This is a genomic window from Paeniglutamicibacter sp. NPDC091659 (assembly GCF_044756805.1).
GTDB lineage: Bacteria > Actinomycetota > Actinomycetes > Actinomycetales > Micrococcaceae > Paeniglutamicibacter.
Window position 1 is genome coordinate 1 of sequence record NZ_JBIVTO010000009.1, and the last position, 57,671, is coordinate 57,671.

The window sequence follows — 57,671 nt, forward strand, 5'->3', positions numbered from 1 at the left end:
GGCCGCCGCGCCTTCCCGACCATGTGGTGCGGGCTGTCATGAAGCATTCGGTGCGGTGCGCACGACGGATTGGAAGAATCCAAAAAGTTTTTTCGAGGCGTCCGATCTTGCCGAAAATCCCTACGATGCCGGATAGATGTCTCTCGACACAAGGAAACGTCAGGTCGGTTTCCTCTCGAAAACCGGGCGCGAGACCCGTGCACTTCCTATCAAGAGGAGCAAGAATTCAGCCGCTTTCCACACTTCGTCAAAGACTTATCCCCCCCCCCCCCCCCCCCCCGAAAAACGAGTAGTCGAGGATTTGGTTCAGAGGCAAGTGGTTCCCCGTGGGGAACCCGCGTGGCTACGAGCAATTCTCCAACACAACTTCGAATTTGATGCCATTCTTGTGCTCTTGTCCGCTTGAAAATGTCCAAAAACAGGTGGCCCTGCCACTGTGGCACCACATAGAAACCCGGAGACTTGGTATTCCGTCGTCGCCTTGGCCCATACTGCTTACGGAGGCCTTGGAAGGTGCGAAATTCATTGAAACCCTCGGCAATAGGACGATCCCGCCGGGCTGGCACCGGCGCCTTCGGCCCAAGGGCTCGCGACGCAACTGTTTCCGTTGTGGGGACCGGGATCCATTGTGGGAGACGCCGGTTGCGATTTTGCCACAGTATCCCCTCTTCAGGAATCAGGCTTGGCCACGACGACCTGGTCCGGGTTTCCCGGTAAGGCCACCGACGCCTTAGGTGTCCTGCGGGGTCTCCGCGGAATCGGTGGCATTCTTCAGGGGCCGGGAAATCATCCAGGCTACCCAGAGCCCCGCGGCGTACAGCGGCACGCCCATGGCCAGGCGCGCGGCCCCGAGCGCGGCGATGTTGTCGGCGAAGTACAGCGGGACCTGCACCGCCAGGCGTGCGGCGAACACGCCGACCACGATCCAGGTTGCCCAGGCATACTGCCGGGCCCGCACCTTGTCGGCACGCCAGGCGGTGTTTTCGGAGCGGATGAACCCGAAGATCACGCCCATCAACGGCCAGCGCACCAGGATGGAGACGACCAGTGCGGCGCCATAGGCGATGTTCGTGTAGAAACCCGGGACGTAATAGTCCTTGGCCTCGCCGGTCGCCCGGGAAACCACGGCGCAAATGACCACGCCACCCAGGCCCGTCAGCGCCTGGACCAGGGTGCCGCGGCGCACCAGGCGGGCCACGGTGAAACCAATCGCGACCGCCACGGAGGCGATCAAAGCGATGTTCAGCTGCTGGCTCAGGATGAAGATCGAGAGGAACACCAGGCCCGGGAGCAGCGACTCGACCAGCCCGCGCACCCCGCCAATGGTCTTGAGCACGTCGATCTGGCCGTCTTCGCGGCGCTCGATGCCCGCGTTTGCACCGATGCGCGCGGCAATGTCCTCGGCCGAGGGGGCGTGTTCCTCGGGTTCGGGGGTGTTCGGGGTGGGATCGCTCATGGGTGGAATGTTCCTCGGGTGCGGTGCGGCCGGCGGCCGAACGGGGGCTGGGGCTGGGTCGGTCGCCCGGGCTGGTCAGGCTCCGGGCCGGGGCTTGGGCACGGGGCCGCGGACCGGCAGGATCTCGTAGCGCGGGTTGTAGATGGTCGGCACGCCGTCGATCGGTGCGACCATTCCCTCGTAGCGCAACCGGGTTCCGGCCCAGATCCCCGGCACCCTGCGCTGGCCAACAAAAATCAGCCGCAGGTGCGGCACCGCGGCGCGGCGTCCGCCGGGCGGTGCCGGGCGGTCGACCACCGAGACGGCAAACATCGGCGCCTGCTGGGCCGGCAGGATCGTGATGGATTCCACGAAGCCCCGGTGGACGACGTGCCCGCGCTCGGGCAATTGCGCCAGGGATTCCACCGTTTGGGTACGCTCGAGGACACCGGGCAGGTCCTCCGCCGCCGCGGCGGGCGGGGAACCTGCATTCTTCCGGAGCCTGGCCGCGCGTTCCTTCGGCACGGGAGTCTCCTAGCCGATCTGCGTGGTTTCCGGGCCGCGCTCGGGGCGCTCGGTGCCCGGGGTTTCCGCTGCGGCATCGGGGTGCGTCAGGGCACCCTGCGGCACGGTCAACGGCAGCAATTCGGTCGGGGGCATCGGGACGTCGCCGCGGACCACCACGACCTGGGCCAAAGCGTCCTCCATGGCCTTCGCCTCCTCCTGATCGGTAAGCGCGGCACCTCCGATGACGGCGCGCAGGAACCAGCGCGGGCCGTCGATGCCGAGAAAGCGCAACACCACGTAGCCCTGGCGGCCATCGGGCGCCGTCTGCGGCACGCGGGCCAGCAGTTCGCTGCCGAAGCGGCCGGAAACCATTTCGGTTTCCCCGCCCTGGTCGGCGATGCCGGTGGCGATCTGGGTGGAAATGCCCGGCCACAGTTCGTCGGTCTTCGGGGCCGCGAAAACCTGCAGCTGCATCCGCGAGGAACCCATTTCCAGGGCCACGGCGATCACGCGCTGGGTCGATTCCTCAACCTCGAGGCGCAGCTGGAGGCCGGGAACCGGCTTGATCAGCAGGGCGCCCATGTCCAGGTATTCGCTGTGGTCCTCGATGGAGTCACCGTCGAAGGGACCCTCGTCCGGGTTTTGCTTGGCCTGTGCAGGCGCAATTCCCTGCGCCTTGGCGGAGTGCGCGGCCTCGGCCTCGGCCGGCGAATGGGCCTGAACCTCGTCGGCGGAATCGACTTCAAGGTCTTTCGACGCTGCGGCGTTCAACTCGGCGATGGTCTGCTCTGGCTGCGCCTCGGCGACTGCCGCCTTGTTCTTGCGCTTGAAAATCATGGAAGTGGCTCTCTGCTTTGTCGACCGTCAGATTGCGGTGCGGGCTTTAGCTTTGGGTGGAAGCGGTCTCGAAGCCACCGGTGGAACCGAAGCCGCCTGCGCCGCGCACCGTTTCATCGAGTTCTTCGACCTGGATGAAGGTGGCCCGCTCAACCTTCTGGATAACCAGCTGGGCGATCCGGTCCCCGCGCTTGAGCGCAATGGGTGTCCGCACATCGGTGTTCAACAATGTGACCTTCAACTCACCACGATAACCCGCATCGACGGTTCCTGGCGCATTGACCACGGTCAGGCCGTGTTTTGTGGCAAGTCCGGAGCGCGGGTGGATCAGTCCGACATAGCCCAGCGGCAGTGCGATCGAGACGCCGGTGGGAACCAGGACGCGCTCCCCCGGGGCCAGCGTCACGTCTTCGCGTGCGCACAGATCCGCACCGGCATCGCCCTCGTGAGCGTAGCTTGGCACCGGAAGTTCCGGATCCAGCATTCGCAGGGCAATATCGACTCTCGATTCGGACATGTTTTTCACTCCAGGGGGTGCTAGTTCTCGGGCCGCAAAGCGGCTCCACTCGTGCACTCCAACTCTAGTGCCTTGGCGGGCCGACCGTGGCAATCGCCCCCGTTGCCACGGCCTATGCTTGTAGGTATGGCCGAGAATTCTTCAACACCGCCCCATGCCCCCGCAATCTTCCAGGAAAAACTCTGGCCGGCCTGGTGGATTTGGCTGATCTCGCTGGGCTTGGGCGCCACCGCCGCCGTGGCATTCATGCCCATCGGCATCACCTGGGGCCTGACCGCCGGACTGGTCGCCTTTGCGCTCATCACCTTCGGGTTGCTCACGAGCACGCCGACCATCGAGGTCACCGCCGACACCGTGCGCGTGGGCCGGGCGAGCATCGAACGCGAGTTCGTCGGCGAGGTCACCGGATACCGCGGCTCGGCCGCCTACCACCAGCGAGGCCCGGGCCTGAACGGCATCGCCTTCATGTGCATCCGCGGCTGGATCGACCCGGTGGTCCGCATCGAGATCACCGACGAACGCGACTCCACCCCCTACTGGCTGACCTCGACCCGTCGCCCGGAGGAACTCACCGCGGCCCTGGGCGGCGCCATGTTCCAGTTCCGCGAGGCCGAGGCCGCGCGCAGCGAGGACAAGTCTGCGGATGAGCCCGCCGACGACTCCCCCGCCCAGGCCGCAGACAACGAATAGCCTGCACCCCGGTTCCGATTGGACATTGGACAAGGAAATGGCGCGGTTCCCCGGAGGGAACCACGCCATTTTTCTTGCCGTCGGGCCTTAGCCTTCGCAGTCGGTGCAGTAGAGCAAGCCGCCCTTTTCCAGGGCGATCTGCGAGCGGTGCCGCACGAGGAAGCACGAGGCGCAGGTGAACTCGTCGGCCTGGGCCGGAAGCACCATGACTTGCAGCTCCTCGCCCGAAAGATCGGCGCCGGGCAGTTCGTAGCTGTCGGCCAGGTCGACCTCGTCCTCGTCGATCAGGTTCGAGGTGTTGGCGCTGCGCTGGGCCTTCAGCTCCGGCAGGGCCTCGGGCTTCTCGTCCTCTTCGGCATGCTTCCGAGGTGCATCGTAGTCGGTTGCCATAATTGCTGCTTCACACTCCGCTTGGTTCAAGCTGTAGTTCTGGTTGGGCGCCGCGGTCCGGGTTGTTTCCCGCCCCGTGGCATCCACGCGTATGGTTGCGCCTATGGTTCAACACCGGCGCACCCGTTTTTGTGCCCGAAAGGGAACAAGGCTGTTCATCATCCCACTTTTCTGTCCGTGATCAGGGATTCCGTGACCGAAAACAAGGACTTCCGGCCGTTTTTGACGACGTTCGTGAGCGGTTACACGCCGCTCCATGGGAAGAATCATAAAGCCGATCCGCGCCACACCAAGGCAGATCTTAGGTAATTGCGCCCACAAGTGGCAGAGTTTTACCCAATACACGACGGTTTGTGGAGGATAGTCATGCGTCAACTCCGACTGGTGGGCATCCACGAGAACGGTGAAAGCCTGCACCTGAGCAGCGAGGATGGCAACAGCTTTGCGCTGCCCATCGATGAAGCGTTGCGCAGTGCGTTGACTCGTGCTGCCCGAGCCGACCGCACCGAGGTCCCCGCCGCGCCGCTCTCGCCCCGCGAAATTCAGACAAGGATCCGCGCCGGGGCGACGGCCGAGGAGGTCGCTACGGCCTCAGGCATGTCGATCGAGCACATCATGCGCTACGAGGGCCCGGTGCTCGCCGAACGCGAGTACATCGCCACCCAGGCCCGCAACGTCGAGGTCTCCGCACCGCAAACCCACGAGGGTTACCGCAGCATCTTCGGCGAGGAGCCCGCGAACCTCGGCGAGATGGTGGCCTACCGGGCACACTCGCTGGGCATCGACGGTGCCTCCCTGGAATGGGATGCATGGCGCTCCACCGACGGCTCGTGGGACATTGTCGCCACGTTCGATGTTCCCAGCTCGTCCGACGCGTTGAACGTCGAATCCATCAGCGAGGATTCGCTGGCGCGCTGGATCTTCAACCCGGGACGCAAGTCCCTGCAGAACGCCAACCGCTGGGCCCAGGTGCTCAGCGAGCTTGAGCCGATCGAGACGCAGCAGGTCGGCCCGCGCCGGCTGTCCGCCGTCGTGGACCACCCGTTCGACGTGGAGGCCAACGCCGACGGAACCGAGGCCGTGGACTTCGAAGCCGCGGTCGCCGATTCCGAGGAACTCCTGGACGTCCTGAGCGCCCGCCGCGGACAGCGCCTGGGCCTCGACGAAGCCGGCGACGACAACCTTGCGGCGATGCTCACCCGCATCCCGTCCACGCAGCGCCCCGGAACACCGCACCCGGACGACGATCCGCGCCTCGCGGGTCCGGCGCACCCGGAGACCGGCGGACTGCCCAGGCTTTACGACGGGGTGAGCACCCGCACCACGCAGATCTCGGTGGTTCCGGCGCTGCGTCCGGCGGCCGACCCGGTCGAGGAATCCGACGCCGAGGGCTCGGGCGACGAGGATGCATCCGGCAAGAAGAAGGCCAAGCGTTCCTCGGTTCCCAGCTGGGACGAGATCGTCTTCGGCCGGCGCAACAACAACGACTAAGCAGCACCCGCACAAAAGCGGAAGCTCCCCACGCGAAACCGCGTGGGGAGCTTCCGCTTTTGCTTCCGGGCTTGGTCCGTGCAGCTACTTCTTGGCCTTGGGGCTGGCCAGGGTCAGCAGCGGGACCTCGCGTTCGGCACGGGTCATCGAACCGTGCTGCCCGATCATGGTGAAGGCCGCGGGGTTGACCCGGCGCCCGTCGAGGAAGGCCACGTCCTCCGCCGCGAGGACCAGCAGGTCCCCGATGCGATGGCGCACCGAGTCGTCGACCTGGCCGAAGAGCCCGTGCTCGATCGCCTGGTCGCGGGTGAGCACCCAGGCCTTGGACCCGAAGTTTTCACGCCAGGCATCCGACACGGCCGCGCGCTGCGCGTCGCCGGTGTTGGCGGCGAAGTGCAGCTGCACGGCGCGCGGCTCCCCCGCCGTCAGCTCGACACCCGCAACAAGTTCCGGGTACTCGGAATAGTCGATCCGCCACTTTTCCGGCACGTCGACCATGCCGTGGTCGCCGGTGAGCAGCAACAGCGTTCCCGCCGGGACGCGGGCGGCCAGGGTGCGCATCAGCGAATCGACTTCCTCCAGCGCGTGGCCCCACTCCAGGGATTCCTTGCCGTAGCGGTGCCCTGCCTTGTCCAGCTCGTTCCAGTAGCAGTAGAGCAGCGCGCGGGGGTTGGCGGCCAGGATCTCGGTGGCCGCGCGCACCCGCGCGTGCGGGCCGTTCGCCTCGGTGAATTCGGTTCCGCGCAGTGCGGCCCGGGTCAGTGCCGACTCCTTGAACTGCGACATGCTGACCGTGGCCGTGTGCACGCCCTGGGCAGCGACGCGTTCAAAGACCGTCTCGTGCGGCTGCCAGGCCGCCGGGTCCAGGTCCGCGGGCCAGCCGCTGAGCTGGTTGACCACGCGCCGGCGCTCCGGATCCACGGCGTCGTAGCCGACGATGCCGTGGAGCCCCGGGGCCAGCCCGGTGCCCAGCGAGGTCAGCGAGGTTGCCGTGGTGGACGGGAACGGGGTCTGCAGGGTCTGCGAGTTTTCCGTCAGCTTGCGCAGGAACGGGGCATGCCCGCCGCGGGCCTTGAGCAGCGCCTTGCCCAGGCCGTCGATCATCACCACGCATACGCGGGAGGCTGCCGGGAGCCCCAGGGTGTTCTCGAAGCCCTCGACCCCCAGTGCGGCGGCCGCGCTGGGCAGCAGCTCCGCAATGGTCTTGCTGCCGTAGGGCGGCGGCGGCGGGAGTTCAGTGGCAGGGGTCAGCCTGGTGCTTGTAACCACGTGTGCGTGCCTGCGCCTTAGCCCTGGTGGGTGTTGCGGCCGAAGCGGGAGCCTACGCGTCCGCGCACCTCGGTGGCGGCCGGGGCGGCCGGGAGCTTTGCCTCGACGGCGTTGCCGCGCGGGGCGGAGGCGCGGCGGATGGCCTTGGCGAAGGTGCGAGCGGCGTTGACCGCGGCGACGCCGTCGGCCTCGGCGCTGACGCGCAGCACCAGGTCCTCCTGCTGGCTGGTGCCGGTGTAGCCGTGGTCGGCGTCGCACGCCGGGTCCGGGCATCCGGCCGGTGCCAGGTCGATGCGCTGGGCGCCGGCCCAGGCGATGCCCAGGGTCAGCTCCTTGACGGTGTCCCCGGTGCGGTAGTTCTGCGGCTGGTGGTAGACGTAGCTGGTGGCCACCGTGGTGACCTTGGCCAGCTGGACCAATTCGGTGGAGATCTGGGCCATGACCTCCTTGCCGTTGTCATCCAGTTCCTGGTCGTCGACGTGTGCGACCAACAGCACGTCCTGGGCCAGGACCAGCACCGTGATGTGCCGGTGGACCTCGTTGTGGTCGAAGTGGGTTTCCAGGTGCACCAGGTGGTCACCCGGTTCCCGGCCGTCGAGCACCTCTTCAATGATGTCCGAAACCATTTTCGGGTAGAACCCGGCACGGTTGAGGTCAGCTTGCAGGTCACGGCCTTTGGCCGAAGAAAGGGGGGTCATGCCCTAAGTCTACCTAAGGCCCGCGCCGCAGGGCCGCCGGGCCTGCCGGGCGTGGATGCGCTAGTGGCTCATGGCCCGGCGTGCCGAATCGGTGCGTTGCCCGGGGTTGCCGATCCACACGTCGACGGCCAGCACGATGGTCCCCCGCTCCGTGACCATCACCGGGTTGATTTCCAGCAGGGAAACCTCCGGGTGGTTGTCCTTCAGCGTGGCGACCCTGTTGAGCAGGTCCTCCAGAGCGGCCACGTCCACCGCGGGCAGGCCCTGGTAGCCGCGCAGCCGGGCCGAGGCCCGCGGGGCGCGCACCAGGTCGGCGAGGTCGACGTTGGTCAGCGGCGGGATGCCATGGGCCCAGTCGTCGAGCAGGTTCACCGCGTCGCCGGAGAGCCCGAAGGAGACCACGGGACCCAGCAGCGGGTCCTCCACCGCGCGGATGACGCAGCCCTGGCCGGCCGGGGCCATCGACTGGACCTCGAGCTCGTGGGCCGCGTAGGGGGCAAGCACCTCGCGCATGTGGCCGATGTTTCCGCGCAGCGAGGCCTCGTCCATGATGTTCAGCCGCACCCCGCCCAAATCCAGGCGGTGGCGGAGGTGTTCGTCGCGGGCCTTGAGCGCCACCGGCCAGCCGAGCCGTTTGGCCGCGGCGACGGCCTCGTCCTCGGTGCCGAACCTCGCGGACTCGAGCACCGAGATGCCGTAGTGGCCCAGGAACTCGGCGGCCGCGGCGCGCGGCAGGTGCAAAAGGTCAAGCCCGGAGACGGAGGCCAGCGCATGCTCGATGAAGTCGGCGGCGGCGCCGACGTTGATGCCCTCGGGGGGAACGACTTCGCCCTGGTCACGGGAGACCCAGGCCGCGTAGCGCACGATCGCGGCCAGCGCGTTCACCGCCGCTCCCGGGCTCGAATAGCACGGCAGCCCGTGGGCGGTTCCGTCCTCTCCGGTCCCGGTGGCCAGCAGCCCCTCGGCGGGGATCGTGGCGTCGATGATGCCGGTGAAGACGGCCACCACGGGCTTGCCCGCTGCGGCCGCGGCCCGCCTGATGCATTCGGCCAGGGCATCGGTCATCACGCCCACCGAGGGCAGCAGGGTGACGATGCCGCAGTGGACCTCGGGGTTTTCCAGCACCGAACCGATCAGGGCCGCCAGACGCGGCAGCGCACGCGACTGGCCGTCCTCAAGGTTGGTCTCCGCCTCCTGGACGATGACCTGCAGGCCGTTTTGCCCGGCCGCGTCCGCCACGACGGAGGCCAGCGCCACGGAGTTGGAGACCACGGCGATGCCGTTGCCGCCCGGCATGGGCTGGGACGTGACGATCTGGGCGATCTCCATGAGTTCCTCGTTGGTGCGGACCCGGATGACGCCGGACTGGCGGAGCATCGCGTCGACCGCCGCGGTCGGCGCCTGCGTGGTGCGCACTGCGTGGCCGGGCGGCAGGCGCAGGCCCATCACGTCTGACTTCGCCACGATCACCGGCTTGGAGTTGGAGAGCCGGCGGGCGATGCGGGAGAACTTGCGCGGGTTGCCGAAGGATTCCAGGTAGAGGCCCACGGCGTTGGTCCCGGGGTCGTCTTCCCAGAACTGCATGGCGTCGTTGCCCGAGACGTCCGCGCGGTGGCCCGCCGAGACGAAGGACGAGATGCCCATCGAGCGGCGCGAGGCAGCCGCGTACAGCAGCACGCCGATCGCGGCCGACTGGCTGAACAGCCCCAGGGTGCCTCGCTTGGGCATGCCGGGGGCCACGGAGGCGTTGAGCCGGACGTCGGGATCGGTGTTGACAAGCCCCAGGGAGGCGGGGCCGATCACCCGCATGCCGTTGGCCCGGGCCAGGTGCACCAGTTCGCGCTGGCGCGACAGGCCCGCCTCGCCGTCCTGCTCGAAGCCCCCGGTGACCACCAGCAGGCCCTTGACACCGGCGACCGCGCATTCCTCGATGACGCCGCGGACCTCGTCCTCGGGCACCGCGATGACCGCAAGGTCCACCGGGCCGGGGATTTCGCGCACGGTGCCGTAGCTGACCATGCCGCCGAGTTCGAAGGCCTCGGGATTGACCCCGTAGACGGGGCCGTTGAATTCTCCCTCGATGAGGTTGTTCAGCAGCGTGTAGCCGATGGAGCCCCACTCGCGGCTGGCGCCGATCACGGCCACCGAGCGCGGGGCCAGCAGCCCGCCCAGGGACTTGGCCTCGGCGCGGTGTTCGCGCGCCTCCATCACGGCGCGGGATTTCTCCGTGGGGTCGATGCTGAATTCCAGCATGACGACCCCCTCGTCGAAGTGGCGCTTGACCGCGTAGCCGGCCTCGGCGAACACCGTGAGCATCTTGCGGTTCTCCGGCAGCACCTCGGCGGAGAAGCGTTCGATGTCGTTTTCGCGGGCCGCGGCGGCGAGGTGCTCGAGCAGGATCGACCCGACGCCCATGCCCTGGTACGCGTCGGAGATGTTGAAGGCGACCTCGGCCTCGGCGGGGTCGTCGAGCCTGTCGTAGCGGCCCACCCCGATGATGTCTTCGCCCCGGGTCACCACGAATGCGACCCGGTCCACGTGGTCGACTTCGGTGAAACGCTTGAGCTCTTTAGCCGTTAGCGCCGATTTGTACGTAAAATAGCGCATGTAGACCGAGGATTCCGACTGGCCCTGGTGCATTTTTTGCAAACCGTCGGAATCGTTGGGTTGAATCGGGCGTAGGTGTGCCGTTGAGCCATTGCGCAAGACAACATCCGCTTCCCAATGGGACGGGTATTCACCGGGTTTACGACCATCCACCATAGGCTTAGCCTATCGGGCGCGGCGGCGGTTGCTGCACGATCGACGCGCCGAAACCGAAGCACCACACTAATCGGTCCCGACAAGGGCCGGAATCAGTACCGAACCGAGGATTCACACTTAATATGGCGCGCAAAAAGCCTGAACCACTGCCCGCGGACTTCGTGGAGCACATCATCGACATCGATGTGACCAACGAAATGGAGGGCTCCTTCCTGGAGTACGCCTACTCGGTGATCTACTCCCGCGCCTTGCCCGATGCCCGCGACGGCCTCAAGCCGGTGCAGCGGCGCATCCTGTACATGATGAGCGAGATGGGTCTTCGCCCGGACAAGGGCCACGTCAAGAGCGCCCGCGTGGTCGGCGAGGTCATGGGCAAGCTGCACCCGCACGGCGACACCGCCATCTACGACGCGATGGTGCGCATGAGCCAGGACTTTGCGCTGCGCCTGCCGCTGATCGACGGCCACGGCAACTTCGGTTCGCTGGACGACGGCCCGGCCGCCCCGCGTTACACCGAGGCCCGCCTGGATTCCTCCGCCGTGGCGATGACGGCGAACCTGGACGAGGACGTGGTGGACTTCGTTCCCAACTACGACAACCAGTTCATGCAGCCCGAGGTGCTCCCCGCCGCGTTCCCGAACCTGCTGGTCAACGGCACCACCGGCATCGCCGTGGGCATGGCCACGAACATGGCCCCGCACAACCTCGGCGAGGTCATCGCCGCGGCGCGGCACCTGATCGCCAACCCGGAGGCCGACCTGGCCGCCATCATGAAGTTCGTGCCCGGTCCCGACCTGCCCACCGGCGGGCGGATCGTGGGCCTGGACGGCATCCGCGACGCCTACCGCACCGGGCGCGGCACCTTCAAGACCCGCGCCAAGGTGGAGCTGGAACAGATCACCGCCCGCCGCGCCGGCCTGGTCATCACCGAGCTGCCCTACATGGTGGGCCCGGAAAAGGTCATCGAGAAGATCAAGGACGCGGTCAACGCCAAGAAGCTGACGGGCATCGCCGACGTCATGGACCTGACCGACCGCAACCACGGGTTGCGCCTGGTCATCGAGCTGAAGAACGGCTTCAACCCCAACGCGGTGCTGGCCCAGCTGTTCAAGTTCACCCCGATGGAGGATTCCTTCGGCATCAACAACGTGGCACTGGTCGAGGGCCAGCCGCGCACGCTGGGCCTGCTGGAGCTGCTCACGGTCTACGTCGAGCACCGCATCAACGTGGTGCGCCGCCGCACCGGGTACCGCCTGCAGAAGAAGCTGGACCGGCTGCACCTGGTCGAGGGCCTGCTCATCGCGATCGTCGACATCGACGAGGTCATCGCGATCATCCGCTCCTCCGACGAGACCGCGCAGGCGCGCGAACGCCTGATGAAGATCTACGACCTGACCGAGCTGCAGGCCAACCACATCCTGGAGCTGCGCCTGCGCCAGCTCACCCGCTTCTCCCGGATCGAGCTGGAGAAGGAAGCCGAGGAGCTGCGCGCCGCGATCGACGAGCTGCGCGCCATCCTGGATTCCGAGCCCGTGCTGCGCGAGCTCGTCTCCTCCGAGCTGGCGGAAATGGGCGAGAAGTTCGCGACCCCGCGCCGCACCGTGCTGCTGGAGTCCGAGTCCGGCACGCCGCTGAAGGGCACCACCATGCCGGCCGTGGTCGGCACCGGCAAGGCGGCTCCGCTGAGCCTGGAGATCGCGGACGACCCGTGCTGGGTGGTGCTTTCGGCCACCGGCCAGGTGGCCCGCACCGCGGACCGGGACCCGATCGACGACTCGGGTGCCCGCACCAAGCACGACGTGCTCGGTTCCCTGGTGGCCACCACGGCGCGGGGGGAGATCGGCGGCATCACCTCCACCGGCCGCATGCTGCGCCTGCAGGTCGTCGACCTGCCGCTGCTGCCCCCGGCCAACGGCTTCCCGCAGCTGACCGGCGGCGTCAAGATCGCCGAGTTCGCCCAGCTGGCCAAGGGCGAAAAGATGGTGGCGCTGGTGCCGCTGAACCGGGTCATCGCGCTGGGCACCGCCAAAGGCGTGGTCAAGCGGCTGACCCCGGAATACCCGTTGAACCGCGACGAGTGGGAGGCGATCACGCTCAAGGACAAGGACACGGTCGTCGGCGCCTCGGTCTCCGCCGACGAGGCCGACCTGGTCTTCGTCACCCGCGGGGCCCAGTTGTTGCGCTTTGCCGCCAACACCGTGCGCCCGCAGGGCCGCACCGCCGGCGGCATGGCCGGCATCAAGCTCGGCGCCGAGGACACCGTGATCTTCTTCGGCGTGGTCCCGGAGACCGCGCAGCAGCCGGTGTTCGTGTCGATCGCCACCGGTTCCGACGCACTGCCGGGCACGGCCTCCCACACGGTGAAGGTCACCGACTTCGCCGAGTACCCGTCCAAGGGACGTGCCACCGCAGGCGTGCGGGCGCACCGCTTCCTGAAGGGCGAGGACCAGCTGGAACTGGCCTACGCCGGCGCGGGCCCGGCCCGTGCCGCCTCGGCCGCCGGCGTGGTGCGTGCGCTGCCGACCGAATACGCGAAGCGCGACGGTTCCGGCGTGCCGCTGGCCCAGGGCATCGACGTGCTCGGCGGGTCCATCGGCGCGACCCCGGCGGAGCCAGTGGACGGCGGCCTTCCGCAGGCCCCGGCGACCCGCGCACCGCTGGTGGCACCCGAGGTGAACAGCCTGCCGTTCGCGGATTCCGGCGTGGTCCAGGTCGGGGCCGCCAAGCGCGTGGCCGTCCAGGACTCGCTGCTCGAGGACTAGACGCCAACTGGCGGAATCAACGCGGCAACATCGATGGCAAGCGCCGTCCCGCTCCCCCGCACGGGGTCCGGGACGGCGCTTGCCGCGTCGGTGCCGGGACCACGCCCTATGGCCGGCCCGGCTCGATGCCGGTGACTGTTGCGATGATTCCGTAGTGGTCGGTGCCGGGGACGGGCACGCGTTGCCAACCCGTGGCGGCCAAACCGCGGACGAGGATGTGGTCGATGGCCGTGAACGCCGGGAAGCGGCCGGTTGCCGGCCACGTGGGAATCGGAAAAATGCCTGCGGCGGCGGAAGTGTCGGTGAAGTCCGCGGCGATCTCCCTGAATGCGGGGTGCGCATGGCCGGCGTTGAAGTCCCCGGCCAGCAGCATGGGGATGTCCGTGCGCGTGGACTGCCAGGCGTCGATCGACCCAAGGATGCTTCTCCACTTGTCCGCGCCGTCGACGACCGGCGCGTGGGGGTGCACGGCCGCCACGCGGATCGTCCCGAAGCGCGGATGCTCGATCACGACCGACGGGTGGTCGAAGGCCTCGATCCCTTCCGCCACCGGAATCCGGGATTCATGCTTCAGCGGGAACCTGGAAAGAATCGCCGTTCCCGCGGTGTCCCCGGGAGTCACGGTCTGCGACCGGTAGGGCAGGGTCCCCTTGACGCCACGGGCAAGCAGGTCGCCGATCAGTTGTTCATCGACCTCGACGAGCACCACGACGTCGGCGTGACGTGCCTTGATGGTGTCGGCCAGGGCGGCCACGTCCGCCTGCGAATGCTCGACGTTCACGCTGAACACCGTGATCGGTGCCGCCGCGGAGGCCGCGGGGAGGCCGGCGACGGGCACCAGCGTCGGCAGCAATCCCAGCACGGCTCCCGAGAGCAGCAGCAGTGCGGGAACACGCCGCCGGCCAAGCGCCAGCGGCATCGAGACGACCGCCGCGGCCAGGCAAAGCGCCGGAACCAATGCCTGAAGGACCGGGATCAATCCGCGCCCGAGCAGGTCAAGGCGTGGAAGCACCGCGAGGGCAAGCGCCGCGAGCGCCGTGCCGCTTGCCACCCAGGGGTGCCGGAGGGCCGGACCGTGCGTCCGGAACCCGTTTCCCGGCCCTGTTTCCACGTTGGTTTCGGGGCCGTCCACGTCAGTGGACCACCGGGGTTCTCATCCCCGCACCCCGGGGCCCGCAGCGCGGTCCGCATCCGGCGATTCCCTGTCCGGATCGCGGACGGGATAGTCCACGCGCAGCCGGGAAACCTTTTCGATCTCGAGCGAGAAGGTTCCGGTTTTCGGGTCGGCAACGGTGTGGTCCGCGGCGGGGCGGCGCAACGGCAGGAAACCGCACAGCGCGATGAGCACCAAGAGGGCGAATCCTGCCACGGGCGACCACCACCCGGTCACCGCCATGGCGGTTCCCACGGCAATCGTCGCGCAGATGCTGAACACGGCGGTCAGCGCCAGCGTGTCGCCCCGGTCCTTCAGGTCCATCCTGCGGGCCCACCCGTACCCGGGCACAAGCAGGCAGAATGCCGCGGCGCAGACCGTGCGCACCCAGGCAACCTCGACGATGAGCAGCAAGAGCAACGCCGCGGCAACCACGGCGGCCTCGGTCAGCAGCAACCGCCGGCGGCTCATTTCCCCGCCCCCTGCTCCGATGACGCGAAAACGATCGCGTCCCGCGTCTGGAAGACGATCTTGAAGTCCTTGGAACGTCGCAACGACTCCTCGATCCGGTCCAGGCTGCCCGGCGGCATGGCCTCGCCGTTGTCGACCGCGAGCTTCTGTCCCCGGGTGATCAGCACGTAGGCGTCGGCGTACTTCGGGTCGGCGAACCAGCGCGCCAACTTTGCCGCCGGGTCATCCAGCATTTCGGCCGTCGAGTCTTCCGGTTCGCGGTCCAACGGCACATAGGTGAACTTGTCGTAGTCGATGAAGCGGCCAGGGTAGTTCGTGCTGCCCTCGACCAGCAGCGACTCCGGCGCGGCGTGCGTGTACACCCAACGCGATGCCTCCACCTCCTGGGGGGTGAAGTAGTTCTCGCGTTCCTTCCCGTAGTACCCGAGCAGGAACCCCGGGGCAACCATGGCCATGATGGCGGCGGCCGTCACCAGGCTGCGCAACGGGAAACCGCGGCCGTCGCGCGGGATGCAGGCCTGGGCGGCGAGGATGGCGATGAACGGGGCCGCGAAGAGGAAGGCCCTGAAGAGCACCTCGCCGCCGAACCCGGTGGTCAGCACCAGGACGCCCGGCAGGACCATGAGCGTCGTGGCGGTGAGCAGCAGGCCGCCGGTCGTCCGGTGGCGCCACACCCCGATCAGCGAGGCCAGCACCGAGACGGCCACCGTGAACCTGCCGCCCCAGACCACCTGCAGGTCCGCCTGGCTGGTCTGCCCGCTGGACTTTTCCAGGGTCTGGTCGGCGTTGCCCACGACGTTGCCGAATTCCGACACCAGGTCCATGAGGTTCGGCAGGGTGTAGTCCAGCGCCCCGGTCAGCGCCCAGCCCGCGGTGATCGCGCCCGCCACCAGCGGAAGGTACCAGCCCTTGGTGCGGCGCAGGGCGATCAGCGCGAAGACCGCCAGCAGCATCATCATGGGGGTGATCTGGTGGCTGACGGCGATCGCCGCGACGATGGCGACGAACGGCCAGATCATGGCCCGCCGCGGCATCCGGCGGAGCATGACCCCGATCAGTCCCAGGTACAGCACGTAGGCCACGGCCTGCGGGGAATAGTAGTCCTGTCCCACCCAGTTGATGAGCAGGAAGAACATCAGCCCCAGCCAGATGACCGTGCGGTCTCGGGTCAGGCCGCGGAAGACGAAGCGAAGCACCACGAGGTTCAGCAGGTTGAAGGCCACCGGCGCCCAGGAGGCGATGCCGAGGGTGTCCGGCTGGCCGGACAGCTCCGTCAGCAGGGCGCCGCCCGTGAAGAAGCCGGGCCAATTGTGGTAGATTTGCCCGGCCTCGATGCCCGGGTCCACCGACCCGTTGCGCATGACGTAGTCGACGATGCCGACATGCTTGTAGGCCCACGCGTACCGGAGGGTGCCGTAGAGCACCGGCGGCGTGCCGTGCATCAGGCCGACGTAGGTCACCAGGTAGATGCCAAGCACCCATTCCGGGCGCTTCCGGTACAAGCTGGCCAGGAACCCTCCCAGCAGCAACACCAGCGCCGCCACCGTGAGCGGGGTGAACAGGGTCAGCAAGCCCAGCGCACCCATGGTGCGCGGGTCGGCCCCCCGGAAACCCAGGATCCAGAGTGCGGCGGCCACGAGCGGCACGGCCACGAACACCAGCTCACGGCGGAGCCCCGCGAGGCGCCCACCGGCGGGCCGCGCCAGCGAGTGGGCGGGCCGCGGGCCCGGAGTCGCAGGTGGTTCCTGCGGGGTCCGTGAAACCGGCAGCGCCGGGTGACTCTGTACACTCACCGCAGGCCCCCAGCCGTTGTTTTCCTGTTGTCGACGTCGAACAACCTGATGACCGGTCCGACGTTGCGGGCCAGCCAGACGAGCCCGACCCTGTTGGTCGAGGCACGGGCCAGGCCCGCCTCGACGTGCCACAGCCAAGTCTGCAACACCAGGTGCTCGATTTCCAGATCCCCGTTGGGAAGTTCCACGCCCAGCCGGGCCAGCCCCGACCTGAGGTCATCGGGCCTTTCCAGCGCCTCGAGCACCGCGCTGCCCAGCTCGCCGGGTCGCGTCGTGAGCCACCAGTGGACCAGGTCGGTGTCCGGCAGCCCGACGGTGCGTGCGTTTTCCCAGTCGACGATGCCGCTCACGCACGGGGTTCCCGGTGCCCCGCCCAGCAGCACGTTGCCCGGCCACAGGTCCCCGTGGACGCAGCCCGTGAGCACCTGCCGCCCACGCCAGGCCCCGCGCAATTCGGCGGAGAGCCTGTCCAGCCTGGCCGAGGCGCCCGGAAGGCCGTACACCTGCCGGATCGCGTCGATCGGGCCGTCGACCCATTCGGCCAGCAGCCCCTCGTCGATGACCCGCAAGGCGGCCGTCGCCGAGTGGATCCGGCCCATCGCGGCGAGCACGGCGCGGGCAACCGCCTCTGCGCCGGCCGGGTCGGTGGCGGGGTCGGTGGCAGGCCGGCCCGGCAGCCGGGTCTCGGCAAGGACCCGCTGGCCGTCGAGCGTGGCGCGTTGCACCACCCGCGGCAGCAGCGCCGCCAGGTCGCCGCCAACTTCCGCGCCGAGGCCTTCCACGGCCGCGGCATGGAGGTCGATGCCCCGCGAGGCGGCCGGCGAGATGGCGATCTTGACCACCGTCTCCCCCTCCGCGCCGCCGACGGCCAGCACCAGGGTGTCGGAGTCCGAGGTCAGCAGCCGGGTCGGCGCGTCGGCCGGCAGCCCGCAGGCAGCCAGGGCGGGTGCCACCAGGCGCCCGCTGCGCCGGGCGTTGCGCCACTGCCGCCAGGCGCGGGGCAGCTGCCCCGCCGCGGCCGCGAACGACTGCCAGCCCCGGCGGTCCGCCCACAGCCCCGAGCGCCCCGAGCACAGCAGGAACAGCGCGACCAGTGACTGGTTGGCCAGGATCACCACGCCGATGCCGGTGAGCCCCCACCAGCCCAGGGCCAGCCAGGATCCTCCCCAGGTGGCGGCGGCGGTGAATGCGTACACCCCGAGCACGGTGCGCATGTCCCCTCGCACCCGGGCGGTGCTGATGCCGATGCCCACGATCAGCTGCGGGATCGCCGAGGCCAGGATGAGCCGCAGGGCGCCCGTGGCGTTTTCGGCGTAGTGCGGGCCCATCAGGTGCAGCACCAGGGGTGCCAGCAGGATCCCGGCGAGCGCGGCCGGCACGACCAGCTGGGCGCTGTGCAGCAGGGCCCTGCGGGCATGGGCCGTGGCGTTGTCCGGGTCGTGCACCGACTCGGCGATCAGCGCGCTGCCGACGTTGCTGGTGACCAGGTACAACGCATACCCCACGGTGTTGGCCATGAACCAGTAGGCGCTGGCTTCCGCGCCCGCCACGTGGAGGACGATCAGGGTCAGCACGTCGGTGGTCGCAAACCAGAGCAGCGACGCCAGGTGGTCGGGGGCGGCGAACCTGACCAGCCGGGCCAGCGGGACGCGGGCCTCCGCGGGCGGGCGGGGATCCAGGGCGGCCGCCTGCCGCGCGAAGCGCAACACCAGGGCGGTGACGAACAGGACCGCAAGCACTGCCGGGAGCACCGTGGCGGCAAAGACCGCCCAGGCCACCGTCGAGGCGAGCAGCGGCAGCGCGGCGATCTTCAGCACCGAGGAGACCCCGTTCTGGATCGGCACCCAGCCGGTGCGCCGCAGTCCGATGAGCACCTGGTCCTGGAGGACGAAGACGACCCAGACGGCCGTGCCCAGCACGAACGCGAGCACGGCCAGGGGGCTTTCGCGCAGGAACCCGAGTTTTTCCGCCCACACGGGCTGCCCGGCCAGGAAGATCCCCGCGGCGAGCATGGCCGCCCCGGCGCAGAACGCGTAGCAGGTCAGGATGAGCCGCGGGGTGCCGGAGCCGGCCGCCGGCAGGAAGCGGAGCAGCCCGTTGCGCATCCCCAGGGTCGCGAAGTTGGCCAGCAGGGTCACCGTCGACATGAGCGCCGCGCCCACGCCCACTGCCTCGGTCGGGAGCCAGCGCGCGGCAAGTGCCCAGAAGGCGAGGCCCAACAGCGAGGTCAGCCCGGTGCCGATGATCAGCGCGTCGGCGCTGCGCCGCAGCGGATCGCCCATCCGCGCCTTGACCGAGGCCACAAGTCCTTTTTTCACGTTAGTCATTGCTCCGGATCCGGACGTGGTCGATGCCGAAGACTGCAGGGAACTTGGTGTCGGCGTCGGGTGCCCCGGGGAAGGATCCACCCACCGCAAGGTTCATGACCAGGTACATCGGCTCGTCGGGCACCTGCTTGTCCACCAGTTGCCACACCTGCCGCCCGTCCAGGTAGTACACGAGCTTGCCGGGCGACCAGTCCACGGCGATCGTGTGCCATCCCCCCGCGAGGGTGTACCCGTCCGGGAGGACGTACTTCTTCCCGATCGAGCTTGCGTTCCTGTCCTTGGGGTGCAGGCGCATCCGCAGCCGCCCCGCATCGTGGCCCAGCACCTCCAGGATGTCGATCTCGGGCGTGGAGTTCTCATTTGCCGGAAGCAGCCAGATGGCCGGCCACAGCCCCTGTCCCGTGGGGATCCGGAAGCGGGCCTCGACCTTGCCGTAGGTGAACGCCAGCTTGGGCGCCTTCTCGTGGGCCGGCGGCCCGGTGGTGACCATGCCCGAGGCGAACCCGTAGTCCTTGCCGTCGGAGGCGGAGATGGCGCGGTGTTCGGCGGTCAGCTGCAGGGCCCCGCCCGAGACCTTCACCTGTTGCGGCAGGTACCACTCGAGCTCTTCGTTGGAGCCGATGGTGCAGCCGCCCTCCTGCCACCAGTGGCAGGTGTTCCAGACGGAGGTGTCGAGCTTGTTTCCGTCGAAGTCCTCATCCAGGAGGACCTTGCCTTGGGGTTTCACGGCGGCGGGATCCTTGCCCCGGGGCGCCACCACGGGTGGCATCGCGAAGCCGCCCGGCTCCACCTCGGCGGCCAACGACCCGCTGTCCTGGTCGATCACCTGCGGGCGCACGCTGGATCCGAGGAGCGGAACCATGGCAAGGGCCAGGCAGGCACCCAGCGCCGCGGTCCAGGGCCGGCTAGACATCGCGGAATCCCAGGACCCGCTTGGCCGCCCGGCGCAGCGTGGCATCGGTGCGGGTCCAGGGCAACCTGTCCAGCCGCAGCTCGGCATAGTCGTGGGGCACGGCCCCGAACTTCTCCTTGAACCGGGCCAGCGCGGCCGACTGGCCGGACTCGCCCAGGTGGTACTCGGCGCAGCGCCTCTCGCAGGCCATTTGCAGGGTCGTCCACTGGACCAGCTCCCCGGCCCCGGTGGACCCGACCAGGTCCTTGTCCATGGCCGCCCTGGTGTCGTGGGCCGTCGCGGCGAAAAGCGTGATGGACCCGGCTGCCGGCCGGCCATCGACATAGGCGAGCGTGACGGTGAAGTTCTCCCCCAGGTGGCGGCCCATCGACTGCAGCTTGCCCAGCGGGTCCCGCCGCCTGGCCCGCGCGTGGGCGAGCATGCGCGGTTCGTGTTGGTGCGCGGCCCAGCGGTCGACCGACGTGAGGAACAGCGAGTAGTACTCCCCCAGCAGGGCGCCGGAGTGGCCCGTTTCTATGCGCACACCTTCCCGTTCCGCGGCCCGGATGCCGCGGCGGGCAGACTTGGACAGTCCGTTCCAGGCTCCTTCGGTCCCTCCGGCCAGGTCGATGACGTGCGCGCGGCGCGGGATCGTGAGGACGCCCGCGTCGAGGGCTTCGGCCCAGGGGTGCCAGCGTTGCGGATCGGGCCGGATGGACACGCGCTGGCGACCCAGCCTGCGCAGGTCGTGCAGCACCGCGCGGGCCATGTCGGCGTCGACGTCATCGCCGACGAGCCCTCCCATGCCCCATCCCGACGGGTAGGACTGGAGCCATCCGCCGACGCCGGCCAGGCCGCGGCGCGCAACCAGGGGCAGCAGCACCTCCCGGCCGTCGGCAAAGGAGTACAGGCGGCTGGCATCGCGGTAGCGGCCGTCCGCCTCCATGGCATCAATCCATTCCGGGGCGTGCTCCGGCAGGGCCCCCGGATCGTTGGCCAGGACGCTGTGCCACTTCTCCCGCGGAACGGGAGAGGCAACCAGGTGTTTGATCATGGGACGCACCATCTCTCAACACTCGTTGCTCGGGCGGAACCGGTCAACCGGTCGCCGCATGCTGGTTTGCGGTCGCTCAAACATCGCGGAAGCCCAGGACCCGCTTGGCCGCGCGGCGCAGCACGGCGTCGGTGCGGGTCCACGGCAGCCGGTCCAGCCGCAGCTCGGCGTAGTCGAAGGGGCGGGCCCCGAACTTCTCCTTGAACTGTGCCAGCGCGGCCGACTGTCCCGACTCGCCCATATTGTAGACGGCGCACCCGCGCTCGCAGGCCAACTTGATGGTCGTCCATTGGACAAGCTCTCCGGCGCCCGTCCTGCCGACCAGTTCCCGGTCCATGGCCGAACGCGTGTAATGCGCCGTCCGGCCGTACAGCGTGATCGACCCGGCGGCGGGCTTGCCGTCGATGTAGGCGAGCGTCACCAAGAACCCCTCACCTAGGTGCCGGCCGATGAGTTCCAACTTGGCCAACGGGTCTCGCAGACTGGCCCGCGCGTGGGCCAGCGCCCGCGGCTCGTGCTGGTGCTCGGCCCAGCGGTCCACCGAGGAAAGGAACAACGAGTAGTAGTCCTGCAGCAGGGCACCGGAGTGGCCCGTTTCGATGCGCACTCCTAGCCGTTCGGCATTCCGGACGTGTCGGCGCGTCGAATTGGACAGGCCATGCCACACTTTTTCAGCGCCTTCGCCCAGGTCGATGACGTGCACGCGTCGCGGAATCGTGAGCACCTTCCCGTCGAGGGCTTCCGCCCAAGCCTGCCAGCGCCGGGGGTCCGGCCGGATGGCCACACGCTGCCGGCGGAGTTGGCGCAGGTCGTGCAGCACGGCGCGCGCAACATCCGCGTCGATTCCGGCCCCCACCAGTCCGCCCATGCCCCAGCCCGAGGGGTAGGACAGCAGCCATCCGCCAATGCCGACGGGGCCGCGGCGCCTCACCAGCGGCAGGATCACTTCCCGGCCGTCGGCAAAGGTGTACAGGCGGCTGGCATCGCGGTAGCGGCCGCCGTCGGTCAGCGCGTCGATCCATTCCGGGGAATGCTCGGGCAGGGCCAGCGGGTCGCCGGCCAGTACGCTGCGCCATTTGTCCCGGGGAACGGGTGAATCCACCTGGTGCGTGGTCGGGGCTGTTTGAACTGTCATGATCCATTCCTCGCACGGAAGCGACGGACTTCCCGCCACACGGCGGTCCGCAGGCGCTCCCGGCGGGGGGCGCGCTTGGCGTGGCGCCCGTCCAGGACGCCCGCGAGGTGTTCCGCGGTGCAGTCCGCCATCACGGTGTACCGGGCCAGGGCGAACCTGTCGTCCCCGGCATGGCTCAGGGCGTTGCGCACCGCGGCGGCCGAGGTGTAGCCGGCATCGGCGACCATCTTCTTGGTCGCACGGTCGTGGTAGCCGTGGGGGTAGGCGAAGGTCTCGACCGGCCTGCCCACGATCGCCTCCAGCGCATTCTTGCTGTCAAGGATTTCGCGCCAGGCCCGCCCGCGCCCCACGGCATCCAGCTGCGGGTGGGTCATGCTGTGGGCCCCGATTTCCACGCCGTCGTCGGAAAGCGCCCCGATATCGAGCGCCCCAAGGATGGGCAAACCGCCGGCGCCCATGGGTTCGAGCCATTCGCTGCTGCCGCCCACCAGCCCCGCGGTGACGTAGAGGGTGGCGGGCAAGTCCCTGGCCTTCATCAGCGGCCAGGCGTTCGACGCGAAATCGGAGAATCCGTCGTCGAAGGTCACCACCACGGTCCGTTCCGGCACCGGGCGCCCCGCCAGGGTCAGTTCCATGAGTTGGCCGACGGTCAGGCCCGTGTAGCCGAGCTCGACGAGCGTGTCGAGGTGTTCCTCGAACATTCCGCTGCCCACCGCCCACGGCTTGAAGTCGGCCGGGGGCTGGTCGCTGACGGAGTGGTACAGCAGGATCGGAATGTCCTGGCTCATCGCGTTCCCCCCTGCCTGGCTGCCCGGTTGAGCCTGTGTCGGCTCAGTACATACCGCCCGGGGCCGGAGATCAATCCCCGCCGGTGCTCCCGCAACAGGTCCTTCGGCCACGGAGGCAGCCCCTCGACGGCCGGCGGGCGCAGTATCCGGGCGGCCCTGGCCTGAAGGGAGGCCACGTTCAGGGCCAGGACCAGGACCATGCGCGGATCGCGCAGCAGGCATCGCGTCAGGTGTGCGCCGAGCCCGGCCCCGTACCCGTAGACCTGGCGGCGCAGGGCGGCATACTCGCGGTGGTGGGGATGCAGCACGATGGCCGCCGGCTCGTAGACGATCCGGTGCCCCGAATCCAACACGTCGTAGAACGCGGCCAGGTCGTCCCCGCCCATCGCCACCGTCCCGGTGCCCAGTGCCGTCTCGAAACCCCCGGCACCCTGCAGGTAGGAGGTCCGGAAGGCCATGTTCGCCCCGGAGCCGCAGGCCCCGGAGGCGTAGGGCAACAGGGGATTTTCGCCGTTGCCCCGAGAGGCGTCGAACACCCGGCGGCCGAGGCCCTTGTCGTAGGTCTCGTTGCCCTCGACCCACTGCTGCGGAAGCGTCTCGAGCTCGCGGGGCGCGATCATGCCGGTGACGCACACGGCCTGCGCATCCTCGGCAAAGACGCGCACGATCCGCTCGAGCCAGTGCCGATCGGCCAGCACGTCGTCGTCGGTGAAGGCCACGATTTCCGTGTCGATGTGCGGAAGGGCGGCGTTGTGGGCGTGGGCCAGCCCCGGCCGGTCCTCGCGCACGTAGACCAGGCGCGGGTCCTGCGCGGTGCGCAGGGCCATCAGCTCGCCGGTTTGGTTGTCCGACGGGGCGTTGTCAACGACGATGATGCGCTGCGCGGACGCGGTGCCGGAAAGGACCGAGTCCAGGCATTCTACGAGTTGCGCGGGGCGGTTCCTGGTGGCAATGACCACCGTCGCCGGGATCCCGTCGCCCGGTGCCGCGGCGGTCGCCCGTTCGGGCCTCTGTTGGGAGGCATCGGCCCGGGGCGCCGCTTCCGCCATCCGCCGGCGGAACAGCTCGGCGGTGAGCGGTTCCTCGCCGGAGAGCTCGATGCGCAGCTTGGCGACGGGGTCGCCTCCGTTGGTGACCAGGCACAACGCACTTCGGTGCGTGGCGCCGGGCTCCAGGGTGTCCAGCGCCGCGCCCGGATCCTGCAGGTCGATGACCAGGGGCAGGACCGGCGGCACCGCCGGCAGTTCCGCCACCGGCTCGCCCGGGCCGGCGAGCCGTGCCCTCAGGAAACCGGCCGTGGTGAACGACAGCCCCGCCACGATCGCCCCGGCCCTGGCCGGACCGAACCGGTCCATGCGGAGCCCCGCGGCGAGGTTGCGCAGGACCCCGGAGGGCAGGGTCTTGCCCACGTAGGAGCGTTCCGCGGAGAGTGCCCGCGAAGGGCCCGCCGTGCGAGCGACCCGTGCCTTGGAGACACCCTCGGCGTGGCAGCGGGTGCGGAAGTACGACCACGAGGCCCTCGCCTCCGGGACCCGGTGGTGGACGACGGCATCCGGTTCATAGAGGAACACGCCGTCGGGGAAAGCCCGGGAAGCGCGGATGCACCATTCGGTCTCCTCGCAGCCCGCCGCGCCGGCCGCGGTGCGGCCCAGCCCGGAGTCGAAGCCGCCGACGGCCCCCAGGACGGTGCTGCGCATCGACATGTTGCACCCCATGAGGTTGCGCACCGAGGCGCGCTCCCCCGGCAGGCCCGTGTAGCTGCAGCCGACCACCCAGCCGAACTCCGCCGGCCACCATGCCGGTTCGGCGCTCTCCCAGACGGGGACCGCGGAACCGCCGACTCCAAGCACGCGTGGATCGGCAAACGGTGCGACAAGCCGTTCCAGCCATTGCGGATCGGCGGTTGCATCGTCGTCGAGAAACACCACCACCTCGCCACGGGCCACGCCGATCCCGGTGTTTCGCGCCCCGGACAACCCACGCGGGCCCGTGCTTGGAACCACCTCGACGCCGTCCAGGTCCAACCGCGCCCGTGCCAGCAATTCGGGATTGTGGTCGACAACGACAACCAGCTGGTCGCATGGCAGGCCTTGGCCCCGCACGGAGGCCACGGATGCCACGAGGTCTTCCCAGCGCCGCTCAGTGTATGTGCAGATCACGACCGAAGTCGTAACGGAGCTCATACATCCTCCGCCTGACGCGCCAGGTAAGCGGCTCCCACCATTGCGTGTACGGCAGGACGCGGCACGCCCAGGCCGGAGCGGGCACGTGTCAGCCCGCGGCGTTCCCGGTAGATGGTTCGCAGTACGCGTGCCCCGTCCCGGAAGGTGTGCAGGTTGCTTTCTCCGTGGATTCGCGAACTCTCGAACGAGGCGACTTCCACGACGCGCAGGCCGGCCGCCAGGGCCCGGATGTTCAGGAAGGTCTCCACCTCGAAGCCTCCGACTTCGCCTTCGAAGGCCGGAAGCACGTGGCGCCAGAAGGCCATGTAGCCGTAGCACAAGTCCGAGTAGCGCCCGCCAAAGACCATTCGAACGGCCTGGGTGAGGGCGAGGTTGCCGGCGGTGCGCAGCAAGGTCAGGTCGCTGCTGCCGCCTCCCTGCACAAAACGGGATCCCTTGACCACGTCGGCCCCCGCTTGAAGCGATGCGATGAAGACGACGATGTCTCCCACGTCCATCGAACCGTCGGCATCCATCATCACGATGATGTCGCCGCGGGCGGCCTCAAAGCCGGCCCGCAGGGCGTGGCCCTTTCCATGGCGCTGCTCGAGAACGATCACCGCATCCGGCCGGAATTCACGCACGACGTCCAGGGTGCCGTCGGTCGATTCCCCGTCAACGATAATCAGCTCATCCACGATGTCCGGGATGGTCGGCAGCACGTGAACGAGGTTCTTCGCCTCGTTGAGCGTCGGGATGATGAGGCTCACCTTGGGGCGGCTCTCCGGAAGGTAGATCATCGACGAGGTGGATTCAGGGTTCCCCAAGAACTCCTGCAAATCCTCATGTTTGTTCATCAAAGTCATTTTAGATTCCCCCAAGAATATACAAATTATTTTGAATATATTGAATCGTTCTCCGGTTTGGTTGTGAAGGCAATTATTATCATTGGATGCGGCCAAACGCCGCGCCGATCACCACTTGCCTCTTCGCGCTGCTCCTCGAACGCAGCGTCCTGACAACGAACCGCTCAGCAGGTTCCCCAGGGTTCCTGCGGTTGTTGATCGTGCGATAGAGTCCCCTCACTCTAGGCTGGCAGGAACCTGCGCTTGCCGAAAGCATCCCCCCACGGGATAAACCAATCGCCGGCTCCAGCCAAATGTTTTCAAGCAACCCGGTTTCGTGGATCCAATTGCCACCAGATCGTCTCGACCCTGGAAGCCGTTAACCATGTATGCCGGATTCATCCCCATCACCCAAACGAGTACGTCTGGATTACTTCACACGTTAGGCAATCCGATGCCAAGTGCTCACGCGTAATGGGTACCCAATTGATTGTCGCCGGCTACTTGGATTCAGGTTTTCCATACTCGAAGAACACTCCGCTGCTTGAAAACACTTATACTTATCGCCTTGTCAGTCAGCCTTCCCGCGTTGCGCCCTCGACACGAGTGTGACGGCCCGCGGAGCACGGGTCGTTGGCCGAACTGCCCGGATACGGCTTCATCGCAGGCCTCGTTCCTTTCCCGGGACGCATGGCGGTGGATTCACTTGTCCGCGGGTCAACGACCGATGCAGACGTTCAGCATGGAGGCGCGGAGTTCATCCGCCTCTTGGATATGGGCAATCGCCGTGCCGCGGAACATGGTGGACGGGGCAGCCGGAAGCTATTGCCGTCCTTCGCTTCTTTGCGTGTCCGCAATCCGGTTTCGGCAACTCCTGCTTGCCTTAGCGCCGCCACCGCCTGCCAGGAATTTGGCTTTGTGCGACTAATTGTCGAATTTGGCCTCGGCAACGGCGTGCGCCTGCCCATTCGGGGCTGCTTCGTTCTCTACCCTCATTTCCAATTTCTTCCCGTCCTTGGTGTTTACGTAGCTCACGAATACCGATCCGGCCCCGGCGTCGTGGCCCGACTGGCCCCAATGCGGCCCGCCGACCTTGCCGTATTGATCCAGCACCTCCAACACACCTGACTTGGCCAACTGCGCCATGCGGTCCCGGTCGCCTGCGCCCCAGGCCCTGACCAGCGCGTCGGCATACTCCAGTGCATTGTGTGGGATCGGGTTGGCATTTGAGATACCGGAAGATTCGCTCGGTGCAGGGGTCGGCACGCCGGACGTTGCAGGCGGCACCGCGACCGATGGTTCCGGCACAGTGCCCGAAATTTCGGTGGCGGGCAGCGCAGGCGTGGGCGGGTTGTCGCCACCGGGCGTGCTGCTGCAGCCGGAAAGCGCCAGCAGCCCGGCAGTGGGCGCTGCCCCCGACATCATCAGGAACTTGTTTCGCCGAGTAGACAGTGGGAGCCTCCGTTCGAGAAGCGGGATGAGATCCACTGGCGGCCCCGGCCAACGGCCCCGAGCCGGTGAGGAATCCTACCGCATATAAGGGCGGACCCAAGCGGACGCCCGGTTCCCGCCCGACGTTCAGGTCGCGCCAGGTCCGGGCGTTTCCGGTTTGTCGAAGCGCACGCCGAGCGGGTTCGAGGGCACGAGGGCGAAGCACCGGAGGATGATCCCGCCGATGCCGGGAATGAGCGCAAGCAGGAAGAACCAGCCGCTGAAGTTCGCGTCATGCAGCCGGCGCCAGGCAAGGGCGAGCGACGGCACGATCGTGGCGAGGCCCCAGATGCTCGCGAGCACGATGAAAAGGATCATTCCGCCGTTCAGGTGGAAGCCGGCTCCCCGGGATCGCTCGGACAACGCGGTCAAGAGCGAGGGGATGCAGATCGAATACAGGATCAGCCCGACGATGGCGCCGACCAGCTCCCACCACCAGAAATCGCTGCGGCTAGCCCGTCCGGAAAAGGTCGCGCACTTCTGCCAGAACCGCTTGAAGGCGGTCGGAAGGCTGGCCCCGTAGTACGGCGCCGACAGCGGAACATGGTCTCCTGCCACCGTGGAATCGCTCATCTCAAACCCTCACGATCGGGAAAACCAGCTGAACCCGCGCCGGCTGGAACAACCGCACAGTCCGGGGCGTGGCTTCACACTACGCGGGCCCGAAACCATGAACCAGGGACTTTGTGCCTGACAACGTCGAAGGCACGGAACGCTCCTTCGACGTTGCCGGCTGCCCGGCGGCCCGGTTCAGGCCCCGGCCGGGACCACGCCCTTGAGCGCGGCCAGATCGACGACCCTGTCGCAGAGCGCGGCGACGGAGGCATCGTGCGTGACAACCAATACCGCACAGTCCCGCAGCGCCCCGCGCAGGTCCGCGATCAGTTCGACAGCCTCGTCGGCGCCGAGGTGGGCGGTGGGCTCATCGAGCAGCAGCACCCGGGAGCGGGCGACCAGGGCGCGGGCCACGGCCAGGCGCTGGCGCTGCCCGCCGGAGAGATGGTGGCCGCCGGAGCCGATGCGATCGTCAAGACCGCCGGGCAGGGTCTCCAGCCAATCCTCCAGGCCGACCTGTGCCAGCACGGCAACCAGTTCGGGATCGGTGGGCTGGTCATGCAGTTCCCTGCCCAGCCCGAGGTTGGAGCGGACCGAGGAGTCAAAGAGGTGAGCTTCTTGCGGGCACCACGACACGACCGCCAGGTCCGTGGCCGTTGCCTCCGTCCAGTCTCCGTCGCCGCGTCGTGCCTGCAGGCTGCCGGCCAGCGGCGGCAGCGCGCCCAGGAACGTGGCGAGCATCGTCGACTTGCCCGATCCGGAGGGACCGGTCAGGCCGACCCAGCTGCCCGCTTCAACCTCGACTCTTGCGTCTTCAAAGACCGGCCGGCCTTCGTCCCATCCCGCACTGGCATCGTGCAGTCGGAGGCCCGTCAGGGATGCCGCGTTGGCTGCCGGACCGGCGGGGTTTTCCGCCCCGCCCGGCCCCGCGGAGGCGCCGGACGATTCGGCGTGCGCCCCCTCGAGGTTGACCCAGACGCGCTTGAGCACGTCGTCGAGCTGCGGCAGCTGCTGCACCGAGGTGCCGGTGTTGGCGATCGGTTCGCCCAACGCCAGGAGCAGCAGCCCGGCAATCGCGGCCGCTTCCCCGCCGCCGGTCGTCACGGCGACCGCCAGGACGGCGGCGACCGCCGAGAGCAGCGCGGCCCCGCCCTGGGCCAGCCCCGCACCGCGCGCGGAGGCACGCAGCGCGGCGGTTGCCTTGGCGTCCTCCCGGGCGAACCCGGCCAGCGCCGCGCCGGTGGCGTTGTTGGCGCGCAGGTCCGCGGCGGCCCGCAACAGCGTGGGAACCCTGAAACCGAGCCAGATGCGGTGCTCGCTCACGGCGATGGTGGTGCGCCTCTCGACGGCCAGGACCGCAAGGGGCAGCACCACGAAGGCGAGCAGGCCCAGCAGCAGGGCCAGCCCCAGTGCCTGCGGGGCCCAGAAGCCGATGCCGACGCTGATCACGGCCCAGGTGGCGACGCCGGCAACCGGCGGGACCAGCACGCGCGGGACCGCGTCGCGGACCTCGTCAACCTCGGCCACCAAGTGCCCCAGCGCCGCCCCGGAGCGGGTGAGCCTGCCCCACATCCTGGGCTGGGCGACCAGCGCATCCCAGAGCCGTTGGCGCAGGTTTCCGGCGAAGCGAAGCACTGCGTCGTGGATCTTGAGCTGTTCGGCATAGTGCAGCACGGAGCGGCCGATGCCGAAGGTGCGCACGCCGACGATCGCAACCATCAGGTGCAGCATGGGCGGCCGGTGGCTGGCGGTGACGATCAGCCAGCCGGAAACCCCGGTCAGCCCCACGCCGAAGAGCGCGGCGAGCGTTGCCAGCAGCAGGCCCAGTCCCATGCCACCGCGGAACCACGGCAGGGAGCGCAGCAGCTTCCAGTGCGCCAGCGTGCGCCGGCCGGAGGGGATTTCGGTCGCCAGGGTTTCCGTTGCCCGGACCGCGGGAATTTCCGGGACGGGCGCGTCCGACGTCGGTCCGGCCCCCTGGCCGGCTGCTTGGCCGGCTGCAGCATGTGTCGTTGCCTGGCCGCGCAACGCCGCGGCGAGCACCCGGTCGTGGCTTGCAACCAGCAGCGCGCAACGGTCCGTCAGACGCCGCAACGCAGCGCGGACGCGGGCCGCGGATACCTCGTCAAGGTGGGCAGTCGGCTCGTCGGCAAGCACCAGCTCGACCGCCGGGTCCGCCGCAACCCGGGCCAGCACGCGCGCCACGGCGACGCGGCGCAACTCCCCCGGGCTGCAGTCCACGAGCCGGCGGTCGGCCAGATGCCCGATGTTCGCGTCCCGGCACACGGCCTCAAGTCCCGCGGCGTCCAGCGAATTTCCGGCGTGCAGCATGATCTCGCCGCGCACGGTTTCCTCGGTGAACCGCGGGTGCTGGGAAATCCAGGCGGTGCGCTCGGGCCGCACGGCGATGCAGCCCTCCACGACCGCACCCTCGGCCAGGCCGAGCACCGCGTGCAGCAACGTGCTCTTCCCGGTGCCGCTGGCCCCGTCCAGCACGTGGGCCTGCCCCGCCGACAGCGCCAGGTCCACGTTGCGCAGGACCGGTTCGCGGCGGCCCGCGTGGCGCACCGTCAGGTTGCGGATTTCCAGCACGTTGCCGCGGGCAGGCCGCGGGGCATTGCCGGCTTCCACGGTGCCGGCGTTGATGACCTTTTCGCTGCGTTCCAGGGCCTCGACCCCGTCCTCGGAGGAATGGTAGGCGGCGCCGAGTTCGCGCAGCGGCAGGTAGGCCTCGGGTGCCAGGATCAGTGCCAGCAGGCCGGCCTCGAGTCCCATGTGCCCGTAGACCAGCCGGACGCCGATGAACACCGCGACGACGGCCACCGAAATCGTGGCGATCAGTTCCAGCGCAAGACCGGACAGGAAGGCGGTGCGCAGCGTCTTCATGCTGCTTTCCCGGTAGCCCTCGGACACCTGGGCCAGGGCGCGGCCCTTGCCCTTGGCGCGGCGCAGGCCGATCAGGGCCGGCAGCCCCTGGGCCAGCTCCAGCAGCTGGTTGGACAGCCTGTCCAGGCCCGCGGCCGCTGCCTTGACCCGGTCCTGGGTGTGCAGGCCGATGAGGATCATGAAGACCGGCACCAGCGGCAGGGTCAGCACGATGATCAGCGCCGAAACCCAGTCGGCAACCAGCACCCGCACCACCACCATGAGCGGGACGACCGTTGCCGCAACGACCGCCGGCAGGTATTTGGTGTAGTAGTTGTCCAGCCCGTCGAGCCCCCGGCTGGCCAGTGCGGCAAGCGCGCCGTGGTCCGGGCGGGATGCGGATCCCGCCTCCCGCCCGGACAGCCCGGCGGCCATGAGCTGCCCGCGCAGCTTCTCCTTGGCGCCCAGTCCGGCCCGCCGTGCGGCGAACTGGGTGCCCCACACGGCACCCGCCCGCAGGATTGCACCGGCCAGTCCCATGGCCAGCAGCCTCTGGACGTCGGCGCTGCCGGTGCCCGCCAGTTGTCCGATGGCCGTGGCAAGCGCGTCGGCAATCAGGATCAGCCCGACGGCCTTGAGGGCCGCCAGCCCGGCGAGCAGCGCCAGCACCAATCGCGATCCGGTTCCTGCGGGCAATACTGGTTTCATGGGTGTCGTGTCTTGCTTTCTGTGCGGCCGGCCGGTGGTCCGGCTAGACGATGGAGGTGACGACGTGCGCTTCGGGGATGTGCGACTCGGTGATGCGCTTGCGGAAGACCCAGTACGTCCAGCCCTGGTAGGCCAGCACCAGCGGCACGCCGAACGCCGCCACGATACTCATCAGCTTGAGCGTGTAGGGGGTCGATGACGCGTTGGACACCGTCAGGTTGTACGCGGCGTCGATCGTCGAGGGCAAAACGTTCGGGTACGCGGCCATGAAGATGGTGGCAACGCCCATGACCAGGAAGACCCCCAGGCCGATGAAGGCGCGGCCCTCGCGGCGCTTGAGGGCGCTGAGCCAGGCGACGACCAGCGCAACCACGGCAAGCGCCAGCGGCACCAGCGCGATCCCGCTGCGGTTGAGCACCACCACGGCGATCGCCCAACCGGCAAGCGGCAGCAGGGCCACCGGCAGCCAGCGGCCCAGCAACTTGCGGGCGCGGACCCGGATCTCCCCGTCGGTCTTCAGGGTCAGGAAGGAAAGCGCGTGGATCAGGCAGAAGGCAACCACGCCGAGTCCGCCGAGCACCGCATACATGTTGAACCAGGCAAAGGCACCGCCGACGCGGTCGCCGTTGGCGTTCAGCGGCAGGCCCGTGGTGCTCAGCGCCAGCATGGCGCCGATGCCGAAGGCCGCGACGAACGATCCCAGGCAGATTGCCCAGTCCCAGAAGTTCCGGGCTGCAAGGGTGTGTGCCTTGCCGCGGTATTCGAAGGATACTGCGCGGAAGATCAGCGCGATCAGCACCAGCACCAGCGGGATGTACAGGGCAGAGAACAGGGAGGCGTACCAGTAGGGGAAGGCGGCAAAGGTGGCGCCGCCGGCAGTCAGCAGCCATACCTCGTTGCCGTCCCAGACGGGGCCGACGGTGTTCAGCAACACGCGTCGTTGCTTGTCGTTCTTGGCGAAGGTCTTCATGAGCATGCCGACGCCCAGGTCGAATCCCTCAAGGAAGAGGTAGCCGATCCAGAGCACGGCGATCAGGATGAACCACAGGGTGGGTAGGAAATCCACTTAAATGTCCTCTCTTGAATCAGTGCGGTTAGTAGGCGAAGGAGAGCACATCTGTGTCCTTGTGCCCGTCGTCGGGGTGGTCGTTCAGCTCCGGCATTGCGGCTCCGACGCCGCCGCGAATGAACCTGGTCAACAGGACCACTTCGACGACGAGCAGCACCGCATAGACCAGGGTGAGCGCGATGAGCGAGAAGAGCATTTCTCCGGCGCTGACTCCCGGGGAAACCGCCGCGGCGGTGAACATGAACACCTGGTCGATCCCCTCGAAACTGGGGTTTGGCGCCACGACGAAGGGCTGGCGGCCCATCTCGGTGAAGATCCAGCCGGCGGAGTTCGCGCCGAATGGTGCCAGCATGCCGAAGAGCGCCAGGCGGGAGATCCACTTGCTGTCCGGGACGGTTCCCTTGCGGGTGAGCCACAGGGCCACTCCGGCGGCGACAGCGGAGAGGCCGCCGAGGGTGATCATCAGGCGGAATCCCCAGTAGGTCACGGCCATAACCGGCAGGTAGTCGATTTCGCTGCCGGCACGGTCCCCGTACATCGGGTCGTTGGGCAGGTGGGTGCCGTACTTCGCCTGGTACTCGGGAAGCAGCGAATTGACGCCCTTGATCTCGGTGGTGAAGTTGTCGTTCGCCAGGAAGGAGAGCAGGCCCGGGATTTCCCAGACCGCGACCATGTCTTCGCATGTTGTGGCGCCCGGCTGGCTGAGGTCGCCGATGGAGAGAATCGAGAATCCGGTTCCGTCGTGGCAGGCCGCCTCGGCCGCGGCCATCTTCATCGGCTGTTGCTGGAACATGAGCTGCGCCTGGACGTGGCCCGAGAACGCCACACCGAGGAAGGAGACGAGGGCGACCACGGCGCCGATGCGCAGCGACTTGATCCAGACCTGGTAGTCGACCTTGTCGCGGTTCTTGCCGAGCTTTGCATCCTCTCCCACTACGACGGTCCCGTCCGCATTCACTGTGTCGATTCCGGCGGCGCGACGCTTGTACAGGTGGTACCAGGAGATGCCGAGCAGGAATCCACCGGCCACGGCGAAGGCGCCGAAGATGGTGTGCGGGAACGTCACCAGCGCGGTGTTGTTGGTGAAGACGGCCCATGCGTCGGTCATCGTGGCGCGACCGTCGACGATTTCGGTGCCGACGGGGTGCTGCATCCAGGAGTTCGCGACGAGGATGAAGTAAGCGGAGAGGATGGTGGCCAGCGAGGCGCACCAAATGGTTGCGAGGTGGATGCGCTTGGGCAGACGGCCCCAACCGAAGATCCACAAACCAAGGAATGTCGATTCCACGAAGAACGCCAGCAACGCCTCCATCGCCAGCGGTGCCCCGAAGACGTCACCGACAAATCGGCTGTATTCGCTCCATGCCATGCCGAACTGGAATTCCTGGACGATTCCCGTCGCAACGCCCATGATGAAGTTGATGAGGAAAAGCTTTCCCCAGAACTTGGTCATGCGCAGGTACTCGTCCTTGCCCGTGCGATGCCACGCCGTTTGCATCACGGCGACCACCAGCCCCAGGCCTATCGTCAAGGGGACCATCAGGAAGTGATAAACGGTGGTGATGCCAAATTGCCATCTGGCGATTTCAAGGGGATCCACGGCCAACCTCTCAACACTCATCTGCTCGGACGATCCGAGTCTACTCTTTGTTTTCTACACACCGTAGAAGTTCGTTCTACTCACTGTAGAACATTTAGCCACCGCACTGTAAACTGAAGTTGGTGAGTGGCCTTTCGTGCCGCTCACGGGATCTTGCGTCGTCCGCAGGGACCCTGTTTCGAATGCGTAAGGAACTTAGATTGGCCACTCTTGGCGACCTTGAACGAGCAGTAATGGATCTCCTTTGGGACTCGGCGTCCCCTCTCACGGCCAACGAACTTCGTGATCAGCTTGCCGCACCCGGCGATGTCGAGGGCAAGGAGCTTGCCGTCACCACAGTCCTGACGGTCCTGGCACGATTGGAAAAGAAGGGGCTCGTGGCGCGCGAACGCGATATCCGCCCGCACCGCTACACCTCCGTCACCAGCCGCGAGGACCACACCGTGGCATTGATGAACGAAGCACTGGGCACGGTCATGGACCGCGAGGCCGTTTTGGCTCGCTTCATTGGCGGCATCTCCGCCGAGGAAGCACAGTCGCTACGCCAGCTGCTCGACACCCCGCACAACGCCTAACCCCACACCCGACAGCCGGGCATCGTGCTGCTGACCTCATATCTCCTGGCGGGTCTGGCCATCCTTCTGGCATGGCCCATACCCGTCGCGCTTTCGCGCGCCCGCTGGAGCGCACGATCCCCGTTCGCAGCCATGGTGGTATGGCAGGCGATTGCACTCGCCGGCGGCCTCTCCATGATCGGCGCCATGCTCTTTTGGGGCCTGAACCCCCTGGGCGATTCCTTGGTTTCGGCCTCCGTGGGCGGCTTCAAACTCCTCATGGGCGACCCCGACGTAAATTCACCCGGCCCTGTGCACATCTTTGCCCTGAGCACCGCGGCACTGCTCGGGTTTCATCTTGTCCTGACGTTGATCCGCGCTGCTTGGCGAATCAGCCGCCAGCGTTCCAGGCACCGGCACATCCTGTCGTTGCTGTCGGAAAGATCTCCCACGGATCCGGCCACTCTCGTTTTGGACCATGAAACGCCGGTTGCCTACTGCCTGCCGAGCTTTTCGGGTTCCGTCACGGTCCTTTCGCGCGGGCTGGTTCAGAAGCTTAGCCCGGACGAGCTGCGGGCCGTCATGGCCCACGAGCGGGCCCACCTGGACCAGCGGCACGACCTGCTCCTGCTCGCGTTCACCTCGTGGAACGACGCGCTTCCCTGGCTGCCCACGTCCAGGCTCTCGCTGGCCGCTGTCCAGGAACTCGTGGAAATGCTTGCCGATGACGCAGCACTGCGCGAGGTCGAGTCCCCCACGCTGCTTCGTGCGCTGCTCGCCGTCGCAACCGGCGCCTTGGGCGACCATGGAGGCAAACACTCGGCGAGCCCACCGACCGGCACTCCCGGGGGGCCTACCGAGGAACTCTCCTCGCGACGCCTGCGACGCCTGCTCACACCCGAACCGCCACTGAACAGCGCCCTGCGCAATTTCATCATCGCCACGGCAATCATCCTCTTCGCGGTGCCGACCACCCTGCTGATCGCTCCGGGCTTCTTCCAGTGATCCACTGCGCCGGAGCGTCCGGCGCCGCCTTTTAAATGCAGCGTGGCGGGCCCCAAGGGACCTGCCACGCTGCATCGGAACCGACCGCTATGCGTCGATTCGGTCTCGCTCCAGACGCTCGGCTCCACCGATGATGAACTCCTTGCGCGGTGCGACATCCGAACCCATCAACAGGTCGAAGACCCGCTCGGCACTCTCGGCCTGGGCCAGGCCGACGCGGCGCAGCGTGCGGTGGCGCGGGTCCATGGTGGTTTCGGCCAGCTGGTCGGCGTCCATTTCACCCAGGCCCTTGTAACGCTGCAGGGGTTCCTTGTAGCGCTTCCCTTCCGAGGCAAGCTTGTCCAGCACCTGGTGCATCTCTGCCTCGGAGTAGGTGTAGATCATTTCATTGGCCTTGGATCCGGCATTGATCACCTCGATGCGGTGCAGCGGGGGAACCGCGGCATACACGCGCCCGTGCTCGATCATCGGGCGCATGTAGCGGAAGAAGAGCGTGAGCAGCAGTGTGCGGATGTGCGCACCGTCGACGTCGGCGTCCGTCATCAACACGACCTTGCCGTAGCGTGCGGCGGAAATGTCGAAGCTGCGGCCCGAACCCGCGCCGATGACCTGGATCATGGCTGCACATTCGGCGTTGGAGAGCATGTCCGCCACCGAAGCCTTTTGCACGTTGAGGATCTTGCCGCGGATCGGCAGCAGTGCCTGGAAGTCAGAGGAGCGGGCCAGCTTTGCCGTGCCCAATGCGCTGTCGCCCTCGACGATGAACAGCTCGGAACGCTTCACGTCGGTGCTGCGGCAGTCGGCAAGCTTGGTCGGCAGCGAGGAGGTTTCCAGGGCGTTCTTGCGGCGCTGGGTCTCCTTGTGGACGCGCGCAGAAACACGCGACTTCATTTCGCTGACAATCTTCTCCAGCAGCATCGAAGCCTGGGTCTTGTCGCCGCGGGCCGTGGAGTTCAGCTGCGCACCCAGGGACTTTTCAATCACCTTGGAAACGATTTGGCGCACCGCGGAGGTGCCCAGGATTTCCTTGGTCTGCCCCTCGAATTGGGGCTCGGCCAAGCGCACCGTCAGCACGGCGGTCAGGCCCGCACTAACGTCGTCTTTCTCGATCTTGTCGTTGCCGACCTTCAATTTGCGGGAGTTGGCCTCGATGACCTTGCGGAAGGTCTTGAGCAGAGCCTGTTCGAAGCCCGTCTGGTGTGTTCCGCCCTTGGGGGTGGAAATGATATTCACGAAGGAGCGAACGCTTGTTTCGTAGCCGATCCCCCAGCGTAGGGCCACGTCCACGTCGCAGACGCGCTCCACCTCGGTGATGCGGCTATGGCCCGACTCGTCGATGACCGGAACAGATTCCTTGAAGGTCCCCGAACCGTGGAAACGCCAGATGTCGGTGACGGCTGCATCGTTGGCAAGGTAGTCAACGAACTCGGAGAGTCCGCCGTCGTGGTGGAAGACTTCCTCGAAAGTCCCCTCTTCGCCCGGGGTGCCTGCCAAACGGCGTTCGTCCCGGAGCGTGATCTTGAGCCCTGGCACCAAGAAAGAGGTCTGCCGGGCGCGTGCCTGGAGCTCGGTGTAGGAGAACTTTGCGTCGGGGGTGAAGATCTGGCGGTCCGCCCAGTAACGCACGCGGGTACCGGTGACACCGCGTTTGGCCTTGCCCACGATGTCGAGCACCGAGGCATCCGAGAACGGCTCGAAGATCGAGTCCGGCTTCGGCTTGCCCGAATCGTTGAACCGCCCGGGCTCGCCACGGCGGAACTGCATCCCATAGGTCTTGCCCCCGCGGTCCACCTGGACGTCCAGTCGCGCCGAAAGCGCGTTCACGACGGAGGCGCCAACACCGTGCAAGCCGCCGGACGCGGTGTATGAACCGCCGCCGAACTTGCCGCCGGCGTGGAGCTTGGTGAAGACAACCTCGACGCCCGAGAGGCCGGTCTTAGGTTCGATGTCCACGGGGATGCCGCGACCGTCGTCGTGGATCTCCACGGATCCATCCGGGTGCAGGATGACGTTGATTGACTGACCGTGGCCGGCCAGCGCCTCATCGACGGAGTTGTCAATGATCTCCCACAGGCAATGCATCAGGCCGCGCGAATCGGTGGAACCGATGTACATGCCCGGGCGTTTGCGTACCGCCTCGAGACCCTCCAGGACAGATAGGTGTCGGGCGTTGTAGTCACTGCTGATGGCCACGGTTTTAGTACTCCTCAAAAACGTCGGAACGACGCTATCCACAATAGTGCCCAGCCCCGCCATTTCGCTGATCGCGCCACTTCTTTGAGCCGCAGCTCACCCTTGATTCAGCTACGCGGTGAGCGAAAGCCCGAAGTATCGAGAAGAAAACCGGAGTTTTACTGGTTCTATTAGATACACAACGAATGAAGGAGGTCATCATGACAACGACAACGGTAACCCGAGAGCTGAATGCGCTCGATCGTTGCGACCGCTGCGGGGCACAGGCCTTTGTACGTGCGGTGCTGGGGACCTCCGGCGGCGAACTCTACTTCTGCGGACACCACGCTCGCGCAGTTGAATCGAAGCTTCGCCCCTTGACCATTGAATGGCAAGACGAAACGGCTCGACTCTACGAGAAGCCCGTTTACGACGACGAGGACTAGTCCGCATAGGTCCCGTTGGCACGTGTTGCCGACAGGGACTGACAGCGAATGACTTTTGGATGGGCCCGGCGATTTTCGCCGGGCCCATCCTTTGTCTTAAGCGAGCTCGGGCAGCTTTCAACCCAGACGCCGGCCCGCTTTTCTGCTCGAGACCGCATCAGGCGTTAAACGACGGTGCGCCGGCAGCCGCCGGGTAAATACCCGGCAACCGTCGGCGCACCGAACGGGGACTTTTAGTCCAGGTAGTCGCGCAGAACCTGCGAACGCGACGGGTGACGCAACTTGGACATGGTCTTGGATTCGATCTGGCGAATACGCTCACGCGTCACGCCGTAAACCTTGCCGATTTCATCCAGGGTCTTCGGCTGGCCGTCGGTCAGGCCGAAGCGCATGGCCACAACGCCGGCTTCGCGCTCGGAGAGCGTGTCGAGAACCGAGTGGAGCTGTTCCTGCAACAGGGTGAAGGAAACGGCATCGGCAGGCACTACGGCTTCGGAGTCTTCGATCAAGTCGCCGAATTCCGAGTCGCCGTCTTCACCCAGCGGGGTGTGAAGCGAGATCGGTTCGCGTCCGTACTTCTGAACCTCGACGACCTTTTCCGGGGTCATGTCCAATTCCTTGGCCAGTTCCTCAGGGGTTGGTTCGCGACCGAGGTCCTGAAGCATCTGGCGCTGCACGCGTGCAAGCTTGTTGATGACCTCGACCATGTGGACCGGGATGCGGATCGTGCGAGCCTGGTCGGCCATGGCGCGGGTGATCGCCTGGCGGATCCACCAGGTTGCGTAGGTGGAGAACTTGAAGCCCTTGGTGTAGTCGAACTTCTCGACCGCACGGATCAGGCCCAGGTTGCCTTCCTGGATCAGGTCCAGGAAGAGCATGCCGCGGCCGGTGTAGCGCTTGGCCAGCGACACCACGAGGCGCAGGTTGGCCTCGAGCAGGTGGTTCTTGGCGATCTTGCCGTCGTGGATGATCTGCTCGTAGTCCCAGCGCAGGCGCTTGTCCATCGAACCGTCGTCCGCGAGCAGCTTTTCCGCTGCGAACAGGCCTGCCTCGATGCGCAGGGCAAGGTCGACTTCCTGCTCGGCGTTCAGCAGGGCAACCTTGCCGATCTGCTTCAGGTAGTCCTTGACCGGGTCGGCGGTGGCGCCGGCGACCATGACCTGCTGCTGCGGGGCATCGTCCTCATCGGCCGAGAGCACGAAGCCCTTGGAGTTTTCGTCTGCCTTGGGTGCGGCAGGGGCGTCGTCGGCATCGTCGCCGTCAACGTCGACGTCTTCGACGTCGGTGTCTTCATCGGCCTTTGCTGCCTTGGCACGGGACTTCGCCGGAGCCCGCTTCACGGCTGCCTTCTTAGCGGGTGCAGCAGCCTTGGCGGCTGCTGCTGTCGGCTCTTCAGCTTCGGCAGCCTGGCCATTGGTGGTCGTCTCAGAAGATGACACGAAATACCTTTCTCACGGTTCGTCCGCGATGCCACCTACCGGCAACACCACTATGACCCTGTCAAGTCCGCGTCCCGCCAAATGAAGGCGAGCCGGGAGTCAGGGTCTACGTAATAGAACGCCTTACTCCCGCCATTTGTTCCCTCCGGATAACCGGTGACAACTGCTTAAGAGCCATGGATCACGAACCCAACCGGGTCTGCTGGTTAACAGTGTCTCATGTTTCAGTTGGCCGGGGATTCACCGTGCCCCATTTTTGTCGGGAGATTTTCCCTACAAGGGCCTCTGCGACTAGGCGCTGAGCCGCCCGTCGAGTTTCCTGTGCCATGCCCTTTCCGGGTCGGCGACCCAAGACGGCATTTCACCGGCCTCGAGCAACCTCAGCAACAGTTGCGCCAGCCTGTAACCGGGATCCGTGCGCAAAGCAGACTTAAGCAGGTTCAGCGCAGAGCTCCCCCGCCCCTTCGACCATTCGAGCCAACCGAGCAGGCACAGCAGAGCCGCATGGTCCTGTCCCGCAGCAACACCCAAAAGGTCGCGGCAGATTAACCAGAGCCGATCCATCCTTTCCCAGTCGGGTTGCGCACCCGCTGTTCCCAAAAGGAAATCGGAAAAGTCGTGCGATGCCCCGCCGCAGTCAACGGCCCCGGTGACCTCTCGGAAGGCTTGCAGGGCGCGCCCCGATCCCCTGCCGGCGAGATACGGCAACAGGTCCCGGATCGTCTTGTCGTGCAAGGAGGCAAGCAACGCCCCGCACAACGATTCGGTTCCGCGCATCCGCTGTTCGGCAACGGCGGGATCGGCATCCAGGAGGCGAGCCCAGCCGTCGATGAATTGCTCCCGAGACGACGATCCGGAAAAGCCCTCGAGCATTTCCGACACCTGAGCACGAACCGCATCCTTGTTTGGCCACTCGGCGACGCCGCTGCCGTCCCACAGCTGATCCTCGGGAGCGGACCCCGCAACCACCATGCGCAGGTGGGTTTCCGTCAGCGCAAGGTCCGGAAGCGCGAAGCCCTCTGCCGGGCAGCATTCTTCGCTGCCGCAAAAGTAGCTGTGCCACCGCTCCGACCCGACGTGCCAGCCGTCGCGCACCTGGATGCCGGCGCGCATCAATGCCGTGACAAGCTTTTGGAGCAACCTGTGGCGCGGCGGCCAATCCGCGGCGGTCTCCGGCGACTGCTCGGTGTAGAAGGCGACGAATACGGCGTCGGCCCGCGGCACCTTGTGGACCAGGTTCACGAGTTGGCCAACCCAGACGCGCTCGTCGGATGGTTCGTGATGGCCCGCCGGCAGGTCGACGCGCAACGTGGCCGCCAGCCCCGCCTTTTGCATGATCAACAAGACCACCGAGTTTCGCGGGTAGAAACCAAGCGCGTGCGGAATGTAGGCGAGCACCTCGTCGGGGCTGGCCAGGGAAAAGTTCGATGCCGAGGGTGAAGTAGTCATGCACCATATGGTGCGTGTGGCAGCGAACCGCCGTCCGGGTTCCGGGACCGGCTGTGGAGCGCCGCGGTCCACGCATCGGGCACCAGTGCTGTGCGGGGCAGTGCCGAGGCTACTTGCCCAAAACACCCTTTGCCGCACCGCCGGGCAAGGACTCCCCGCGCAGCGCCAGGTTCCGGCGTGCCTTGCCCCGGGTGACGAACATGCCGATGACACCGATGGCGATCACGATGAACTGGAACGACATGGCCCAGCGGAAGGCATCGAGGTTGTACAGCTCGGCGCCCGGCCCGGCGGCCTTTTGCTGGAAGTCCATCAGCCAGCCAATAACGTAAACGCATACCAGGGCGGCCATGAATCCGCCGACGTTGACGATGCCGGTGGCTGTGCCAATGACATGCTGCGGATTAAAGGTGCGCGCAAAGTCGAACCCGATCATGGAGGCCGGGCCGCCGATCGCGACGAAAACGATCAGGACAACAAGCATCCACAAGGGAGCCCGCCCTGGCCAAAGGACGACCGCCAGCCAGCTCAACGCGATGCCCAGGATGACGCCGAAGGCGATGTTGGACCGCTGGGTCGGATACCGGGCCACCGCAGCACCCAGTATCGGGCCAAAGACCATCGCAACGAGCACGAAGATGGACAGAAGCCCCGAGGCGAGCGCCGGGGACAATCCCTGCCCCGAGACCAGGAACGGGTAGCCCCACGTCAACAGGAAGACGTTGGCGGAGAACTGCGTAGTGAAGTGGGTCCAGAAGCCCAAGCGGGTGCCGGGTTCCTTCCACGCATGGGACAGCAGGGCGCGGACCCTGGGCTGGGCGGGCCGCGGGCCCGCGGCGCGCGGCCCGTCGCTGACCAGGAACAACGCCAGCAGCAATGCCAGGACAGAGAGCGCCGCCAGCGAGAGGAACGCGGGCGTCCAGCTCCACATGTGAAGCAGCGCCACGAAGGGGATCAGCGAGAGCAGCTGGCCCAGTTGTCCGACCATGCCGGTGACCTGGGTGAGCATCGGGATCCGGTAGCCGGAGAACCAGATGGGCAGCAGGCGGATCACCGAGACGAACGTCATCGCATCGCCGGCGCCGACGAAGAACCTGCCGACGAGTCCGGCGCCCACCGAGTCGGCCATCGCCAGAAGCAACTGGCCGACCAGCATCAACGCGGCGCCGCCGGTGATCATCGCGCGTGGGCCCCATCGGTCGACCAGCACGCCGACGGGGATCTGCAATCCCGCATAGACGACAAGCTGGACAACGGAGAACGTTGCAAGGATGGAGGCCGAGGCGTCAAAGCGCTCGGTTGCCTCAAGCCCGGCGACACCGAAGCTGGTTCGCTGGGCGACTGCGATCAAGTACGCAACGACGGCGGCGCCCCACACCAGCCAGGATCGTGCGGAATCGTGGTGGGCCGGCTTACCCACTAGGAGTCGGTGGCGGCCGGGCCACCTTGGTCGTCCACGCCGGAAAGGAAGGCCTCCACGGCCATCGCCAGTTCATCCCCGTCGGGAACCTCTGCATCGAGGCTCACGAGCAGCGAGCGACGCTCCGTCTCGGGAACGTGCTGGTCGAACCGCTCCTCAAAGCCCGCAACCATTTTCTGTACCTCGGGGCTGCCGGCAACCTGCTCGGCGATCTGGCCTTCAAGGCGGCGGCCCGCTTCACGCAGCCGGTCGGTGGGCAGGCCCAGGCCCATGGCGGCGCCGACGTACTCCAGCGCCCCGACGGCAACCTGCGGGTATTCGGCCTCGGAAAGGTAGTGCGGGACGTGCATCGAGTAGCCGACCACGTCGCGCGAGGCCTCGATCAAGCGCACCTCGATGAGGTTGACCAGGCTGGCCGGGAGTTCGGCGGTGGGCGACCACGTGGAAATGCCCTCGATGAGGTCCTTGCGGTTTCCGTGCGCCGTGACGCCCATCTGGCGTGTGTGCGGGACGGGCATCGGCACGGCGCCGAAGGAAACCGTCAGGCGGACATTCAAAGCCTCGACCAGGGCGACGATCGCCCGTGACACCCGTTCCCAGGCAAGGTCGGGTTCGGGGCCGGTCAGGAAAAGGAAATCCTGCTCCAGCCCGTCGGTGAGCAGGTAAAGCTCCAGGCGCGGCGGCTGGTAGGCGGCGAAGTGGTCGCCGAGGAAGGATATCTGGGGCCGGCGCTCGCGGTAGTTGATCAGCTGGTCGGTATCGAAGGAGGCAATCAACCGGGGGTTGAGCGAATCAAGCAGTTCGGTGCGCACCTGCGAGGCCACATGGCCGGCATCGGCATGGCCGCGCATTCCAATCAGCAGGTCGAGGCCTTGAACTTCCAGGGTATCCAGATCGACATCTTCGAACCGGACCAGGGATTGGTACTCAAGCATTGCCGCTGCTCCTTTCAGGTTGCTGTCATGGCGTTCTCCGATGTCCCGGAGGCATGCGCTTGGACTGCGCGCAAGCAAACACCCGGACCCAACAGGAGTGGACGTGGGAACTCAACCAGATCGGATCGGTCCCGTTACAGAGGGGTCAACCAAGGGAGTGCGTGATTTCTTCCCGTGACCACCCTCAATTCTAGGCCGACTCGGCCCCAAATGCGGTGTGTGCTCCGTCTCAGGGATACGATCGGTAAAGCCCAATCGGCAACGGGACCGCCAACGACCTTGGGGTCCGGCACCGATGGCGCACCCCGAGGTACACGTACTTTCACTGCACCCACAGAATCTACCGAACAGGAATCGTTTCGTGATCAACTCAAGCGATCTCAAGCTGACCGCCGTTTCCACCGATATCAAGCGCATCGGCGCCGGCACCTTGGTCCTTGGTGTCGTCAAGGGCACCGACGGCCCGACGCTGGTGGCCTCGCCGTTCAGCCCGAAGGTGACCGAGTCGCTGCAGGCTTCCCTGAACCTGCTCAACGCCACCGGAGCCGCAGACGAGCTGACCCTCCTGCCGGCAACCGCCGAAACGAAGGCCGAGCTCTTCGCCTTCATCGGCCTGGGCGACTTCGAGGAATCCACGCTGACCGAAGAGGCGCTGCGTCGCGCCGCCGGCTCGGCGACCCGCCAGCTTGCCGGCACCTCCGCCGTGCTGTTTGCCTTGCCGGCCGCAACGGTCACCCAGGCCGAAGCCGTCGCCGAGGGCATCGCCATGGGCGCCTACGACTTCTCCAACCACCGCTCGACCCCGGCCAAGAAGCAGCCGCTGGGCGAGGCCGTCATCGCCACCGCAGCCTCGGCGGACAAGAAGCTGCCCGCTGCACTGAAGCGCGCAGCGGTCATCGGCCGCGCGGTGCGCGCAACCCGGGACCTGGTCAACACCGCCCCGAACGTCCTGTTCCCGGAATCCTTCGCCCAGGAAGTCAAGGACACCGCCAAGGGCCTCGCCCTGAAGGTCACCGTCATTGACGACAAGAAGCTGGAAAAGGACGGCTACGGCGGCCTGACGGGTGTCGGACGCGGATCGGATCGCGGCCCGCGCCTGGTCAAGGTCGAGTACTCCCCCGCCAAGGCTGCCAAGCACCTGGCCCTCGTCGGCAAGGGCATCACCTTCGACACCGGCGGCATTTCCATCAAGCCCGCGGCCGGCATGCACGCCATGAAGAACGACATGGCCGGCGCCGCGACGATCCACCAGGCAATCGTCGCAATCGCCGAGCTGGGCCTTCCCGTGAAGGTCACCGCGTGGCTGTGCCTTGCGGAGAACATGCCCGGCGGCGGCTCGACCCGTCCCGGCGATGTCATCACCATGTTCGGCGGCAAGACCGTCGAGGTGCTGAACACCGATGCCGAGGGCCGCTTGGTCATGGCCGACGGCCTGGTTGCGGCCAGCGCCGAGAAGCCGGATGCAATCATCGACGTCGCCACGCTCACCGGCGCCCAGGTCGTGGCCCTGGGTGTGCGCACCGCGGGCGTCATGGGCGACGAGGCACTGCGCGATTCCGTGGTCGCCGCCGCAGACCGTGCCGGCGAGGCCGCCTGGGCCATGCCGATTCCGGAGGAACTGCGCCCGAGCATCGAGTCGCAGGTCGCCGACCTGGCAAACATCGGTGAGCGCATGGGCGGCATGATGACCGCCGCCGCGTTCCTGAACGAATTCGTCGGCGAGGTCGACGGCGTGAAGATCCCGTGGGCACACATGGACATCGCCGGACCGGCCTTCAACGAGGCCGCAGCCTTCGGCTACACCCACAAGAACGCCACCGGCTCCTCGGTGCGCACCCTGGTGACCTTCGCCGAGGAAATGGCCGCAGGAAAGTAGTCCCACCTGCCCCCATGGTCGAGGCGTGCACGACGCCGGGGTTTTTCCGGAACTTTTCCGTTTCTCCCCGGCGTTGTGTAACCCGTCACAGTTGACGGCAATGTGTATCACGGCAGGTGGCTCTGTCGGTTTCATGGGGCTAAGGTAATTCTGATAGATCACTTGCATTACAGTTTCTCCGCGCCCGCATCACGGGCGCGAGGAATCACCCCCACACACCATGGCCGACCACCACGTTGGCCACAACTCATAACGAGGGAGCGTTCACGTGGCCGAATCGGCAGCAACGCAAGAATTCGACATCCTCATTCTCGGCGGCGGTTCCGCCGGCTACTCGGCAGCATTGCGCGCCGTCCAGCTGGGTTTCACCGTCGGCTTGATTGAGAAGGCCAAGCTCGGTGGCACCTGCCTGCACACCGGTTGCATCCCGACCAAGGCGTACCTGCACTCGGCCGAACTGGCCGAGAACGCTCGCGAAGGTGCCAAGTACGGCATCAACACCACCCTTGAGTCCATCGACCTCGGCGCCGTGCGCAGCTACAAGGACGGCATTGTCGCCGGCAAGCACAAGGGCCTGACCGGCCTGCTGAAGATGAAGAAGGTCACCGTTATCGAAGGTAACGGCCGCCTGGTCTCCCAGGACACCATCGACGTTGACGGTGTTGCTTACAAGGGCAAGAACATCATCCTGGCCACCGGCTCCGAGTCCAAGACCTTCGGCCTTGAAATCGGCGGCCGCGTGCTGACCAGCACCGAAGCCCTGAACATGGTAGATCTTCCGAAGAGCGCCATCGTGCTCGGCGGCGGCGTGATCGGCGTTGAATTCGCTTCCGTGTGGAAGTCCTTCGGCGTCGACGTGACCATCGTTGAAGGCTTGCCTTCCCTGGTGCCGAACGAGGATCCCTCGATCATCAAGAACCTGGAGCGCGCCTTCAAGAAGCGCGGCATCAAGTTCAACACCGGCGTCTTCTTCGAAAAGGTCGAGCAGGACGCCAACGGAGTCAAGGTCTTCCTGGCCGACGGCAAGGTCCTCGAAGCAGACATCGTCCTGGTTGCCGTTGGCCGTGGCCCGGTCACCGCCGGCCTGGGCTACGAAGAACAGGGCATCCCGATGGACCGCGGCTTCGTGCTCATCAACGAGCGCTGCCACACCGGCGTGGGCAACATCTTCGCCATCGGCGACATCGTCCCGGGCGTCCAGCTTGCGCACCGCGGCTACCAGCACGGCATCTTCGTCGCCGAAGAAATCGCCGGCCTGAACCCGGTTGTCGTCGAGGACATCAACATCCCGAAGGTCACCTTCTGCGAACCGGAAATCGCTTCGGTTGGCTACTCGGAGCCTGCAGCCAAGGAAAAGTTCGGCGCCGACCAGATCGAGGTCACCGAATACAACCTTGCAGGCAACGGCAAGTCCTCCATCCTGGGCACTTCCGGCCTGATCAAGATGGTCCGCGTCAAGAACGGCCCGATCGTCGGCGTTCACGGCATCGGCGGCCGCATCGGCGAGCAGATCGGTGAGGCACAGCTCATCGTGAACTGGGAAGCCTACCCGGAGGACGTTGCGCAGCTCATCCACGCACACCCGACGCAGAACGAATCGCTCGGCGAGGCCGCAATGGCTTTGGCCGGCAAGCCGCTGCACGGTTAGTCACAATTAGTGCACCGCGCACGCGAACCAAAAGGTACGCGTGCGCGGTGCACTAAACTCGGAGGCAACGCCTCCCACGAGATGTGCGGGAAACCCGCGGATCTCTCGCACACAAAATTTAGTTTTTAGGAGAACGGGAACAAGATGTCTGAAACCGTGAACTTGCCCGCTTTGGGTGAAAGTGTCACCGAAGGCACCGTTACGCGCTGGCTCAAGCAGGTCGGCGACCGCGTTGAGGTCGACGAGCCGTTGCTGGAAGTTTCGACCGACAAGGTCGACACCGAGATCCCTTCGCCGGTTGCCGGCATCATCGAAGAGATCCTCGTCGCAGAAGACGAAACCGCAGATGTTGGAGCCGCACTGGTTCGCATCGGCGACGGCTCGGGTTCCGCCGCGGCTCCGGTGGCCGAGGCACCCGCAGCTGTCGAGGCCCCGGCCCCGGTAGCCGCACCGGCTCCGGTTGCAGAGGCTGCCCCGGCAGCACCGGCCGCCCCCGCCGCACCGGCATCGGGCACCGAAATCACCCTTCCGGCTTTGGGCGAATCCGTCACCGAAGGCACCGTCACCCGCTGGTTGAAGGCCGTCGGCGACGATGTTGCAGTGGACGAGCCTTTGCTTGAGGTTTCCACCGACAAGGTCGACACCGAGGTTCCCTCCCCGGTTGCCGGCACCCTGCTGGAAATCCGCGTTGCCGAGGACGAGACCGCTGAAGTCGGCTCGATCCTGGCAATCATCGGCGCTGCAGGCGCAGCCGCTCCGGCCGCACCTGTTGCAGCTCCGGCCGCACCTGTTGCCGCTCCGGTTGCAGCACCAGCTCCCGTTGCAGCTCCGGCCCCCGTAGCCGCACCGGCACCCGTTGCTGCCCCGGCCGCTCCTGTAGCTGCTCCGGCTGCACCTGTTGCCGCTGCACCTGCGGCTGCCGCAGGCAACGACGGCTACGTCACCCCTCTGGTTCGCCGCTTGGCAAACCAGAACGGCGTCGACCTGTCCACCGTGACCGGCACCGGCGTTGGCGGTCGCATCCGCAAGCAGGACGTCATCGATGCAGCAGCCGCAGCCAAGACCGTTTCGGCTCCGGCAGCGGCAGCACCTGTTGCAGCCCCGGCCGCAGCAGCAGCCCCCGTCGTGGCTTCCTCGTTGCGCGGCACCGTTGCCAAGGCTCCGCGCATCCGCCAGGTCATCGCCCGCCGCATGCGCGAATCGCTGGACATCTCCACGCAGCTGACTCAGGTGCACGAGGTCGACATGACCCGCATCTTCAAGCTGCGCAACAAGGCCAAGGATGCCTTCGCGGCAACCAACGGCACCAAGCTCACCTTCCTGCCGTTCATCGCCAAGGCCGTAGCCGAAGCGCTGAAGCAGCACCCGAAGCTGAACGCGGAGTACAACGAAGACACCCAGGAAATCACCTACCACAACGCCGAGCACCTGGCGATTGCAGTAGACACCGACAAGGGCCTGCTGGTTCCGGTTGTTTCCAACGCGGGCGACCTGAACCTTGCCGGCTTGGCCGGCAAGATCGCCGACGTTGCAAACCGCACCCGCACCAACAAGATCGGTCCGGACGAGCTCTCGGGCGGCACCTTCTCGATCACCAACATCGGTTCGGTTGGCGCACTGTTCGACACCCCGATCATCAACCAGCCTCAGGTAGCCATCCTGGGCACCGGTGCGATCGTCAAGCGCGCAGTAGTGGTCACCAACGCCGATGGCGATGACACCATTGCCATCCGCCACATGATGTACCTGTCGCTGACCTACGATCACCGTCTGGTCGACGGCGCCGATGCAGGTCGCTTCCTGCAGACGCTGAAGGCACGCCTTGAAGAAGGCGCCTTCGCAGCCGACCTCGGTCTCTAAGACCTAGGGCTTCGCCACTCGGGGCGGCACTCCACCACGGAGTGCCGCCCCGAGTCGTACCACCATGTCATCGGACGCTTTCGCGCAAACCAAGTTCTACGCGGCGTCGAATTTCGATTAGGCTATGGGCATGACCTTTCCGGATTTTTTGCACAACTTCCTCGTATTCCTGCACATTTTGGGTGCAGCGGCGATCTTCGGCGGCTGGCTCGCCAACTTCAAGACGCCTACCGTCAACATTTGGCAGTGGTACGGTGCCATTTCCCAGCTGGCGACAGGTCTGTTGCTCGTCGGCCTGGCCGAAATGAACCGCGTCGACGGAAGTGACGGACTGAACCACGTCAAGATCGCCGTGAAGCTCCTGCTGGCAATCGGCGTCTTCGTGGCGGCACTCTTGGGCCGCAAGAAGATCAAGAACGGCCAGGAGGTCCCGACCGGACTGGCCCACGGCACCGGCGGCACCGCGTTGATCGCGATCGCCGTTGCCGCTCTCTGGGTCTAGTCCCCCGATACGTCGCATGATCCGTTGCGGTGTGCGCCTGTTGGCGCACACCGCAACCGTGTTTAACCCGAGATTCGTTCTCCTCGACACCGGCATTGCGAGGGTCGGTTAACGGAGATCGCGACCGTTAGCCAGCCTGCAAACGCCCGGCAATCGCCCTTTCGGTTCCAGATGCGCGGTCATAGGATGGCACATGGAGCGCAAGCTTCGATTCCTCTGCAAATCCAAGGAGTTGTCACCATGGCAGTAACACGAAGCGCAAACACCGTCTGGACCGGGGATTTGGTCTCGGGCACCGGGGAAACCACCTTTGAAACCTCAGGTATCGGAACCTTCCCGGTGACCTGGCGGGCGCGCGCCGAGGCCGCTGAGGGCAAGACCAGCCCGGAGGAACTCATCGCAGCGGCCCATGCATCCTGCTACTGCATGGCACTCAGCGGCATGCTGAAGGACTCGGGCCACGTTGCTGAAAGGCTTGTGACCACCGCGGAAGTCGATTTCGACACCAGCAACGGTGCAAGGATCAGCGAGATTCGTTTGACGCTGGTGGCAACGGTTCCGGGCCTCGACGACGGAGAGTTCCAAAAGTTGGCCCACGCCGCCAAGGAAGGCTGTCCAGTGTCTGCGGCTCTGGCCTCGGTTCCTTCCATCACCTTGGATGCACGTCTGGCATAACCACTAGCGGGTGTTTCTGGTGCGCGTGGATCCAATCTCGCGAACCAACGGCACCCGCTTTGCCATGTCCGTCACGGTTGGCCATTCGGCGTCAAATCGACATCCCAGATTTTCCAATTGCCCTTGTCCCGGCGCAGTTCAAGACGCACAGGCTGCCTCTCCAGCTCTTTTGCGGTGAAAACGGCTTTTCCTGAGCCGTCCACGTACCGGTAGCCGCTTTGCTTGCTGGTTGCTTCCACGAACGCACTGCCGTTTGTCCCGAGAGCAACAACGGATGCATCTTCCATTGACGTTTGCAGTGACTCAAGCTTCAACCCGTTTCGCTTCATCAGCGCGAGGATCTCGCCGTCGCGAGCCAGCGACGGGGAACCCGGCACGTGGATGTTCTTGAGCGCCCTTGCATCGGCACCCAACATGATTCGGTCCCGCCGCAACGTCAGGTCCGCTGCGGCCATGAGTATTTCGTCGCGTTCCCTTCCCGGTCCTGGACGAATTCCGCCTGATGCGGTCGGCACCGGTACGGCATCGACCGGGGACCCGATCTCGTGGGCATCGGCTTGGGAGACGCGGATGTCCATCGACTGGGCGAGAACAGCCCCGGATGCGACCACCATGATCCCGAGAAGACCGGCTATCACCAGTTTGCGCCTTCCGCTTTCCAGCGAATGTATCCGATGCCCCTGGGCCTCGCGTGTTCTCCCGCTTCTTTGACGGCGGAGGCGCGACTGGGTGTTCTCCCCCGCCAGCGTCGGAAAATCCGGAGGAGTGTGCGCTGGCTTTCGCCCACCCCTGTTGCGACCACGATCCCCTGGGACGACGGCGGCTTGATCCTTCCTCGTTTCGGACCTCTTGAACCGTGTGAGAGGGGTTCTTTTTCGAGACGACTGACGCGTGGTGACCATGTGTCTGAGCGCCTCCGGGTCAACTGCAGAACCGAACTCAACGGCGATCGGGTCACCAGCTGAAAAGATCCGTTGGGCGAACTGCCCTGCGCTGGGGCGCCGCAACGGATCGATTGCAAGACCGTCTTCAAGAAGGACCGCGAGATTGTCGTTTGCTTCCGGAACCATCGCCCCAATCGGGATTCTGCTTGTTGCCGGAGCCGGAGCCCGCCCGGTCAACAGGTACCACGTACATGCCGCCAACGCGTATACGTCGCGGGTGGGTTCAAGTTCACCGGGGTCGGCAACCCCTGCGACCTCCGGCGCGCAGAATCCGTTTGTTCCATAATCGTCAGGGGTTTCGCCCCGGATCGCGTGGGCTCCAAAGTCGCCTAGCTTTGGCTTCCCTTCGGCGGTGAAAAGGATGTTTCTTGGACTCACGTCGGCATGGGTCACTCCCTGCTCGTGAAGAAACTGCAGGGCCTCAGCAATCGGCGCAATCACCGTCAACACTTCGCCAACACTCAGCGGTCCGCGGGAAGCAACCACCGCCGCTGCGCTGCCTGCCGGGCAATACTCCATCAATATTCCCGGGCCAAGGGAGGAATCCACCATCCCGTATTCGTGCACCAAAAATTCATGACGCAGATTCAATTCACGGAATCCAATCCGTCGCAACGATTCGTCATATCCGATGATCTTTACGGCCAATTCCTCACCCGAACCGGTGTCCTGAATAACCCATACTGTTCCGTTTCCGCCTTGCCCCAGATACCGATTGGTGTCATATCCGGCAATTTGCGGTTGTTGCTGCGGTTCGTCATGCGTTTCCATGCATTAGTTCTACGCTTCATAGAAGAATTTGGTTTTTGTTATCCACAAGATCCCTGTCTTAGCGAATTCGAAGGCTGTCAACGATAGGCGTACCGTATTGGCCATGAGCATCAAATTCGAACGAATTGGCCTGGCTCCGGAGCTGGTCGATTATCGCGAGGCCTGGGAACTGCAACGGCGCGTTCACGAGGAAGTCACGCACGGAAATTCCGGTCCCGTGGTCTTCCTCCTGGAACACGAGGCAGTGTATACCGCGGGCCGCCTGACGGAACCCGAAGACCTGCCAGTGGACGGAACACCCGTCATTGACGTTGATCGGGGCGGAAAGCTGACCTGGCACGGCCCCGGCCAGCTCGTCGGATACGCAATCGTCCGCTTGCTGGACATGAAGGGCATCCGCGAGTACGTCTCGGTCCTCGAGGAAGCAATGATCAATGTATCCACCGGGTACGGCGTTCCCGCCACTCGCATCAAGGGCCGAAGTGGCGTGTGGGTGCTGGGCACCGATGGCGCCCAAGACCGCAAACTCGGCGCCATCGGCATCCGCGTGGACCATGGCGTCACCATGCATGGCTTTGCCTTCAACTGCTCCAACGACCTCTCCCCCTACGCACAAATCATCCCTTGTGGAATCACCGACGCCGGGGTCACAAACCTCAGCGAATTAACTGGAACCACCATCACTCCAGCCGATGTCATTGACCGTGTCGAGAAAGAACTCGAGGCCTTGCTGAGCCCCATCGTGTCGTTGACATCCACCACCCCAGAAGGAGCCAACCGATGACCGCTGCACCCGAGGGCCGCCGCCTGCTGCGTATTGAACAGCGCAACTCCGCAACGCCCGTTGAACGGAAACCGGCCTGGATCAAGGCCAAGGTCAACATCGGCCCCGAATACGTGGGGCTGAAGAAGCTCGTCAAGTCCGAGGGCCTGAACACCGTCTGCGAAGAAGCAGGCTGCCCGAACATCTTCGAATGCTGGGAAGACAAGGAAGCGACCTTCCTCATCGGCGGCTCCGAATGCACCCGCCGCTGCGATTTCTGCCAAATCGACACCGGCAAGCCGCAGGCCGTCGACCGTGCCGAGCCGTTCAAGGTCGCCATGAGCGTCAAGAAGATGGGCCTGCGCTACGCAACCGTCACGGGTGTCGCCCGCGACGACCTGGAGGATGAGGGAACCTGGCTCTACGCCGAGACAGTCCGCCGCATCCACCAGCTGAACCCAGGCACCGGCGTTGAACTGCTGATTCCCGATTTCTCCGGCAAACCGGAGTTCCTCGACGAAATCTGCGCCTCGGCTCCCGAGGTCTATGCCCACAACCTTGAGACGGTGCCTCGGCTCTTTAAGTCCATCCGCCCGGCCTTCCGTTATGAGCGCTCGCTTGACGTCATTACCCAGGGCCGTGCCAACGGGATGATCACCAAATCCAACCTGATCCTGGGCATGGGCGAGACCCGTGAAGAAGTCACCGAGGCCATCAAGGACCTCGTGGAGGCTGGCTGCGACTTGTTGACCATCACCCAGTACCTGCGCCCGACTGAGCGCCACCACCCGGTGGAACGTTGGGTCAAGCCGCAGGAGTTTGTGGAATTGCAGCAGGAAGCCGAAGAACTCGGCATGCTCGGAGTCATGAGCGGCCCGCTGGTTCGTTCCTCCTACCGCGCCGGACGACTGTGGGCCGGTGCCATGCGCAAGAAGGGCCTGCCAATTCCCGAAGCCCTGGCCCACATCGAAAGTTCCGGAGACACGCGGCAGGAGGCGTCCTCTCTGGTCGGCACATAGTCAGCTTTGCATCACGTAGAATTGAACCACTATGGCCAAAAACACCGATAATGCCTCGAGCGAGGCTGCAAGCCCAAAGCGTGGACTCTTTTCGCGCAAGCCAAAGGCCGAGAAGGCCACTAAGGAACCAGGCCGGCTGAAACAGCTGGGTCAGGTCTTCCAGATGACTCGAAAGAACGACCCGATGGTTGTTTGGCTGATGATCCTGGCGGCCCTTGGCGTTCTGGTGGTGGGCCTCATTGTTGGCCTGCTGATCAAGAACTGGATCACCGCGCTTCTCATCTCGATCCCGCTGGCATTGTTGGCTGCAACGATGATTCTTTCCCGCCGAGCCGAAAAGGCCGCGTTCAAGCAGCTCGAGGGACGTCCCGGCGCTGCCGGTGCGGCCATGAGTGTGCTTCGCCGTGGCTGGATCCTGAAGGACGAACCTGTCGCGGTCAACCCGCGCACCAAGGACCTGGTCTTCCTGGGTATCGGCCGCGCTGGCGTTGTACTCGTGACGGAGGGGCCGACCACGCGCGTTCGCACGCTGGTTGACGCCGAGCGCAAGCGCATGAACCGCGTTCTTCCCAACGTCCCGATCCACGTCATCAACGCCGGCAGCGACGAAGGACAGGTTCCTTTGGCCGAGGTTGGCAAGGCAATGAAGAAGCTTCCGAAGTCGATCACCAAGCTGGAAATCAGCGCCGTCGACAAGCGACTGAGCACCCTGGGTAGCGCTCGCTTGCCGATCCCCAAGGGAATCGACCCGAACCGGGCCCGCCCGGATCGCCGCGGACGCTAAAGAACAACACTCGTTAAATGCGTGAGGGGCTGGAACCAACTTGGTTCCAGCCCCTCACGCATTTAACTATTCCCAACCCGTCACAATGCCGAACTAGATACGTACGAGAATCGTCTTGCCCAGCCGGTCGTGGTAGCCGCGCTGATCGGAATCGCTCAGCAGCGGCGGGACGACCAGGCAGATCAGCAAGGTCCGAATGATTCCGGCCAGCGGCTTCACCGCGGTTCCGTCCATGCCCTGGACCTGCATCCCGAAGATTCGGTGGCCGATGGAGTGTCCGGTGACTCCGACGAAGAGCATTTGCGTGGCCGCAAAGATCACCAGGTTCGCCGTCGTGTCTCCCTTGAAGAAGATCAGCGATATCAGCATCGCGATTCCCCAGTCAACCAGCAGGGCGCCAACGCGCCTTCCGATCCTCGCGACGGAGCCCGGCCCGCTCTCGGGACGCCCGAGTCGCTTGCCTGGCCATTCCTGGTTACTCAGTTGCGGCGGGCCCTCGAGCCACGAGCCAAAATCTTTTCTTTCCACATCTACCAGACTACCGGGGCGCGCCAACTCGCGCTCCGGAGCCCCGTATTTCCAGGGCTTTCGGGTAAGCCACGCCACACTGCCAGCTGGCTATGTGATTCACTTCATGCACTTGAGGATGAAATCCTCTTCTGTGTAACGTACTTGAAACAATCGAGACACAGTAGAGTAACGGCAACGGTCTATGGTTGATAACGAAGGAAGGGGAGACTCGGTCTTCTCCCTTCCACGGCAACCCCAGCCGCACACCGATGAAACCACACAGGAGCCCCTGACAATGTTCAAGAGTCCAGAAGAAGTCATGGCATACATTGCCGAAGAAGACGTCAAGTTTGTCGATATCCGTTTCACGGATCTCCCCGGCGTTCAGCAGCACTTCAACGTTCCGGCCCGCACGGTCGACGCTGACTTCTTCCTCAACGGCCAGCTCTTCGACGGTTCCTCGATCCGCGGATTCGCCGGCATCGCCGACTCCGACATGCAGCTGATCCCGGACGTGACTTCCGGTTTCGTCGATCCGTTCCGTCTGGAAAAGACCCTCGCGTTCAACTTCTCGATCGTGAACCCGCGCACCGGTGAGCCTTACCACCGCGACCCGCGCGGCGTGGCCGAGCGCGCCGAGGCCTACCTGACCTCCACCGGCATTGCCGACACCGCATTCTTCGCACCCGAAGCCGAATTCTTCATCTTCGACAACGTGCAGTACGAATCCAAGCCGCAGGGCTCCTTCTACAAGGTCGATTCCATCGAGGCTCCGTGGAACACCGGCAAGAAGGAAGAGGGCGGCAACCAGGGCTACAAGACCCCCTTCAAGGGCGGTTACTTCCCGGTCTCCCCGACCGACAAGCAGGCAGACCTGCGCGACGCCATCTGCCTTGAGCTCGAGGCCGCTGGCCTTGAAGTCGAGCGCAGCCACCACGAGGTGGGCGCCGCCGGCCAGGCAGAGATCAACTACAAGTTCAACACGCTGACCCACTCGGCCGATGACATCTTGAAGTTCAAGTACATCGTCAAGAACGTGGCCGATGCCTGGGGCAAGTCCGCAACCTTCATGCCGAAGCCGATCTTCGGCGACAACGGCTCGGGCATGCACTGCCACCAGTCGCTCTGGGCCAACGGCATTCCGCTGTTCTACGACGAGAAGGGCTACGCCGGCCTCTCGGACATGGCTCGCTGGTACATCGGCGGCCTGCTGAAGCACGCCTCGGCCGTGTTGGCCTTCACCAACCCGACCGTGAACTCCTACCGCCGCCTGGTCAAGGGCTTCGAAGCCCCGGTCAACATGGTTTACTCGCAGGGCAACCGCTCCGCCGGCATCCGCATCCCGATCACCGGATCGAACCCGAAGGCCAAGCGCATCGAATTCCGCGCACCGGATGCGGCATCGAACCCGTACCTGGCATTCGCCGCACAGTTGATGGCAGGCCTCGACGGCATCAAGAACCGCATCGAGCCCGCAGACCCGATCGACAAGGACCTCTACGAGCTCCCGGCCGAGGAAGCCAAGGACATCCAGGTTGCCCCGAGCTCGCTCGAAGAAGCCCTGCTGGCCCTCGAAAACGACTTCGACTTCCTGCTTGAGGGCGACGTCTTCACCGAGGACCTGATCCGCACCTGGATCGAATACAAGCGCGAACACGAAATCAAGCCGCTGTCGCTGCGCCCGAACCCGTACGAGTTCGAGCTGTACTACGGCTGCTAGTCAGCCCACTGTGACAACCGGGCCCTAGCCCGCACCAAAGGGAGCCAACGACACATGTCGTTGGCTCCCTTTAGTTGTCTCAAGTTCGATATGTCAGGTGTTTCCTGTCCCGGCGGCAATCAGCCGAACATGACGATGCCGTCGGTTCCGCCCAGCCTGTCGACCTCGCCCAGGAAACGCTTCCCCTCGACCCAGGCATAGCCCGCCGGCGAGAACTCGCGCAGGATCATCAGCTCGCCGCCCGCCGGCTTCACGAGTATGGCCAGGGTTCCGTTCCCGAGGATCTTGTAGGCGACCTGGGCGCCGTCCTCGTCATCGTTCCTGTACATCCCGCCGGACGCCAGCGCAACGACCACAGACATCGCGATACCCCCGGAACCCGGCTAGCCCGCGATGGTGGTCAGCAGGAACGAGCTGTCCGCGTCGGCCAGCACGTCGTGGAGCGCATCGGGCAGCACGAACAGCCCGCCGTGGGCAATGGCCGTGGACTGCCCCTCCCAGCTGACGACGATGCTGCCGCGCAGCACCAGCAGCGTCGCGGACTCCGGCTTGGGGTGCTCGTTCAGGCTCGATCCGGCGGTCAGCGTGATCAGGGTGTGGCGCAGCCTCCCGTCGTTGAGCACCGCCACGGCGCTGCGCCCGTTGGACGAGGCAGCGGCCTTGGCCGCCTCGCGCTCGACCAGGTCATCCATTTCGGCTCGGGTGATGTGCATGGCAGGGGTGCCTACCTTTCGAAGTGACGGCAACGGGTGCTGCTACTTACTATGCCCCGGGTTGCGGCGTTTTAGTCCTCGAAGGCGTAAAAATGTCGCTCAAAAACCTGCCGCGCACGCCGGGTGGCCTTGAGGTAGTCGTCCTCCATCACCGCGGCCTCCCCCGGCGAGTAGCCGCACCAGCGTGCGACGGCTTCCA

General features: G+C 66.0%; 48 protein-coding genes (1 of these 48 running past the window's edge). 15 read left to right on the forward strand and 33 right to left on the reverse strand.

The annotated features are described in order from the left end of the window. Positions 1–730: 730 nt before the first annotated feature. From ACIQLF_RS15765 to dut, 4 genes are all read right to left on the reverse strand, one after another. Positions 731–1,456 (reverse strand): DUF3159 domain-containing protein, encoded by a 726-nt coding sequence (locus tag ACIQLF_RS15765; protein WP_400300332.1) that lies wholly within the window; start codon positions 1,454–1,456, stop codon positions 731–733. A gap of 75 nt (positions 1,457–1,531) precedes the next feature. Next, the gene (locus tag ACIQLF_RS15770; protein WP_400300335.1) at positions 1,532–1,960 is read right to left on the reverse strand and encodes a hypothetical protein; all 429 of its coding nucleotides are present in this window, start codon (positions 1,958–1,960) and stop codon (positions 1,532–1,534) included. A 9-nt stretch (positions 1,961–1,969) separates the two neighbouring features. Further along, positions 1,970–2,779: a DUF3710 domain-containing protein gene (locus ACIQLF_RS15775; RefSeq protein ID WP_400300337.1), complete on the reverse strand. Its 810-nt coding sequence runs from the start codon at positions 2,777–2,779 to the stop codon at positions 1,970–1,972. A 46-nt stretch (positions 2,780–2,825) separates the two neighbouring features. After that, positions 2,826–3,296 (reverse strand): dUTP diphosphatase, encoded by a 471-nt coding sequence (dut, locus tag ACIQLF_RS15780; RefSeq protein ID WP_400300340.1) that lies wholly within the window; start codon positions 3,294–3,296, stop codon positions 2,826–2,828. Between the two features lie 126 nt (positions 3,297–3,422). Between dut and ACIQLF_RS15785 the strand changes: the two genes are divergently transcribed. Further along, positions 3,423–3,986, forward strand: coding sequence for a DUF3093 domain-containing protein (locus tag ACIQLF_RS15785; RefSeq protein WP_400300343.1), 564 nt, complete (start codon positions 3,423–3,425; stop codon positions 3,984–3,986). A gap of 87 nt (positions 3,987–4,073) precedes the next feature. Here the strand turns inward: ACIQLF_RS15785 and ACIQLF_RS15790 are convergent, their stop codons facing one another. Continuing rightward, complete coding sequence (locus tag ACIQLF_RS15790; protein ID WP_387525635.1) at positions 4,074–4,376, reverse strand: DUF4193 domain-containing protein; 303 nt, start codon at positions 4,374–4,376, stop codon at positions 4,074–4,076. 366 nt (positions 4,377–4,742) lie between these two features. On the opposite strand from ACIQLF_RS15790, the gene sepH reads away from it, so the two are divergent. Next, the gene (sepH, locus tag ACIQLF_RS15795; RefSeq protein WP_400300346.1) at positions 4,743–5,867 is read left to right on the forward strand and encodes a septation protein SepH; all 1,125 of its coding nucleotides are present in this window, start codon (positions 4,743–4,745) and stop codon (positions 5,865–5,867) included. Between the two features lie 84 nt (positions 5,868–5,951). Here sepH and ACIQLF_RS15800 read toward each other — a convergent pair whose 3' ends face one another. Genes ACIQLF_RS15800 through ACIQLF_RS15810 form a run of 3 tightly spaced genes read right to left on the reverse strand, consistent with a single transcriptional unit; the run spans position 5,952 to position 10,597 of the window. Continuing rightward, complete coding sequence (locus ACIQLF_RS15800) at positions 5,952–7,136, reverse strand: alkaline phosphatase family protein (RefSeq protein WP_400300349.1); 1,185 nt, start codon at positions 7,134–7,136, stop codon at positions 5,952–5,954. 17 nt (positions 7,137–7,153) lie between these two features. Continuing rightward, positions 7,154–7,834: a DUF5998 family protein gene (locus tag ACIQLF_RS15805; protein WP_400300352.1), complete on the reverse strand. Its 681-nt coding sequence runs from the start codon at positions 7,832–7,834 to the stop codon at positions 7,154–7,156. A gap of 60 nt (positions 7,835–7,894) precedes the next feature. Further along, positions 7,895–10,597 carry a GNAT family N-acetyltransferase gene (locus ACIQLF_RS15810; RefSeq protein WP_400300354.1) on the reverse strand — a complete coding sequence of 901 codons (2,703 nt, stop codon included), beginning with the start codon at positions 10,595–10,597 and terminating at the stop codon, positions 7,895–7,897. A gap of 122 nt (positions 10,598–10,719) precedes the next feature. On the opposite strand from ACIQLF_RS15810, the gene ACIQLF_RS15815 reads away from it, so the two are divergent. Beyond that, entirely contained in the window at positions 10,720–13,359 is a 2,640-nt protein-coding gene (locus tag ACIQLF_RS15815; RefSeq protein WP_400300357.1) for a DNA topoisomerase (ATP-hydrolyzing) subunit A, read from the forward strand. 106 nt (positions 13,360–13,465) lie between these two features. On the opposite strand, the gene ACIQLF_RS15820 is transcribed toward ACIQLF_RS15815, so the two are convergent. The 15 genes from ACIQLF_RS15820 to ACIQLF_RS15890 form a co-directional block, all read right to left on the reverse strand. Then, a complete protein-coding gene (locus tag ACIQLF_RS15820) occupies positions 13,466–14,410 on the reverse strand; it encodes an endonuclease/exonuclease/phosphatase family protein (RefSeq protein WP_400300359.1) in 945 nt (314 codons plus the stop codon). Positions 14,411–14,512: 102 nt separating this feature from the next. Continuing rightward, complete coding sequence (locus tag ACIQLF_RS15825; RefSeq protein ID WP_400300362.1) at positions 14,513–14,983, reverse strand: hypothetical protein; 471 nt, start codon at positions 14,981–14,983, stop codon at positions 14,513–14,515. Next, positions 14,980–16,776 carry a hypothetical protein gene (locus ACIQLF_RS15830; protein WP_400300365.1) on the reverse strand — a complete coding sequence of 599 codons (1,797 nt, stop codon included), beginning with the start codon at positions 16,774–16,776 and terminating at the stop codon, positions 14,980–14,982. Before ACIQLF_RS15830 ends, ACIQLF_RS15825 begins: the two co-directional genes overlap by 4 nt. Next, complete coding sequence (locus ACIQLF_RS15835; protein ID WP_400300367.1) at positions 16,773–19,094, reverse strand: phosphotransferase; 2,322 nt, start codon at positions 19,092–19,094, stop codon at positions 16,773–16,775. Before ACIQLF_RS15835 ends, ACIQLF_RS15830 begins: the two co-directional genes overlap by 4 nt. A gap of 1 nt (position 19,095) precedes the next feature. Next, entirely contained in the window at positions 19,096–20,016 is a 921-nt protein-coding gene (locus ACIQLF_RS15840) for a family 16 glycosylhydrolase (RefSeq protein ID WP_400300370.1), read from the reverse strand. Continuing rightward, positions 20,009–21,049: a GNAT family N-acetyltransferase gene (locus tag ACIQLF_RS15845; protein WP_400300372.1), complete on the reverse strand. Its 1,041-nt coding sequence runs from the start codon at positions 21,047–21,049 to the stop codon at positions 20,009–20,011. Before ACIQLF_RS15845 ends, ACIQLF_RS15840 begins: the two co-directional genes overlap by 8 nt. Before the next feature lie 76 nt (positions 21,050–21,125). Beyond that, positions 21,126–22,184: a GNAT family N-acetyltransferase gene (locus tag ACIQLF_RS15850; RefSeq protein WP_400300374.1), complete on the reverse strand. Its 1,059-nt coding sequence runs from the start codon at positions 22,182–22,184 to the stop codon at positions 21,126–21,128. Then, positions 22,181–22,972: a polysaccharide deacetylase family protein gene (locus ACIQLF_RS15855; RefSeq protein WP_400300377.1), complete on the reverse strand. Its 792-nt coding sequence runs from the start codon at positions 22,970–22,972 to the stop codon at positions 22,181–22,183. The genes ACIQLF_RS15850 and ACIQLF_RS15855 overlap by 4 nt, the downstream gene beginning before the upstream one ends. Continuing rightward, positions 22,969–25,131 (reverse strand): glycosyltransferase, encoded by a 2,163-nt coding sequence (locus tag ACIQLF_RS15860; protein ID WP_400300379.1) that lies wholly within the window; start codon positions 25,129–25,131, stop codon positions 22,969–22,971. Before ACIQLF_RS15860 ends, ACIQLF_RS15855 begins: the two co-directional genes overlap by 4 nt. 20 nt (positions 25,132–25,151) lie before the next feature. Then, complete coding sequence (locus ACIQLF_RS15865; RefSeq protein WP_400300382.1) at positions 25,152–25,991, reverse strand: glycosyltransferase family 2 protein; 840 nt, start codon at positions 25,989–25,991, stop codon at positions 25,152–25,154. Positions 25,992–26,903: 912 nt separating this feature from the next. Continuing rightward, positions 26,904–27,467, reverse strand: coding sequence for a hypothetical protein (locus ACIQLF_RS15870; RefSeq protein ID WP_400300385.1), 564 nt, complete (start codon positions 27,465–27,467; stop codon positions 26,904–26,906). Between the two features lie 90 nt (positions 27,468–27,557). Beyond that, entirely contained in the window at positions 27,558–28,043 is a 486-nt protein-coding gene (locus ACIQLF_RS15875; RefSeq protein ID WP_400300387.1) for a DUF805 domain-containing protein, read from the reverse strand. Between the two features lie 177 nt (positions 28,044–28,220). Next, complete coding sequence (gene cydD, locus ACIQLF_RS15880; RefSeq protein WP_400300390.1) at positions 28,221–31,598, reverse strand: thiol reductant ABC exporter subunit CydD; 3,378 nt, start codon at positions 31,596–31,598, stop codon at positions 28,221–28,223. 43 nt (positions 31,599–31,641) lie between these two features. Further along, a complete protein-coding gene (gene cydB / locus ACIQLF_RS15885; protein ID WP_400300393.1) occupies positions 31,642–32,664 on the reverse strand; it encodes a cytochrome d ubiquinol oxidase subunit II in 1,023 nt (340 codons plus the stop codon). Positions 32,665–32,692: 28 nt separating this feature from the next. Further along, entirely contained in the window at positions 32,693–34,267 is a 1,575-nt protein-coding gene (locus tag ACIQLF_RS15890; RefSeq protein WP_400300753.1) for a cytochrome ubiquinol oxidase subunit I, read from the reverse strand. 200 nt (positions 34,268–34,467) lie between these two features. Here ACIQLF_RS15890 and ACIQLF_RS15895 point away from each other — a divergent pair, with 200 nt between their 5' ends. Together ACIQLF_RS15895 and ACIQLF_RS15900 are read left to right on the forward strand one after the other, a co-directional pair. After that, on the forward strand, positions 34,468–34,842 hold the full coding sequence (locus ACIQLF_RS15895) for a BlaI/MecI/CopY family transcriptional regulator (RefSeq protein WP_400300396.1): 375 nt from the start codon (positions 34,468–34,470) through the stop codon (positions 34,840–34,842). A gap of 24 nt (positions 34,843–34,866) precedes the next feature. After that, positions 34,867–35,826, forward strand: coding sequence for a M56 family metallopeptidase (locus tag ACIQLF_RS15900; RefSeq protein ID WP_400300397.1), 960 nt, complete (start codon positions 34,867–34,869; stop codon positions 35,824–35,826). Positions 35,827–35,913: 87 nt separating this feature from the next. Here ACIQLF_RS15900 and ACIQLF_RS15905 read toward each other — a convergent pair whose 3' ends face one another. After that, positions 35,914–38,019 carry a type IIA DNA topoisomerase subunit B gene (locus ACIQLF_RS15905; RefSeq protein WP_400300399.1) on the reverse strand — a complete coding sequence of 702 codons (2,106 nt, stop codon included), beginning with the start codon at positions 38,017–38,019 and terminating at the stop codon, positions 35,914–35,916. Between the two features lie 200 nt (positions 38,020–38,219). Between ACIQLF_RS15905 and ACIQLF_RS15910 the strand changes: the two genes are divergently transcribed. Beyond that, positions 38,220–38,444, forward strand: coding sequence for a hypothetical protein (locus ACIQLF_RS15910; protein WP_400300401.1), 225 nt, complete (start codon positions 38,220–38,222; stop codon positions 38,442–38,444). Between the two features lie 233 nt (positions 38,445–38,677). Here ACIQLF_RS15910 and ACIQLF_RS15915 read toward each other — a convergent pair whose 3' ends face one another. The 4 genes from ACIQLF_RS15915 to ACIQLF_RS15930 form a co-directional block, all read right to left on the reverse strand. Beyond that, on the reverse strand, positions 38,678–39,883 hold the full coding sequence (locus ACIQLF_RS15915) for an RNA polymerase sigma factor (protein WP_400300403.1): 1,206 nt from the start codon (positions 39,881–39,883) through the stop codon (positions 38,678–38,680). 291 nt (positions 39,884–40,174) lie between these two features. Continuing rightward, positions 40,175–41,332, reverse strand: a complete 1,158-nt coding sequence (locus ACIQLF_RS15920) for a DUF4192 domain-containing protein (RefSeq protein ID WP_400300406.1) — start codon at positions 41,330–41,332, stop codon at positions 40,175–40,177. Between the two features lie 109 nt (positions 41,333–41,441). Continuing rightward, positions 41,442–42,752: a nitrate/nitrite transporter gene (locus ACIQLF_RS15925; RefSeq protein WP_400300408.1), complete on the reverse strand. Its 1,311-nt coding sequence runs from the start codon at positions 42,750–42,752 to the stop codon at positions 41,442–41,444. Further along, entirely contained in the window at positions 42,752–43,687 is a 936-nt protein-coding gene (locus ACIQLF_RS15930) for a proteasome assembly chaperone family protein (protein WP_400300411.1), read from the reverse strand. Before ACIQLF_RS15930 ends, ACIQLF_RS15925 begins: the two co-directional genes overlap by 1 nt. A 361-nt stretch (positions 43,688–44,048) precedes the next feature. On the opposite strand from ACIQLF_RS15930, the gene ACIQLF_RS15935 reads away from it, so the two are divergent. The 5 genes from ACIQLF_RS15935 to ACIQLF_RS15955 all read left to right on the forward strand — a co-directional run bounded on the left by ACIQLF_RS15935 (position 44,049) and on the right by ACIQLF_RS15955 (position 50,248). Next, complete coding sequence (locus ACIQLF_RS15935; RefSeq protein WP_400300413.1) at positions 44,049–45,563, forward strand: leucyl aminopeptidase; 1,515 nt, start codon at positions 44,049–44,051, stop codon at positions 45,561–45,563. Positions 45,564–45,831: 268 nt separating this feature from the next. Next, the gene (lpdA, locus tag ACIQLF_RS15940; RefSeq protein WP_400300416.1) at positions 45,832–47,211 is read left to right on the forward strand and encodes a dihydrolipoyl dehydrogenase; all 1,380 of its coding nucleotides are present in this window, start codon (positions 45,832–45,834) and stop codon (positions 47,209–47,211) included. A 144-nt stretch (positions 47,212–47,355) separates the two neighbouring features. Continuing rightward, positions 47,356–49,071 (forward strand): 2-oxoglutarate dehydrogenase, E2 component, dihydrolipoamide succinyltransferase, encoded by a 1,716-nt coding sequence (gene sucB / locus ACIQLF_RS15945; RefSeq protein ID WP_400300418.1) that lies wholly within the window; start codon positions 47,356–47,358, stop codon positions 49,069–49,071. 130 nt (positions 49,072–49,201) lie between these two features. Beyond that, a complete protein-coding gene (locus ACIQLF_RS15950) occupies positions 49,202–49,573 on the forward strand; it encodes a hypothetical protein (RefSeq protein ID WP_400300421.1) in 372 nt (123 codons plus the stop codon). Between the two features lie 240 nt (positions 49,574–49,813). Next, on the forward strand, positions 49,814–50,248 hold the full coding sequence (locus tag ACIQLF_RS15955; protein ID WP_400300423.1) for an OsmC family peroxiredoxin: 435 nt from the start codon (positions 49,814–49,816) through the stop codon (positions 50,246–50,248). Positions 50,249–50,319: 71 nt separating this feature from the next. On the opposite strand, the gene ACIQLF_RS15960 is transcribed toward ACIQLF_RS15955, so the two are convergent. After that, complete coding sequence (locus ACIQLF_RS15960) at positions 50,320–51,963, reverse strand: serine/threonine protein kinase (protein WP_400300426.1); 1,644 nt, start codon at positions 51,961–51,963, stop codon at positions 50,320–50,322. Positions 51,964–52,066: 103 nt separating this feature from the next. Here ACIQLF_RS15960 and lipB point away from each other — a divergent pair, with 103 nt between their 5' ends. The 3 genes from lipB to ACIQLF_RS15975 are packed head-to-tail and all read left to right on the forward strand — an operon-like array spanning position 52,067 to position 54,529. Next, positions 52,067–52,747: a lipoyl(octanoyl) transferase LipB gene (gene lipB, locus ACIQLF_RS15965; RefSeq protein ID WP_400300429.1), complete on the forward strand. Its 681-nt coding sequence runs from the start codon at positions 52,067–52,069 to the stop codon at positions 52,745–52,747. Continuing rightward, on the forward strand, positions 52,744–53,745 hold the full coding sequence (gene lipA, locus ACIQLF_RS15970; RefSeq protein WP_400300431.1) for a lipoyl synthase: 1,002 nt from the start codon (positions 52,744–52,746) through the stop codon (positions 53,743–53,745). The genes lipB and lipA overlap by 4 nt, the downstream gene beginning before the upstream one ends. Before the next feature lie 31 nt (positions 53,746–53,776). Beyond that, positions 53,777–54,529 carry a DUF4191 domain-containing protein gene (locus tag ACIQLF_RS15975; RefSeq protein ID WP_400300434.1) on the forward strand — a complete coding sequence of 251 codons (753 nt, stop codon included), beginning with the start codon at positions 53,777–53,779 and terminating at the stop codon, positions 54,527–54,529. A gap of 93 nt (positions 54,530–54,622) precedes the next feature. Here ACIQLF_RS15975 and ACIQLF_RS15980 read toward each other — a convergent pair whose 3' ends face one another. Then, positions 54,623–55,057, reverse strand: a complete 435-nt coding sequence (locus ACIQLF_RS15980) for an RDD family protein (RefSeq protein ID WP_400300436.1) — start codon at positions 55,055–55,057, stop codon at positions 54,623–54,625. Positions 55,058–55,334: 277 nt separating this feature from the next. On the opposite strand from ACIQLF_RS15980, the gene glnA reads away from it, so the two are divergent. Beyond that, positions 55,335–56,759 carry a type I glutamate--ammonia ligase gene (glnA, locus tag ACIQLF_RS15985; RefSeq protein ID WP_400300438.1) on the forward strand — a complete coding sequence of 475 codons (1,425 nt, stop codon included), beginning with the start codon at positions 55,335–55,337 and terminating at the stop codon, positions 56,757–56,759. A gap of 119 nt (positions 56,760–56,878) precedes the next feature. On the opposite strand, the gene ACIQLF_RS15990 is transcribed toward glnA, so the two are convergent. The 3 genes from ACIQLF_RS15990 to ACIQLF_RS16000 form a co-directional block, all read right to left on the reverse strand. Then, positions 56,879–57,121, reverse strand: coding sequence for a hypothetical protein (locus ACIQLF_RS15990; protein WP_400300441.1), 243 nt, complete (start codon positions 57,119–57,121; stop codon positions 56,879–56,881). A gap of 21 nt (positions 57,122–57,142) precedes the next feature. After that, positions 57,143–57,472 (reverse strand): cupin, encoded by a 330-nt coding sequence (locus ACIQLF_RS15995; protein ID WP_400300443.1) that lies wholly within the window; start codon positions 57,470–57,472, stop codon positions 57,143–57,145. A gap of 71 nt (positions 57,473–57,543) precedes the next feature. Next, a protein-coding gene (locus ACIQLF_RS16000; RefSeq protein ID WP_400300445.1) for a bifunctional [glutamine synthetase] adenylyltransferase/[glutamine synthetase]-adenylyl-L-tyrosine phosphorylase crosses the window boundary here: on the reverse strand, positions 57,544–57,671 show its 3' end. It continues 2,890 nt past the right edge of the window; 128 of the gene's 3,018 nt are visible here — the last part of the coding sequence; its start codon lies off the right edge, out of view; it ends in the stop codon at positions 57,544–57,546.

Bases quoted from the DNA above. Each gene is read 5' to 3' on its own strand.
- sepH (WP_400300346.1), top strand. From the start codon at position 4,743: ATGCGTCAACTCCGACTGGTGGGCATCCACGAGAACGGTGAAAGCCTG.
- glnA (WP_400300438.1), top strand. From the start codon at position 55,335: ATGTTCAAGAGTCCAGAAGAAGTCATGGCATACATTGCCGAAGAAGAC.
- ACIQLF_RS15855 (WP_400300377.1), bottom strand. From the start codon at position 22,972: ATGAGCCAGGACATTCCGATCCTGCTGTACCACTCCGTCAGCGACCAG.
- ACIQLF_RS15955 (WP_400300423.1), top strand. From the start codon at position 49,814: ATGGCAGTAACACGAAGCGCAAACACCGTCTGGACCGGGGATTTGGTC.
- ACIQLF_RS15910 (WP_400300401.1), top strand. From the start codon at position 38,220: ATGACAACGACAACGGTAACCCGAGAGCTGAATGCGCTCGATCGTTGC.
- ACIQLF_RS15810 (WP_400300354.1), bottom strand. From the start codon at position 10,597: ATGGTGGATGGTCGTAAACCCGGTGAATACCCGTCCCATTGGGAAGCG.
- ACIQLF_RS15825 (WP_400300362.1), bottom strand. From the start codon at position 14,983: ATGAGCCGCCGGCGGTTGCTGCTGACCGAGGCCGCCGTGGTTGCCGCG.
- ACIQLF_RS15975 (WP_400300434.1), top strand. From the start codon at position 53,777: ATGGCCAAAAACACCGATAATGCCTCGAGCGAGGCTGCAAGCCCAAAG.
- ACIQLF_RS15840 (WP_400300370.1), bottom strand. From the start codon at position 20,016: ATGTCTAGCCGGCCCTGGACCGCGGCGCTGGGTGCCTGCCTGGCCCTT.
- lipB (WP_400300429.1), top strand. From the start codon at position 52,067: ATGAGCATCAAATTCGAACGAATTGGCCTGGCTCCGGAGCTGGTCGAT.
- ACIQLF_RS15790 (WP_387525635.1), bottom strand. From the start codon at position 4,376: ATGGCAACCGACTACGATGCACCTCGGAAGCATGCCGAAGAGGACGAG.
- cydD (WP_400300390.1), bottom strand. From the start codon at position 31,598: ATGAAACCAGTATTGCCCGCAGGAACCGGATCGCGATTGGTGCTGGCG.
- ACIQLF_RS15865 (WP_400300382.1), bottom strand. From the start codon at position 25,991: ATGAACAAACATGAGGATTTGCAGGAGTTCTTGGGGAACCCTGAATCC.
- sucB (WP_400300418.1), top strand. From the start codon at position 47,356: ATGTCTGAAACCGTGAACTTGCCCGCTTTGGGTGAAAGTGTCACCGAA.
- ACIQLF_RS15815 (WP_400300357.1), top strand. From the start codon at position 10,720: ATGGCGCGCAAAAAGCCTGAACCACTGCCCGCGGACTTCGTGGAGCAC.
- ACIQLF_RS15930 (WP_400300411.1), bottom strand. From the start codon at position 43,687: ATGCTTGAGTACCAATCCCTGGTCCGGTTCGAAGATGTCGATCTGGAT.
- ACIQLF_RS15995 (WP_400300443.1), bottom strand. From the start codon at position 57,472: ATGCACATCACCCGAGCCGAAATGGATGACCTGGTCGAGCGCGAGGCG.
- ACIQLF_RS15785 (WP_400300343.1), top strand. From the start codon at position 3,423: ATGGCCGAGAATTCTTCAACACCGCCCCATGCCCCCGCAATCTTCCAG.
- lipA (WP_400300431.1), top strand. From the start codon at position 52,744: ATGACCGCTGCACCCGAGGGCCGCCGCCTGCTGCGTATTGAACAGCGC.
- ACIQLF_RS15960 (WP_400300426.1), bottom strand. From the start codon at position 51,963: ATGGAAACGCATGACGAACCGCAGCAACAACCGCAAATTGCCGGATAT.
- ACIQLF_RS15920 (WP_400300406.1), bottom strand. From the start codon at position 41,332: ATGACTACTTCACCCTCGGCATCGAACTTTTCCCTGGCCAGCCCCGAC.
- ACIQLF_RS15875 (WP_400300387.1), bottom strand. From the start codon at position 28,043: ATGAGCGATTCCACGGTGGCAGGAGACCATGTTCCGCTGTCGGCGCCG.
- ACIQLF_RS15850 (WP_400300374.1), bottom strand. From the start codon at position 22,184: ATGACAGTTCAAACAGCCCCGACCACGCACCAGGTGGATTCACCCGTT.
- ACIQLF_RS15775 (WP_400300337.1), bottom strand. From the start codon at position 2,779: ATGATTTTCAAGCGCAAGAACAAGGCGGCAGTCGCCGAGGCGCAGCCA.
- dut (WP_400300340.1), bottom strand. From the start codon at position 3,296: ATGTCCGAATCGAGAGTCGATATTGCCCTGCGAATGCTGGATCCGGAA.
- ACIQLF_RS15765 (WP_400300332.1), bottom strand. From the start codon at position 1,456: ATGAGCGATCCCACCCCGAACACCCCCGAACCCGAGGAACACGCCCCC.
- ACIQLF_RS15845 (WP_400300372.1), bottom strand. From the start codon at position 21,049: ATGATCAAACACCTGGTTGCCTCTCCCGTTCCGCGGGAGAAGTGGCAC.
- ACIQLF_RS15805 (WP_400300352.1), bottom strand. From the start codon at position 7,834: ATGACCCCCCTTTCTTCGGCCAAAGGCCGTGACCTGCAAGCTGACCTC.
- ACIQLF_RS15990 (WP_400300441.1), bottom strand. From the start codon at position 57,121: ATGTCTGTGGTCGTTGCGCTGGCGTCCGGCGGGATGTACAGGAACGAT.
- ACIQLF_RS15950 (WP_400300421.1), top strand. From the start codon at position 49,202: ATGACCTTTCCGGATTTTTTGCACAACTTCCTCGTATTCCTGCACATT.